The sequence below is a fragment of the Microbacterium sp. M28 genome (assembly GCF_025836995.1).
Lineage (GTDB): Bacteria > Actinomycetota > Actinomycetes > Actinomycetales > Microbacteriaceae > Microbacterium.
In genome coordinates this window covers 2,201,791-2,258,203 of record NZ_CP107546.1, presented here as the reverse complement: position 1 = coordinate 2,258,203, position 56,413 = coordinate 2,201,791, and the positions used below count along the sequence as shown (strand labels likewise).

Annotated in this window: 53 protein-coding genes and 1 tRNA gene (2 of these 54 running past the window's edge); 32 read left to right on the top strand and 22 right to left on the bottom strand. The window is 68.4% G+C overall.

What is annotated here, in order from left to right:
• Positions 1–566 carry the 3' portion of an aminoglycoside phosphotransferase family protein gene (locus OED01_RS11180; protein WP_264155353.1) on the top strand. Its footprint begins 199 nt before the window's first position, so only the last 566 of its 765 coding nucleotides appear in the window; its start codon lies beyond the left edge, outside the window; the stop codon is at positions 564–566.
• Between the two features lie 7 nt (positions 567–573).
• Here OED01_RS11180 and OED01_RS11175 read toward each other — a convergent pair whose 3' ends face one another.
• Positions 574–2,130, bottom strand: coding sequence for a dolichyl-phosphate-mannose--protein mannosyltransferase (locus tag OED01_RS11175; RefSeq protein WP_264155352.1), 1,557 nt, complete (start codon positions 2,128–2,130; stop codon positions 574–576).
• A gap of 36 nt (positions 2,131–2,166) precedes the next feature.
• On the opposite strand from OED01_RS11175, the gene rsmI reads away from it, so the two are divergent.
• From rsmI to OED01_RS11155, 4 genes are all read left to right on the top strand, one after another.
• Positions 2,167–2,988, top strand: coding sequence for a 16S rRNA (cytidine(1402)-2'-O)-methyltransferase (gene rsmI, locus OED01_RS11170; protein ID WP_264155351.1), 822 nt, complete (start codon positions 2,167–2,169; stop codon positions 2,986–2,988).
• Positions 2,989–3,232: 244 nt separating this feature from the next.
• On the top strand, positions 3,233–3,868 hold the full coding sequence (locus OED01_RS11165) for a class I SAM-dependent methyltransferase (protein ID WP_318841106.1): 636 nt from the start codon (positions 3,233–3,235) through the stop codon (positions 3,866–3,868).
• 30 nt (positions 3,869–3,898) lie between these two features.
• Complete coding sequence (metG, locus tag OED01_RS11160) at positions 3,899–5,476, top strand: methionine--tRNA ligase (protein ID WP_264155350.1); 1,578 nt, start codon at positions 3,899–3,901, stop codon at positions 5,474–5,476.
• The gene (locus OED01_RS11155) at positions 5,473–6,360 is read left to right on the top strand and encodes a TatD family hydrolase (protein WP_264155349.1); all 888 of its coding nucleotides are present in this window, start codon (positions 5,473–5,475) and stop codon (positions 6,358–6,360) included. The genes metG and OED01_RS11155 overlap by 4 nt, the downstream gene beginning before the upstream one ends.
• Positions 6,361–6,363: 3 nt before the next feature.
• Here OED01_RS11155 and OED01_RS11150 read toward each other — a convergent pair whose 3' ends face one another.
• Positions 6,364–7,617 (bottom strand): MFS transporter, encoded by a 1,254-nt coding sequence (locus OED01_RS11150; RefSeq protein WP_264155348.1) that lies wholly within the window; start codon positions 7,615–7,617, stop codon positions 6,364–6,366.
• A 35-nt stretch (positions 7,618–7,652) separates the two neighbouring features.
• Between OED01_RS11150 and rsmA the strand changes: the two genes are divergently transcribed.
• Genes rsmA through OED01_RS11135 form a run of 3 tightly spaced genes read left to right on the top strand, consistent with a single transcriptional unit; the run spans position 7,653 to position 10,544 of the window.
• On the top strand, positions 7,653–8,513 hold the full coding sequence (gene rsmA / locus OED01_RS11145; protein WP_264155347.1) for a 16S rRNA (adenine(1518)-N(6)/adenine(1519)-N(6))-dimethyltransferase RsmA: 861 nt from the start codon (positions 7,653–7,655) through the stop codon (positions 8,511–8,513).
• The gene (mgrA, locus tag OED01_RS11140; RefSeq protein ID WP_264155346.1) at positions 8,510–9,577 is read left to right on the top strand and encodes an L-glyceraldehyde 3-phosphate reductase; all 1,068 of its coding nucleotides are present in this window, start codon (positions 8,510–8,512) and stop codon (positions 9,575–9,577) included. The genes rsmA and mgrA overlap by 4 nt, the downstream gene beginning before the upstream one ends.
• Positions 9,578–9,608: 31 nt before the next feature.
• Positions 9,609–10,544 (top strand): 4-(cytidine 5'-diphospho)-2-C-methyl-D-erythritol kinase, encoded by a 936-nt coding sequence (locus OED01_RS11135; RefSeq protein ID WP_264155345.1) that lies wholly within the window; start codon positions 9,609–9,611, stop codon positions 10,542–10,544.
• Between the two features lie 46 nt (positions 10,545–10,590).
• Here the strand turns inward: OED01_RS11135 and mmsB (OED01_RS11130) are convergent, their stop codons facing one another.
• The 3 genes from mmsB (OED01_RS11130) to chvE form a co-directional block, all read right to left on the bottom strand.
• Positions 10,591–11,814 (bottom strand): multiple monosaccharide ABC transporter permease, encoded by a 1,224-nt coding sequence (gene mmsB, locus OED01_RS11130; RefSeq protein WP_264155344.1) that lies wholly within the window; start codon positions 11,812–11,814, stop codon positions 10,591–10,593.
• Positions 11,811–13,361 carry a multiple monosaccharide ABC transporter ATP-binding protein gene (mmsA, locus tag OED01_RS11125; RefSeq protein WP_264155343.1) on the bottom strand — a complete coding sequence of 517 codons (1,551 nt, stop codon included), beginning with the start codon at positions 13,359–13,361 and terminating at the stop codon, positions 11,811–11,813. Before mmsA (OED01_RS11125) ends, mmsB (OED01_RS11130) begins: the two co-directional genes overlap by 4 nt.
• 87 nt (positions 13,362–13,448) lie before the next feature.
• Entirely contained in the window at positions 13,449–14,597 is a 1,149-nt protein-coding gene (chvE, locus tag OED01_RS11120; RefSeq protein ID WP_264155342.1) for a multiple monosaccharide ABC transporter substrate-binding protein, read from the bottom strand.
• A gap of 175 nt (positions 14,598–14,772) precedes the next feature.
• Between chvE and OED01_RS11115 the strand changes: the two genes are divergently transcribed.
• The 7 genes from OED01_RS11115 to OED01_RS11085 all read left to right on the top strand — a co-directional run bounded on the left by OED01_RS11115 (position 14,773) and on the right by OED01_RS11085 (position 24,767).
• Positions 14,773–16,302: an ATP-binding cassette domain-containing protein gene (locus tag OED01_RS11115; RefSeq protein WP_264157961.1), complete on the top strand. Its 1,530-nt coding sequence runs from the start codon at positions 14,773–14,775 to the stop codon at positions 16,300–16,302.
• Positions 16,299–17,531: an ROK family protein gene (locus OED01_RS11110; protein ID WP_264155341.1), complete on the top strand. Its 1,233-nt coding sequence runs from the start codon at positions 16,299–16,301 to the stop codon at positions 17,529–17,531. The genes OED01_RS11115 and OED01_RS11110 overlap by 4 nt, the downstream gene beginning before the upstream one ends.
• Positions 17,532–17,672: 141 nt before the next feature.
• On the top strand, positions 17,673–18,686 hold the full coding sequence (locus tag OED01_RS11105; RefSeq protein WP_264155340.1) for a LacI family DNA-binding transcriptional regulator: 1,014 nt from the start codon (positions 17,673–17,675) through the stop codon (positions 18,684–18,686).
• A 155-nt stretch (positions 18,687–18,841) separates the two neighbouring features.
• Positions 18,842–20,362, top strand: a complete 1,521-nt coding sequence (gene mmsA, locus OED01_RS11100) for a multiple monosaccharide ABC transporter ATP-binding protein (protein ID WP_264157960.1) — start codon at positions 18,842–18,844, stop codon at positions 20,360–20,362.
• Positions 20,359–21,711, top strand: a complete 1,353-nt coding sequence (gene mmsB, locus OED01_RS11095; RefSeq protein WP_264155339.1) for a multiple monosaccharide ABC transporter permease — start codon at positions 20,359–20,361, stop codon at positions 21,709–21,711. Before mmsA (OED01_RS11100) ends, mmsB (OED01_RS11095) begins: the two co-directional genes overlap by 4 nt.
• Before the next feature lie 46 nt (positions 21,712–21,757).
• A complete protein-coding gene (locus OED01_RS11090) occupies positions 21,758–22,879 on the top strand; it encodes a substrate-binding domain-containing protein (protein ID WP_264155338.1) in 1,122 nt (373 codons plus the stop codon).
• A gap of 82 nt (positions 22,880–22,961) precedes the next feature.
• Entirely contained in the window at positions 22,962–24,767 is a 1,806-nt protein-coding gene (locus OED01_RS11085) for an ABC-F family ATP-binding cassette domain-containing protein (protein WP_264155337.1), read from the top strand.
• Between the two features lie 54 nt (positions 24,768–24,821).
• On the opposite strand, the gene OED01_RS11080 is transcribed toward OED01_RS11085, so the two are convergent.
• Positions 24,822–26,324 (bottom strand): arylsulfatase, encoded by a 1,503-nt coding sequence (locus tag OED01_RS11080; RefSeq protein WP_264155336.1) that lies wholly within the window; start codon positions 26,322–26,324, stop codon positions 24,822–24,824.
• 194 nt (positions 26,325–26,518) lie between these two features.
• Here OED01_RS11080 and OED01_RS11075 point away from each other — a divergent pair, with 194 nt between their 5' ends.
• The 3 genes from OED01_RS11075 to OED01_RS11065 all read left to right on the top strand — a co-directional run bounded on the left by OED01_RS11075 (position 26,519) and on the right by OED01_RS11065 (position 29,222).
• Positions 26,519–27,430, top strand: a complete 912-nt coding sequence (locus OED01_RS11075) for a MetQ/NlpA family ABC transporter substrate-binding protein (RefSeq protein WP_264155335.1) — start codon at positions 26,519–26,521, stop codon at positions 27,428–27,430.
• An 89-nt stretch (positions 27,431–27,519) separates the two neighbouring features.
• Positions 27,520–28,563 carry a methionine ABC transporter ATP-binding protein gene (locus tag OED01_RS11070; protein ID WP_264155334.1) on the top strand — a complete coding sequence of 348 codons (1,044 nt, stop codon included), beginning with the start codon at positions 27,520–27,522 and terminating at the stop codon, positions 28,561–28,563.
• Positions 28,563–29,222: a methionine ABC transporter permease gene (locus tag OED01_RS11065; RefSeq protein ID WP_264155333.1), complete on the top strand. Its 660-nt coding sequence runs from the start codon at positions 28,563–28,565 to the stop codon at positions 29,220–29,222. Before OED01_RS11070 ends, OED01_RS11065 begins: the two co-directional genes overlap by 1 nt.
• Positions 29,223–29,237: 15 nt before the next feature.
• On the opposite strand, the gene OED01_RS11060 is transcribed toward OED01_RS11065, so the two are convergent.
• Together OED01_RS11060 and OED01_RS11055 are read right to left on the bottom strand one after the other, a co-directional pair.
• Complete coding sequence (locus OED01_RS11060) at positions 29,238–30,149, bottom strand: pseudouridine synthase (RefSeq protein ID WP_264155332.1); 912 nt, start codon at positions 30,147–30,149, stop codon at positions 29,238–29,240.
• Positions 30,150–30,159: 10 nt separating this feature from the next.
• On the bottom strand, positions 30,160–31,092 hold the full coding sequence (locus OED01_RS11055) for a GlxA family transcriptional regulator (RefSeq protein WP_264155331.1): 933 nt from the start codon (positions 31,090–31,092) through the stop codon (positions 30,160–30,162).
• Positions 31,093–31,199: 107 nt separating this feature from the next.
• Here OED01_RS11055 and OED01_RS11050 point away from each other — a divergent pair, with 107 nt between their 5' ends.
• Complete coding sequence (locus OED01_RS11050; RefSeq protein WP_264155330.1) at positions 31,200–32,141, top strand: NADP-dependent oxidoreductase; 942 nt, start codon at positions 31,200–31,202, stop codon at positions 32,139–32,141.
• Positions 32,142–32,143: 2 nt separating this feature from the next.
• Here the strand turns inward: OED01_RS11050 and OED01_RS11045 are convergent, their stop codons facing one another.
• Together OED01_RS11045 and OED01_RS11040 are read right to left on the bottom strand one after the other, a co-directional pair.
• Positions 32,144–32,638, bottom strand: a complete 495-nt coding sequence (locus OED01_RS11045) for a MarR family winged helix-turn-helix transcriptional regulator (protein ID WP_264155329.1) — start codon at positions 32,636–32,638, stop codon at positions 32,144–32,146.
• Positions 32,635–33,144 (bottom strand): GNAT family N-acetyltransferase, encoded by a 510-nt coding sequence (locus OED01_RS11040; RefSeq protein ID WP_264155328.1) that lies wholly within the window; start codon positions 33,142–33,144, stop codon positions 32,635–32,637. The genes OED01_RS11045 and OED01_RS11040 overlap by 4 nt, the downstream gene beginning before the upstream one ends.
• 121 nt (positions 33,145–33,265) lie before the next feature.
• On the opposite strand from OED01_RS11040, the gene OED01_RS11035 reads away from it, so the two are divergent.
• From OED01_RS11035 to OED01_RS11010, 6 genes are all read left to right on the top strand, one after another.
• Positions 33,266–33,337: transfer RNA gene (locus OED01_RS11035), tRNA-Gln, on the top strand.
• Between the two features lies 1 nt (position 33,338).
• Positions 33,339–34,802: a bifunctional UDP-N-acetylglucosamine diphosphorylase/glucosamine-1-phosphate N-acetyltransferase GlmU gene (gene glmU / locus OED01_RS11030; RefSeq protein ID WP_264155327.1), complete on the top strand. Its 1,464-nt coding sequence runs from the start codon at positions 33,339–33,341 to the stop codon at positions 34,800–34,802.
• Positions 34,777–35,811 (top strand): ribose-phosphate diphosphokinase, encoded by a 1,035-nt coding sequence (locus OED01_RS11025; protein WP_264155326.1) that lies wholly within the window; start codon positions 34,777–34,779, stop codon positions 35,809–35,811. The genes glmU and OED01_RS11025 overlap by 26 nt, the downstream gene beginning before the upstream one ends.
• 79 nt (positions 35,812–35,890) lie before the next feature.
• The gene (locus OED01_RS11020) at positions 35,891–36,337 is read left to right on the top strand and encodes an FMN-binding protein (RefSeq protein WP_264155325.1); all 447 of its coding nucleotides are present in this window, start codon (positions 35,891–35,893) and stop codon (positions 36,335–36,337) included.
• A gap of 3 nt (positions 36,338–36,340) precedes the next feature.
• Positions 36,341–37,195, top strand: a complete 855-nt coding sequence (locus tag OED01_RS11015) for an FAD:protein FMN transferase (RefSeq protein WP_264155324.1) — start codon at positions 36,341–36,343, stop codon at positions 37,193–37,195.
• Positions 37,196–37,223: 28 nt separating this feature from the next.
• Positions 37,224–38,798, top strand: a complete 1,575-nt coding sequence (locus OED01_RS11010) for a flavodoxin reductase (RefSeq protein ID WP_264155323.1) — start codon at positions 37,224–37,226, stop codon at positions 38,796–38,798.
• Between the two features lie 3 nt (positions 38,799–38,801).
• Here the strand turns inward: OED01_RS11010 and OED01_RS11005 are convergent, their stop codons facing one another.
• From OED01_RS11005 to OED01_RS10995, 3 genes are read right to left on the bottom strand one after another with little or no spacing between them, the layout of a single operon-like run.
• Positions 38,802–40,343 carry a sensor histidine kinase gene (locus OED01_RS11005; RefSeq protein WP_318841105.1) on the bottom strand — a complete coding sequence of 514 codons (1,542 nt, stop codon included), beginning with the start codon at positions 40,341–40,343 and terminating at the stop codon, positions 38,802–38,804.
• Entirely contained in the window at positions 40,340–41,068 is a 729-nt protein-coding gene (locus OED01_RS11000; protein ID WP_264155322.1) for a response regulator transcription factor, read from the bottom strand. The genes OED01_RS11005 and OED01_RS11000 overlap by 4 nt, the downstream gene beginning before the upstream one ends.
• Positions 41,069–41,112: 44 nt before the next feature.
• A complete protein-coding gene (locus tag OED01_RS10995) occupies positions 41,113–41,898 on the bottom strand; it encodes a FadR/GntR family transcriptional regulator (protein WP_264155321.1) in 786 nt (261 codons plus the stop codon).
• Positions 41,899–42,010: 112 nt separating this feature from the next.
• Between OED01_RS10995 and OED01_RS10990 the strand changes: the two genes are divergently transcribed.
• The 4 genes from OED01_RS10990 to OED01_RS10975 are packed head-to-tail and all read left to right on the top strand — an operon-like array spanning position 42,011 to position 45,627.
• The gene (locus OED01_RS10990) at positions 42,011–42,538 is read left to right on the top strand and encodes a gluconokinase (protein WP_413231579.1); all 528 of its coding nucleotides are present in this window, start codon (positions 42,011–42,013) and stop codon (positions 42,536–42,538) included.
• Positions 42,535–43,686, top strand: coding sequence for a galactonate dehydratase (gene dgoD, locus OED01_RS10985; protein WP_264155320.1), 1,152 nt, complete (start codon positions 42,535–42,537; stop codon positions 43,684–43,686). The genes OED01_RS10990 and dgoD overlap by 4 nt, the downstream gene beginning before the upstream one ends.
• Positions 43,680–44,348, top strand: coding sequence for a bifunctional 4-hydroxy-2-oxoglutarate aldolase/2-dehydro-3-deoxy-phosphogluconate aldolase (locus OED01_RS10980; RefSeq protein ID WP_264155319.1), 669 nt, complete (start codon positions 43,680–43,682; stop codon positions 44,346–44,348). Before dgoD ends, OED01_RS10980 begins: the two co-directional genes overlap by 7 nt.
• A gap of 46 nt (positions 44,349–44,394) precedes the next feature.
• Complete coding sequence (locus OED01_RS10975) at positions 44,395–45,627, top strand: FAD-binding oxidoreductase (protein ID WP_264155318.1); 1,233 nt, start codon at positions 44,395–44,397, stop codon at positions 45,625–45,627.
• A gap of 57 nt (positions 45,628–45,684) precedes the next feature.
• Here OED01_RS10975 and gndA read toward each other — a convergent pair whose 3' ends face one another.
• A complete protein-coding gene (gene gndA / locus OED01_RS10970; protein WP_264155317.1) occupies positions 45,685–47,136 on the bottom strand; it encodes an NADP-dependent phosphogluconate dehydrogenase in 1,452 nt (483 codons plus the stop codon).
• A gap of 109 nt (positions 47,137–47,245) precedes the next feature.
• Positions 47,246–47,371, bottom strand: coding sequence for a hypothetical protein (locus tag OED01_RS10965; protein ID WP_264155316.1), 126 nt, complete (start codon positions 47,369–47,371; stop codon positions 47,246–47,248).
• Between the two features lie 229 nt (positions 47,372–47,600).
• On the opposite strand from OED01_RS10965, the gene OED01_RS10960 reads away from it, so the two are divergent.
• Both OED01_RS10960 and pth read left to right on the top strand, forming a co-directional pair.
• The gene (locus OED01_RS10960; RefSeq protein ID WP_264155315.1) at positions 47,601–48,215 is read left to right on the top strand and encodes a 50S ribosomal protein L25/general stress protein Ctc; all 615 of its coding nucleotides are present in this window, start codon (positions 47,601–47,603) and stop codon (positions 48,213–48,215) included.
• An 86-nt stretch (positions 48,216–48,301) separates the two neighbouring features.
• Positions 48,302–48,883, top strand: a complete 582-nt coding sequence (gene pth / locus OED01_RS10955) for an aminoacyl-tRNA hydrolase (RefSeq protein ID WP_264155314.1) — start codon at positions 48,302–48,304, stop codon at positions 48,881–48,883.
• 16 nt (positions 48,884–48,899) lie between these two features.
• Here the strand turns inward: pth and OED01_RS10950 are convergent, their stop codons facing one another.
• A complete protein-coding gene (locus OED01_RS10950) occupies positions 48,900–49,565 on the bottom strand; it encodes a hypothetical protein (protein WP_264155313.1) in 666 nt (221 codons plus the stop codon).
• A gap of 209 nt (positions 49,566–49,774) precedes the next feature.
• On the opposite strand from OED01_RS10950, the gene OED01_RS10945 reads away from it, so the two are divergent.
• Positions 49,775–50,602: an endonuclease domain-containing protein gene (locus tag OED01_RS10945; RefSeq protein ID WP_264155312.1), complete on the top strand. Its 828-nt coding sequence runs from the start codon at positions 49,775–49,777 to the stop codon at positions 50,600–50,602.
• Positions 50,603–50,713: 111 nt separating this feature from the next.
• Here OED01_RS10945 and trpS read toward each other — a convergent pair whose 3' ends face one another.
• The 6 genes from trpS to sdhA form a co-directional block, all read right to left on the bottom strand.
• The gene (gene trpS, locus OED01_RS10940; protein WP_264155311.1) at positions 50,714–51,718 is read right to left on the bottom strand and encodes a tryptophan--tRNA ligase; all 1,005 of its coding nucleotides are present in this window, start codon (positions 51,716–51,718) and stop codon (positions 50,714–50,716) included.
• Positions 51,719–51,756: 38 nt separating this feature from the next.
• Positions 51,757–52,284, bottom strand: a complete 528-nt coding sequence (locus tag OED01_RS10935; protein WP_264155310.1) for a hypothetical protein — start codon at positions 52,282–52,284, stop codon at positions 51,757–51,759.
• 79 nt (positions 52,285–52,363) lie between these two features.
• The gene (locus tag OED01_RS10930) at positions 52,364–53,203 is read right to left on the bottom strand and encodes an exodeoxyribonuclease III (protein WP_264155309.1); all 840 of its coding nucleotides are present in this window, start codon (positions 53,201–53,203) and stop codon (positions 52,364–52,366) included.
• A gap of 10 nt (positions 53,204–53,213) precedes the next feature.
• Positions 53,214–54,545: a YihY/virulence factor BrkB family protein gene (locus OED01_RS10925; RefSeq protein WP_264155308.1), complete on the bottom strand. Its 1,332-nt coding sequence runs from the start codon at positions 54,543–54,545 to the stop codon at positions 53,214–53,216.
• Between the two features lie 20 nt (positions 54,546–54,565).
• Positions 54,566–55,333 (bottom strand): succinate dehydrogenase iron-sulfur subunit, encoded by a 768-nt coding sequence (locus OED01_RS10920; RefSeq protein ID WP_264155307.1) that lies wholly within the window; start codon positions 55,331–55,333, stop codon positions 54,566–54,568.
• 1 nt (position 55,334) lies between these two features.
• On the bottom strand, positions 55,335–56,413 hold the 3' portion of the coding sequence (gene sdhA / locus OED01_RS10915; RefSeq protein ID WP_264155306.1) for a succinate dehydrogenase flavoprotein subunit. It continues 727 nt past the right edge of the window; 1,079 of the gene's 1,806 nt are visible here — the last part of the coding sequence; its start codon lies off the right edge, out of view; the stop codon is at positions 55,335–55,337.

The window sequence follows — 56,413 nt, the reverse complement described above, 5'->3', positions numbered from 1 at the left end:
TCGTCGCGGGCGACGTGGGCCACTATCCGCTTCCGTCGTGGCTGTGGCGCGAGGAGATCCTGCAGGATGCCGGCCGGTTGCTCCGCCGCATCCATGACGCGACCGGAGATCTCGCCGAAAGGAGAACGGGCTGGCAGCTGCCGGCGCGTGAACCCGTCGAGGTCATCTGCCACAACGACTTCGCGCCGTACAACTTCGTGTTCGATCGCGAGCGGCTCGTCGGCGTCATCGACTTCGACACGGCATCCCCTGGCCCGAGGCTCTGGGATCTCGCGTACCTCGCCTACCGTCTGATCCCTTACGTCGAGGATGCCGATGCGCCGGCCGAGATCCTCGCAGCGGAGAGCAGGCGTCGGGAGTTGCTCATGGCGGCCTACGGGTCGTCCGCATCCGCCGAGGAGCTCTGGCGGATGATGGCGGATCGCCTGGATGCGCTCGCGGCGCACTCGCGGGTGCACGCGTCGGACCGCCCCGAACTGGCGGGTCACGCGGCGATGTACGACCGCGATGCGGCGCGTCTGCGCGCCAGGGCGCGCACCTCGTCCGCGGTTCAGCACGGAGGCTGAACCGCGATCACACCCAGCCCGGCAGCCAGTTGTGGATGAGCCAGAACGTGTACGGGACGTTGATGCCGGTCCAGAGCGGATAGAAGAACGCCGAGACGAGGACCGCGAGCACGAGGAACACCATGATCGTCCGCTCGCCGGCCTGTCGGCGGTGCAGCGGATCGCGCCGGTGCCCCGCCAGATCGCGGAGCGCCAGGGCGAGCGCGATCACGAGGAACGGCATCATCGCGACCGTATAGAACTGGAAGATCGTCCTCCCCGGCACGAGCAGCCACGGCACGTAGGTGACGGCGAGACCGACGAGCGGGATGCCGTACTGCCACGGCATCGGGGCACGGCGGACGAGACCGCGCACGAAGCGGTACAGCAGGTACACGGCCGCTGCGACGCCGCCGTACCAGATGAGCGGGTTCGGCACGGCGGTGATGACCGCGATGCAGTGGTCGGTTCCCCAGCAGGACTGGTCGGCGCTGTCGACCCACACGGCTGTCGGCCGCAGCAGCAGCGGCCACTGCCAGGCCGGACTGGCGTACGGATGCCCGGTGGCGAGCCCGACGTGGAAGCCATACATGGCCTGGTGATAGTTCCACAGCGCCGTCAGCGGGTTCGCGTCGCTGCCCCGGTCGTACCCCGCGCTCGTGACGAGCCAGCCCGTCCACGAGACGAGATACACGAGCAGTGCCGGCGGCACGAGCAGCAGGAATGTCACGGGGCCCTGGCGCACCGCGGCATCCGTCGGCCAGAACACGACGCCCGCCCGGCGACGAGCGAGCGCATCCGTGACGACGAGGTAGATCCCGAGACCTGCGAGCGCGTACAGCCCCGACCATTTCACAGCCGTCGCGGCGCCGAGCGCGAGGCCGGCCGCGACGATCCACGGGCGTCGCCAGAGCACGCGTCCCCACAGCGGGTCGGGTGCCTCGGCATCCCGTCGTTCCACTCGCGGAATGGTCCTGCGTCGATCCAGCACGACGAACAGGACGCCCAGCACGAGGAAGAAGGTGAGGATGCCGTCGAGCAGCGCGATCCGGCTCATCACGATGCTCAGTCCGTCGATCGCCAGCAGCCCGCTCGCGATCGCCGCAACAGGCAGGGATCGCGTCAGGGCGAGCGCGATCAGGTGCACGACCAGCACCGTCGCAGCGCCGAGGATCGCCGTGGTCAGCCGCCACCCGCCGCTCGAACCGGGGCCGAAGAGGGCCATGCCGATCGCGATGATCCACTTTCCCAGCGGAGGGTGGACGATGAAACTGCCCTGCTCACCGAGCGCGCCGGTGTCTCCAGCCGGGAGCTGCTCGTTCGCCCCATCGCCCCAGGTGCCTTCGTATCCGAGCGCGAGCAGCGACCAGGCGTCCTTGACGTAGTACGTCTCGTCGAAGGCCAGCGTGTGCGGTCGATCGAGGTTCACCAGGCGCAGCACGGCGGCCAGCGCCGTGATGATCAGCGGCACGAACCAGCGCAGGAGCCCGGACCACTCCGGATCCTCCAGGAAGCGCGTGCGGAAGCGTCCCCACAGCGTCGACCGCGCGGCCGGAGGCGGCAGCAGGGGCACGGATGCGGTCACGCCACCAGCCTATGGCTCACGACCTAAGCTGAACGTGTGATCATCCTGGCCGCCACACCGATCGGCAATCTCGGCGACGCGTCCCGGCGCCTGATCGAGGTCCTCGAGAACGCCGAGGTGGTCGCAGCCGAGGACACCCGAACGACGCAACGGCTGCTGCAGGCCCTGAAGATCGAGAACCGCCCGCGCCTGATCGCCCTGCACGATCACAACGAGAAGCACAAGGCCGCGGAACTGGTCGCCCTCGCCGCCGAGCAGGACGTCGTGCTCGTCAGCGACGCGGGGATGCCGGCGGTCAGCGATCCCGGATACGGCGTCGTCGCCGCTGCCGTCGAGGCCGGAGTCACCGTCACCGCGATCCCCGGCCCGAGCGCGGTGCTCATGGCGCTCGCGATCTCGGGGCTGCCGACAGACCGGTTCGCGTTCGAGGGCTTTCTGCCGCGGAAACCGGGGGAGCGGCGCTCCGCGCTCGTCGCGCTCGCCGGTGAACAGCGCACCATGGTCTTCTTCGAATCTCCCTCCCGGCTCGCATCGAGCCTGGCTGACATGGGCGCGGCCTTCGGCGATGACCGCCGCATCGCGGTCTGCCGCGAGCTGACGAAACTGTACGAAGAGGTGCGTCGCGGCACGGCATCCGAACTCGTCGCCTGGGCCGAGCAGGGCGTCAAAGGCGAGATCGTCGTCGTGGTCGAAGGCGCCGCGCCCGTCGAGACCTCCGCAGAGGATGCCTCCGCGCAGGTCCAGGCGCTCGTCGCCTCCGGCATCCGGCTCAAGGACGCCTGCGCCGAGGTCGCCGCCGCCACCGGGCTGAGCTCGCGCGACCTTTATCAGCAGGCCCTCGCCGCCCGAACGCGCTGACGCACGGATCCCGTGCAGCGCGGTTCTCCTGCAGCGCGGATCTCGCAGAACTGCGAGGATCTCGCAGGAATCCGCCGCTTTTCTGCGAGGTCAGTGTCGTTCTGCGAGAACCATGGCGGGTCCGCCGCGGTTGCACCCGTACGCTTCGCGCGGAGATGTACGCCATCTCCGGCGAGATTCGCTCGAATCGTCCGGGGATGGCGCACAACGCCGACGTTGCACCGGCGCTCGTAGGCTCGTCGTCATGACCGATGCCTCGATCGCGGATGCCTACGACGCCCGCGCAACCGAGTACACCGCGATCCTCGGTTCGCTCGACCAGATGGATGCCGTCGACCGGCGCGGCATCGAAGCCTGGCGCGACGCCACTCCTGGTCGGCTCCTCGACGCGGGCTGCGGGCCAGGGCACTGGACGCAGTTCCTGCACGACGGCGATCGTGATGCGGTCGGCGCCGATCTGTCCTCGCAGCTCCTCGCGGCGGCGCGGACGCGATTCCCCGACCCGTGGTTCGAGCAGGCCGACCTCCGAGCGCTCCCGTTCGAGGACGCCTCGTTCGACGGCATCCTCGCCTGGTACTCGCTGATCCACACGCCGCCGGCCGAGCTCCCCGAGATTCTCGCGGAGCTCGCCCGCGTGCTGCGGCCGGGCGGCTCCGTGCTGATCGGCTTCTTCGACGGCATCCCGCGGCAACCGTTCGCGCATGCCGTCACGACCGCATACTTCTGGGATGCCGACGCGCTCGGCGTCCTGCTCAGGGATGCCGGATTCGTCGTCACCGCGCAGGAACGCCGCGAGCGGACCGCCGGGGAGGCGAGTGCACGCCCGCACGGCTCTGTGACGGCGACGCTCCACACCGCCACCGCGCCGGCAGGCGCGTAACGCACCGGCGATCGCACCTAGAATCGACCTATGCCCGCAGGCGAATCCTTCTACATCACCACGCCCATCTACTACCCGTCCGACGTGCCCCACATCGGCCACGGGTACACGTCGGTGGCCGTCGACACGCTCGCGCGCTGGCACCGCCAGGCGGGCGATGACACGTGGATGCTCACCGGCACCGATGAGCACGGTCAGAAGATGCTGCGGGCCGCCGCCGCCAACAACGTCACTCCGCAGGAGTGGGTGGACAAGCTCGTCACCGAGAGCTGGTTCCCGCTGCTGAACACCCTCGACGTCGCCAACGACGACTTCATCCGCACCACGCAGGAGCGGCACGAGACCAACGTGCAGGTGTTCTTCCAGCGCCTGTACGACGCCGGCTACATCTACGCGGGCGAGTACGAGGCGCTGTACTGCGTCGGCTGCGAGGAGTTCAAGCCGGAGTCCGAGATCGTCGACGGCACCGGCCCCTTCGAAGGCCTGAAGGTCTGCGCGATCCACTCCAAGCCGCTCGAGCTGCTGCAGGAGAAGAACTACTTCTTCAAGCTCAGCGAGTTCCAGGACCGGCTGCTCGAGCTGTACAAGACCGAACCCGACTTCGTGCGCCCGCACTCCGCGCGCAACGAGGTCGTCTCGTTCGTCAGCCAGGGCCTGAAGGACCTCTCGATCTCGCGCTCCACGTTCGACTGGGGCATCCCGCTGCCCTGGGACGAGTCGCACGTCATCTACGTGTGGGTGGACGCGCTGCTCAACTACGCCACCGCGGTCGGCTACGGCTCGGATGAGGCGCAGTTCGAGCGCCGTTGGCCCGCCTATCACGTGGTCGGCAAGGACATCCTGCGCTTCCACGCCGTCATCTGGCCCGCGCTGCTGATGGCCGCGGGGCTCGACGTGCCCAAGGGGGTCTTCGCGCACGGCTGGCTGCTGGTCGGCGGCGAGAAGATGTCCAAGTCCAAGCTCACGGGTATCGCGCCGACCGAGATCACCGATGTGTTCGGCTCCGACGCCTACCGGTTCTACTTCCTGTCCGCGATCGCGTTCGGCCAGGACGGCTCGTTCAGCTGGGAGGACCTCTCCGCCCGGTACCAGGCCGAGCTCGCCAACGGTTTCGGAAATCTCGCGTCGCGCACGGTCGCCATGATCGAGCGCTACTTCGAGGGGATCGTTCCGCCGGCCGGCGAATACACCGAGGCCGATCTCGCGATCCAGAAGATCGTCGCGGATGCCGCGACAGCCGCGGATGCCGCGATCGATCAGTTCCGCATCGACGAGGCGATCACGCGGATCTGGACCATCGTCGATGCTCTCAACGGTTACATCACCGAGAACGAGCCGTGGGCCCTCGCCCGCGACGACGAGCAGCGCTCCCGTCTCGGCACGGTCCTCTACACCTGCGCCGAGGGGCTGCGCGCGCTCGCCGTGCTGCTCTCGCCCGTCATGCCGCAGGCCACCGAGAAGCTGTGGATCTCGCTGGGGGCCGCCGAGAGCATCGGCAGGCTGCGGGATCAGCCGATCCGCGAGGCCGGCGCATGGGGCATCCTGAAGCCGGGGACGAACGTCAACGGTCTTGCCCCGCTGTTCCCCCGCGTGGAGTCGCAGGCTTGACCGAGACCCCCGCAACGTACGTCCGCGAGCGCTCGACGAGCGGTCGCAAGGACCTGCGGTATCCGGCGGCGCCTGAGCCGTTGCGCGTGCCGGTGTACGACAACCACGCGCACCTCGAGATCCTCGACGGCGACGAGCCGCTCAGCCTGACCGAGCAACTCGACCGCGCCGCGGCAGTCGGCATCGCCGGCGTCGTGCAGGCATCCGGTGACATCGAATCATCCCGCTGGGCCGTGGCCGCAGCCGAGCAGGACCCCCGCGTCCTGGCCGCTGTCGCCATTCATCCGAACGACGCCCCGACGTATGCCGCGGCCGGCCGGTTGGACGAGGCCATCGCGGTCATCGACGAGTTGGCGGCGCATCCTCGGACGCGGGCGATCGGCGAGACGGGGCTCGACTTCTTCCGCACAGACGAGCACGGACGCCCGGGGCAGTTCGAGAGCTTCGAGGCGCATATCGCGCTGGCGAAGAAGCACGGCATCGCCATGCAGATCCACGACCGGGATGCGCACGAGGCCGTGCTGGACACGCTGACCCGCGTCGGTGCACCCGAACGGACGGTGTTCCACTGCTTCTCCGGCGACGCCGCGATGGCCCGCATCGCGGCGGATGCCGGGTACTACCTCTCGTTCGCCGGCAACGTGACGTTCAAGAACGCGCAGAACCTGCGGGACGCGCTGAAGGTCACCCCGGTGGAACGGATCCTCGTCGAGACCGACGCGCCCTTCCTCACCCCTGTGCCGTTGCGGGGGCGGCCCAATGCACCGTACCTCGTGCCGATCACGGTGCGGTTCATGGCGGCCGAGCTCGGCCTCGACGTCGACGAGTTCAGCGCGCGGGTCGCGGCGAACACGCTCGCGGTCTACGGCGCGTTCGGGGACTGAGACTCACGCCACCGGGTCCGGGTGCGCGTCGCTCACCGGCTTCGCGCTGACGATGTGCGAGATCGGCTTCCACACGAGCAGCAGCGTGATCGCCGCACCGACGAAGGCGAACCACCACGGAGCCGTGAGGCCCCAGAACTGGGCGATCACTCCGCCCAGCGCCTGGCCGAGCACCATGCCGCCGAAGACGCCGACCATGTTCACCGAGGCGATCCGACCCTGCAGCTCGGTCGGAACCAGGCGCTGACGGACGGTGGTCGAGATCGTGCCCCAGATGAAGGCGTAGAACCCGAACACGACCATGATCACCAGCGCCACCCAGCCGGTCGTCGTCAGGGCGAAGGCGAGATGCATGAGCACTTCGAGCGACAGCACGACGCGCATGAGCGTGGCGAAGGAGATGTGCCGCTCCAGCCAGCCGAAGCTCATCGTGGCGAGCAGGCCTCCGGCGGCGGATGCCGTGGTCAGCGCGCCGTAGCCGACCGCGCCCATGTGCAGATGCTCCGTGGCGTAGAGCACGAGCACGCCCCACGGCGCCGCCCACGTGACGTTGAACACCAGGATGATCAGCACGAGCGTCCGCACGGGCGGATTGCGCCACAGCCACCTCAGACCCTGCGCGATGTCGGTGTGCACCGGCGCGTGCTCCTCGCGCGGTGGTACGGGCGTACGAGCCATCCGCGAGACGAGCACGATCGCGAGAGTGACGCAGAGCACCTCCACGAGGAACGGCCAGGCGGTGCCGGCGGCGAACAGGAAGGCGCCGAGAGGGGGACCGGCGAACTGGTTCGCGACGAGATAGCCGGCCTGCAGGCGCGCGTTGCCGATGCCGAGATCCGCCGGCTTCACGATCATCGGCAGCAGCGTGCTGCCGGCGGTGTCGACGAAGACCTCGGCCGTGCCGTACAGGAACGCCACCGCGAGCACGATCCAGATGTTCGCCGTGTCCGTGATGAGGAACACGCACAGCGCGGCGAGCACGATCGCGCGGGCGGCGTTCGCGAACATGACCAGACGACGACGGTCGAACCGGTCGGCGATGGCGCCGGCGTGCAGACCGAACACGAGCCAGGGGAGGAACTGCAGGATGGCGCCGGACGCGACCAGGATCGGCGACGAGGTCATCGAGGCGATCAGCAGCGGAGCGGCTGCGAGCGCGACGCCGTCGCCCACGTTGCTCGTCCATGACGAGGCCAGCAGCCAGCGGAAATCCCGGCCCATCCGGCGCGGCGCGATCAGGTCACCGATGGTGGGCATCCGTCCAGCGTATCCCGGTAGGGGACAATGGTGAGATGACCGTCACTCTGCTCGGCGCGACCGAGATCCGCAGGCTTGCCGCAGACCTCGACGTGACCCCCACGAAGAAGCTCGGGCAGAACTTCGTCGTCGACGCGAACACCGTCCGCAAGATCGTGCAGGCCGGCGCGGTCGAGGCGGGCGAGCGCGTCGTCGAAGTCGGCCCAGGACTCGGTTCCCTGACGCTCGCCATCCTCGAGACAGGTGCGACGGTCACCGCCGTCGAGATCGATCACCGCCTCGCCGCCCGGCTGCCGCAGACCGCCGCCGAGCACGGCGTCCCTGCGGATGCGTTGACCGTCGTCGACGCCGATGCCCTGCGGGTCACGGAGCTTCCCGGGGACCCCGCAGTGCTCGTCGCGAACCTGCCGTACAACGTCTCGGTGCCGGTCCTGCTGCACTTCATGGAGACCTTCCCGAGTCTGCAGCGCGGCGTGGTCATGGTGCAGGCCGAGGTCGGCGAGCGTCTCGCCGCTCCTCCGGGGAGCAAGGCGTACGGCGCGCCGAGCGTCAAGGCGGCCTGGTACGGACCGTGGCGGCTCGCCGGGACGATCTCGCGTCAGGTGTTCTGGCCGGTGCCGAACGTCGACAGCGTCCTGGTCGCGTTCCAGCGCTCCGCCGAGGTGAGGGGGGACGAGGATCTCCGCCGCGCGACGTTCAGGATCGTGGATGCCGCGTTCCAGCAGCGCCGCAAGATGCTCCGGCAGGCGCTCTCCGGTCTGTTCGCCGGTTCATCCGCCGAGGCGACGGCGGTGCTCGAGCGCGCAGGCGTCGCACCGACCGCCAGAGGCGAACAGCTGACCATCGACGACTTCGTGAAGATCGCGCACGCGCAGGCGACTAGCCTGGAGTCGTGACCGAGAACCCGCGCTTCCGCCCCGACATTCCTGAACTGCACCGTCCCTACGTGGCGGATGCCGACCGGTACGGCCGCTTCGACTATCGCCAGGTGGGTTCATCGGGTCTCTACCTGCCGCCCATCTCGCTCGGGCTGTGGTGGAACTTCGGCGACAACATCCCGATGGACAACCAGCGCACGCTGCTGCGCCACGCGTTCGATCTGGGCATCACGCACTTCGATCTCGCGAACAACTACGGCCCGCCGTACGGATCGGCGGAGAAGAACTTCGGGCGCATCTTCGCGGAGGATCTCAGGCCGTATCGCGACGAACTGATCATCTCGTCGAAGGCCGGCTATGACATGTGGCCGGGCCCCTACGGGGACTTCGCGAGCCGGAAGTACCTCCTGGCCAGTGCCGAGCAGTCGCTGACCCGCATGGGCCTGGACTACGTCGACATTTTCTATTCGCACCGGGCGGACCCGGTGACGCCGATCGAGGAGACCGTCGGCGCGCTGGACACCCTCGTGCGCCAGGGCAAGGCCCTGTACGTGGGCATCTCGTCGTACAGTGCGGAGCGCACGGAGAAGGCGGTCGCCGTCGCCCGCGAGCTCGGCACCCCGCTGGTGATCCACCAGCCGTCGTACTCGATTCTGAACCGCTGGATCGAGGACGGGCTCACGCAGACGCTGCGCACCGAGGGCGTGGGGGCGATCGCGTTCACCCCGCTCGCCCAGGGACTGCTCACCGACAAGTACCTGTCCGGCGGCACTGCGGAGCGCGCGCAGAAGCGCCGCTCGCTTCCGGACCGCCCGCTGAGCGAGGAGGGCCTGTCGATCGTGCGCGCGCTCAACGACATCGCCGTGGAGCGCGATCAGTCCCTCGCCCAGATGGCGCTGCAGTGGACGCTGCGTGATCCCGTCGTCGCCTCGGCGCTGATCGGAGCCTCGCGACCCGAGCAGCTCGACGAGAACGTCGCGGCGCTGGCCGGACCCGACTTCACCGCAGACCAGCTCGCCCGCATCGACGCGTTGTCGAGCGGCATCGACGTCGACCTGTGGGCGAAGTCCTCCACCCTCTGACGACGACGCGCCGCCCCGAGAGGATCTCGAGATGACCCTGTTGCCCTTTCCGGATGCCGTGCATGTGCGCGCGCCGGGCAAGATCAACGTGTATCTGGGCGTGGGCGATCGGCATGACGACGGCTATCACGCCCTGGCGACCGTCTTCCAGGCGGTGTCGCTGTACGAGGACGTCATCGCGCGGCCCTCTGACGGGTTCTCCATCGTCGTGAAGGGAGCGGTCGATCCTGGCGCCGTTCCCCTGGACGATCGGAACCTCGCCATGCGCGCGGCCAAACTGCTCGCCTCGGCGACCGGGTACGACGGCGGCGTGGCGCTCGAACTGCGCAAGAGCGTCCCGGTCGCCGGCGGCATGGGCGGAGGGTCGGCGGATGCCGCTGCCGCCCTGGTCGCGTGCGATGCGCTGTGGGGGACGGGGCTCTCGCCCGCGCGGCTCCACGAGCTCGCGACCCGGCTCGGCGCGGATGTGCCTTTCGCCCTGCACGGCGGGACGGCCGTGGGCACCGGCAGGGGAGACCAGCTCAATCCCGCCCTCGCGCGTGGCCGGTTCGACTGGGTGCTGGTGACCAGCGACGAGGGCCTGTCGACCCCGGTGATCTACCAGCGTCTCGACGAGCAGCGTTCGCGCGGTGAGGCCCTGGCCGACGACCCGCCGCAGTCGCTGGAGGTCCCGATCCCCGTGCTGCAGGCGCTGCGCGCCGGCGACCCGCATTCGCTGGCCGCGTGCATGCACAACGACCTCGAGGCGGCCTCGCTCGAAGAGCGTCCTGTGCTCGAGGAGATCATCCGCGAGGGCCTGCACGCCGGCGCGCTCAGCGGCATCGTCTCAGGGTCGGGGCCGACGGTCGCGTTCCTGTGCGATACGCCCGAGACCGCCCGCTACGTGCAGGACGAACTCGAGGCACAGGGTCGTGAAGCGCTGCACGTGCACGGCCCCGTCAGCGGAGCGCGCATCCTCTCGGCCTGACGCGACGAGGGCCGGAGCTTTCGCCCCGGCCCTCGTTCACCCGCGGTCAGCGCACCGTGCCGGCGCGGCGCTTGTTGTAGATGTCGAACGCGACGGCCGCGAGCAGCACGAGCCCCTTGACGACCTGCTGACTCGACTGCGGAACGCCCATCAGCTGCATGCCGTTCGTCATGACGGCCATGACCAGGCCGCCGACGAGGGCACCGCCGACACGACCGACGCCGCCCATGGTCGATGCGCCGCCGATGAAACAGGCCGCGATCACGTCGAGCTCGAACATGTTCCCCATGCCGGGTTGCGCGCCGTTCGAGCGCGAGGAGAACACGGCAGCGGCGATGCCCGTCAGGAAGCCCATGTTGACGAAGATCCAGAAGTTCACGCTCCGCACGTTCACACCCGAGAGCCGGGCGGCGGAGAGGTTGCCGCCGACCGCGTACACGTGCCGCCCGAAGACGGTCCGGTTCGCGATCACCTGGTAGACGAGGATGAGCACGGCGACGACGATCAGCACGATCGGGAAACCGCGGTTGTAAGCGAGCGCCCACGCGAAGGCCAGCAGCAGGGCCGAGATCACGACGAGCTTCAGCACGAACAGCGGCATCGACTCGACGGTCTGGTTGTAGCCCTGACGCGTGCGCCGACTGCGCAGCGACGACACGATGACGCCGCCGACGGCGAGCACGCCGATCACGAGCGTGAACACGTCGAGGGTCGGCGGGACGGCCTTCAGACCCTCGCCCTGCCCCACGGTGATCGTGCCGAAGATCCCGTCGATGAACCCGCTCGCGACCTCGCGGTACTCGGTCGGGAACGGCGACAGCGACACGTTCGCGAGGACCATCCAGGTCAGACCGCGGAACAGGAGCATGCCGGCCAGGGTGACGATGAAGGCGGGGATGCCGACGTATGCGACCCAGAAGCCCTGCCACAGCCCCACCAGGATGCCGGTGACGATGGCCGCGATCACGCCCACCCACCACGGCATCCCCATGCGGATGACGAGCACGGCCGAGACCGCCGACGCGAATGCGAGGACGGAGCCGACCGACAGGTCGATGTGCCCGCCGACGATGACGAGGATCATGCCGAGCGCCATGATCAGGATGTGCGCGTTCTGCAGCACGATGTTCGTGACGTTCTCGGGGCTGAGCAGCGTTCCTCCGGTGAGGATCGTGAACAGCAGGATGATCGCGGCGAACGCGATGTAGATCCCGGACGTGCGCAGGTTGTGAGTCAGCAGGTCCTTGACCTCGGTGAACACGTTGTTCATGCCGCGGCCTCCTTCTTGGCAGAGTTTTCGATCGTCATGAGGGACATGAGCGTTTCCTGCGTCGCATCGGCGACGGGAAGCTCACCGGTGATTCGCCCGTAGGCGAGCGTGTAGATGCGGTCGGACAGACCCAGCAGCTCGGGCAGCTCGCTGGAGATCAGGATGACCGCCTTGCCAGCGGCCGCGAGTGCGCCGATGATCTCGTAGATCTCGTACTTCGCACCCACATCGATGCCGCGGGTCGGCTCATCGAGGATCAGGACCTCCGGATCCGTGTAGAGCCACTTCGCCAGCACGACCTTCTGCTGGTTGCCGCCGGAGAGGTTGCCGACGATCTGAGCGACGGTCCGCGACTTGACGTTCAGATCGGTGCGGTACGTCTCGGCGACCTCCACCTCGCGGTTCGCGTCGATGAACGGCCCGGAGGTCAGCTTGTCCAGCGCGGCCGCGGAGATGTTCGTCTTGATGTCGGTGATCAGGTTGAGCCCGTACTCCTTCCGATCCTCCGAGACGTAGGCGATGCGGTTGGCGATCGCATCCTTGACGGTGCGCGTGGAGATCTCCTCGCCGTGCAGGAAGACCTTCCCGGAGGCATCCTTCCCGTAGCTGCGTCCGAAGACGCTCATCATGAACTCGGTGCGACCGGCGCCCATGAGCCCGGCGATGCCGACGATCTCACCGGCACGCACGGACAGCGACGCATCGTCCACGACGATGCGGTCCTGTTGCGTCGCGTGCAGCACGTGCCAGTTCTCGATACGGAAGATCTCCGCGCCGATCTCCGGGGTGCGCTCGGGGAATCGGCGATCCAGGGATCGTCCGACCATGCCTCGGATGATCCGATCCTGCGTGGCGTCCGGGCCGTGCATGTCGATGGTCTCGATCGTCCTGCCATCGCGGATGATGGTCGTCGAATCCGCGATCTCGACGATCTCACCGAGCTTGTGACTGATGATGATGCAGGTGATGCCGTGCTCGCGCAGACCGCGCAGCAGCCCGAGGAGGTGCTCCGAGTCGGTGTCGTTGAGTGCGGCCGTCGGCTCGTCGAGGATGAGCAGGCGGACGTCCTTCGTGAGGGCCTTGGCGATCTCGACGAGCTGCTGCTTGCCGACGCCGATCTGGCCGACGGGTGTGGTCGGATTCTCGTGCAGGCCGACGCGTTCCATGAGGGCTGCGGCTCGCGCGTTCGCCTCGTGCCAGTCGATCAGGCCGCGGTGGACGACCTCGTTGCCGAGGAAGATGTTCTCGGCGATCGACAGGTGCGGCACGAGCGCCAGCTCCTGATGGATGATCACGATGCCGGTGTGCTCGGAGTCCTTGATCGCGTTGAAGCGCTGCGGCTCGCCGTCGAAGACGATCGAGCCGTCGAAGGAGTTGTGCGGGTACACGCCCGACAGCACCTTCATCAGCGTGGACTTCCCTGCCCCGTTCTCGCCGCAGATCGCGTGGATCTCGCCGCGCGCGACGGTCAGCGTGACATCGTCGAGCACCGTGACGCCGGGGAATTTCTTGGTGATGTTGCGCATCTCGAGGATCGCGTCAGACATCGCTGCTCCTGTCTGTGAGTGGATGACGGCTGTCGGCGACGCCCGGCCGCGGAGTCGCCTCCGGCGGCCGGGCATCGTCCGGCGCGATCAGTCAGCGACGCCCGCGGCGACCTCTTCCTCGGTCCAGTAGCCGGAGTCGACCAGCAGCGAGGTGATGTTGTCCGCCACGACGATGTCCGACTCGAGCAGGTAGGACGGCACGATCTTCTCGCCGTTGTCGTACGTCTCGGTATCGTTCGCCTCGGGCTCCTCGCCCTTCGCGAAGGCGTCAGCGGCCGCGACGGCCTGGGTAGCGAGCTTGCGCGTGTCCTTGAAGATCGTGGCGAACTGGACGCCGTCCGCGATCATCTTCACGGAGGCGATCTCGGCGTCCTGACCGCTCACGATCGGCAGTCCATCGGCGATGGTCGATCCGTAGCCGGCGTTCTCCAGGGCCGTGATGATGCCGCGGGAGATGCCGTCGTAGGGGGCCAGGACGCCGTCGAGCGGCTTGGCGCCGCCGTCGTAGGTGCTGGTGAGGAGGTCTTCCATGCGCTTCTGCGCCGTGGCCTGGTCCCAACGCAGCGTCGAGACGGTGTCCATGTCGATCTGGCCGGACGGCACCGTGATGCGACCGTCGTCGAAGTACGGCTGCAGGGTGTCGATCGCGCCCTGGTAGAAGAACTTCGTGTTGTTGTCGTCGGGGGACCCGGCGAACAGCTCGATCGCCTTCGGCTCGGTCGCGTCGGTCTCCTCGTTGTTCTCATCGAGGAAGCCGAGCCCGCGCAGCAGGGACTGCGCCTGCTGGACGCCGACGGTGTAGTTGTCGAACGTGACGTAGAAGTCCACGTCCTTGGTGCCGTTGATCAGTCGGTCGTAGGCGATCACCGGAATGCCCTTGCTCGCGGCGTTCTCCAACTGTGTCGCCAGAGCCGTGCCGTCGATCGAGGCGACGATGAGGATGTCGGCGCCGTTCGTGATCATCTGGTCGAGCTGCTGCTGCTGGCGGGGGATGTCGTCGTTCGCGAACTGCAGGTCGACCTCGTACCCGGCCTCCTCGAGCTGCGACTTGACCGCATCGCCGTCCGCGATCCATCGCTCGGACGTCTCGGTCGGCATCGCGACGCCGACGGTGATGTCCTCGGCCTCGGCGCCGCCCTCGGATTCGGGAGCAGCACCGTTCGAGCACGCCGCGAGCCCGAAGGCGAAGACGATGGCACCCGTGGCCGCCACTGTGCGCAGGACGTTTCTTCTCATTGCAAATCTCTCTTCCTTGAAAGGTCAGCGGGCCGTGCTGGCGGACCGCCGTTGTCCGCTGTGCGATGCGCGACTGCGCCTCACGCTCCCGAAGCATGGCATATTGACGCACCTGCATACAAATTATTTTTCTCGGTACGATGTCAGCATCCGATCGGCGTGGAGAGGTGGCGCGATGCCCGAGCAGATCCTGCGCATGACGGGCGTGACCAAGCGGTTCCGCGGTGTGATGGCGCTGAAGGACGTGCACCTCGAGCTGCAGCGCGGCGAGGTGCACGCGATCTGTGGCGAGAACGGCGCGGGCAAATCCACGCTCATGGAGATCCTCAGCGGCGTGCACCCGCACGGCAGTTTCGCCGGCGACGTCGTGTTCGAAGGGCGGGAGATGCGCTTCCGCTCGCTGGCGGACAGCGAGGCCGAGGGCATCGTCATCATCCATCAGGAACTGGCGGTCGTCCCGCAGCTCACGGTCGCTGAGAACATCTTCCTCGGGCATGAGGTCAGCCGGTTCGGACTCGTCGACGAGGCGGCGACGCACGCGCGCGCCGCCGAGCTCCTGGCGAGCGTCGGCCTCGACGAGAATCCCGCGACGCGGATGGGCGAGCTGGGCATCGGCAAGCAGCAGATGGTCGAGATCGCCAAGGCGCTCGCCAAGAACGTGAAGCTGCTGATCCTGGACGAGCCGACCGCCGCGCTCGGGCGCGAGGATTCCGACCGGCTGCTGGCCCTCGTCGATCGATTCCGGTCGCACGGAATCACGTGCGTGCTCATCTCGCACAAGCTGCGCGAGGTCCTCGGGGTCGCCGACCGCATCACCGTGCTCCGTGACGGCGCGGTGGTCGAGACGATGCGGGCGGACGATCCGGAGACCGATGAGGGGCGCATCATCCGGGCCATGGTCGGTCGTCCGCTGGACGACCTGTTCCCCCCGCGCGAACCCGACATCGGAGACGAGATGTTCGGCATCCGGAACTGGACCGTCGTCCATCCGCACGATCCGGGGCGTGTGATCATCGATGACGTGAGCATGCACGTGAGGGCCGGCGAGATCGTGGGGATCGCCGGCCTCATGGGCGCAGGACGCACCGAACTCGCGATGAGCATCTTCGGCCGTTCGTACGGCGGCGAGACCACCGGCGAGGCGTTCAAGCGCGGCGAGCGGATCGAGCTGCGCACAATCCGCGAGGCCATAGGCCACGGCATCGCGTATGTGCCGGAGGACAGGCGCGACGATGGACTGAACCTGCTCGCCTCCGTGCAGTCGAACATCTCGGCGGCTGCGCTGGGCAGACTGGCCACGCGCGGCCTCGTGGACGAGGTGCGCGAGCGCAAGGTGGCGGAGGCCTATCGCTACAAGATGAACATCAAGACGTCCAGCGTGGCCGCCATCACGGCGACGCTGTCCGGCGGGAATCAGCAGAAGACGGTCCTGTCCAGGTGGATGTTCACCAATCCGGACGTCCTGATCCTCGACGAACCGACGCGCGGCATCGACGTCGGCGCGAAGTACGAGATCTACGGGCTGATCAACGAACTGGCCGCGCAGGGCAAGGCGATCATCGTCATCTCCTCCGAGCTGCCGGAGGTGATCGGACTCTCCGACCGGGTCTACACGCTCGCCCACGGTCGCATCACGGCGGAATTCGTCAGGGACGACCTCACACAGGAGCTGCTCATGCGTCACATGGCGGCTGAGAAGTCATGACCCCGAGACGCACAGCCGCGCCGCCCGAGTTCCCGACCTCCTCGGTCGTGGCGCGTCCGGCCGCGCGCACGACGAACGAGGACGTGCGCCAGCAGAATCTTGCCGCCGTGCTGCAGCTGGTGCACGGGGCTGGGGCCACCTCGCGTTCCGAGATCGGGGCGTCGACGGGGCTGAACCGGTCCACCGTCACAGGGCTCGTGCAGGAGCTGCTGGACCTGCAGCTGGTCTGCGAGACCGCGGTCAAGCCGACGGGTCGTGTCGGGCGGCCGTCGTTGGGTGTCGCCGCCGAGGATCGCGTCGTGGCGCTCAGCGTGACGGCGGATCCGCTCGCGGTGTCGGTGGCGCTGGTCGGCCTGGGCGGCGCTGTCCATTCCCGCGTCCGCCACGATCTCGCGCGGCCGCCGAGCCCTCGCCGCTTCGCCCAGGTCGCCGCCTCCCTCGTCGCCGGAATGCGCGCCGACATCGATCGTCACTACCGACTGATCGGCGCAGGCGTCGCCGTGCCAGGACTCGTCGATCACGGCGGCACGGTGGTGCTGTCGCCCTCGCTGGGCTGGCGGCGCGAGCACATGGCGCACCGCCTCACGGACGCGCTCGGCATGGAGGTGACCGTGGGCAACGACGCCAGCGTCGGCGCCATGGCGGAGACGCGGTTCGGCATCGGCCGAGGCATCGACAACGTCCTGTACCTCAGCGGGTCGATGAACGGCATCGGGGGAGGCCTGGTCCTCGACGGCGCGCTGCTGCGCGGCACATCCGGATTCGCCGGCGAGTTCGGCCACACCGTCGTGAACACGTCCGGAGCCCTCTGCTCGTGCGGACGTCGCGGGTGCCTCCAGGTCGAGGTCCACCCCGCCAAGGTGCTGGCGCTGCTGGGGCGGCGCGGGCTGGACGAGGACGAACTCGACATCGAACTCGGGCTCGTCCGGGACCCGGTGATCCTGGCAGAGGTCGCCAGGCAGGTCGATGTGCTGTCGGTAGCGCTCACCAACTTCGTCAACGCGTTCGCCCCCGAGATGGTCGTGCTCTCCGGCTATCTCGGCGTCCTGCTCGCGACGAGTCGGGAGCGGCTGTCGGCGGCGGTGCGGATACACCCTGTCGGGGCGGAGGGACGTACGGTGCGCCTCGAGCGCGCGCACATGCGCTCGCACCTGATGCAGATCGCACCGGCCGAACTGGCGTTCGAGCCGTTGCTGAACGACCCGGTCGCCCGCGCGCCACGGTTCTAGCGCCGGCCGCATCCGACCAGGCGCGCCGGGCGTTCCTGTCGGCATCCGACGACGATCGCGCCCGTCGGGATGCGCGCGCTGTGCGCTGGATACATAATGGGATGATCGATGTGACCGTGCACACGCGAGGGAGGCGATGCCATGGCGGCCTCCGGCGAGCGAGCACGCGTCCCCAGCATCCGCGACGTCGCGCGGTTGGCCGGCGTCTCGCATCAGACCGTCTCCCGGGTGCTGAACGACCATCCGAGCATCCGCCCGGAGACCAAGAAGCGCGTCCAGGACGCGATCGCGGTCCTCGACTACCGGCCCAACCTCGCCGCCCGTGCGCTGGTCACCAGCACGACGACGACCATCGGCATCCTCTCGGCGACGATCGGCGAATTCGGGCCGACCTCGTCGATCGCCGGAATCGAGGATGCCGCGCGGGCGGAGGGGTATTCGGTCAGCACCGTCAACCTGCCGACCACCTCACCGGAGGCCATCGGCGAGGCGATCAGGCAGCTCGGCCGCGAACAGGTCAGCGGAATCGTCGCGCTCGCGCCGCAGGTGCGCGTGTTCAACGTGCTGCGGGGCATGGCCGTGGGCGTGCCGCTGGTCAGTCTGCAGACGGCATCGGGGTCCGACGGGTTCACGCACTCCGCCGACCAGGTGGCCGGTGCGCGCTCGGTCACCGAGCACCTCATCGCGCAGGGGCACGTCGACATCCTGCATCTCGCCGGTCCGCAGGACTGGATCGAAGCGGAGTCGAGGATGCGTGGCTACCTCGAGGCGCTGCGTGAGGCGGACCTGCCGACGATCCCTCCGATCCGCGGCGACTGGACGGCGGACTTCGGATACTTCGCCGGTACGGAACTCGCGCGCCGCCGCGATTTCACGGCGGTCTTCGCGGCGAACGATCTGATGGCCATCGGTCTCATGCACGGCTTCCGCGATGCCGGACTCGATGTGCCGCGCGATGTCAGCGTCGTCGGATTCGACGACATCCCCGTCGCCGCTCACGTCTGGCCGCCCTTGACGACGGTCCACCAGGACTTCCCCGAACTCGGTCGGAGAGCGGTCGGCATCCTGCTCGCCGAGATCCGCAGAGAACCCGCGCCGCAGTTCGGTCCGGTCGAGCCGCTGCTGCGCATCCGATCGTCCAGCGCATCTCGTTAGAGCGTCGGATTCCGAGGTCCACTTGACAGCGGGCCGACGGAGGCGCAATATTGTGTCTCATGTGAACGGTCACATTGGGACTGGCCGTCAAGTATCGAGGAAGATCCGTGAGCAGCACAGCAACGTTGCCGGTCGTATCGGGGCCCATCTTGGAGATGCGTGGCATCACCAAGGAGTTCCCCGGCGTCAAGGCACTGTCCGATGTCTCCATCACCGTGCGAGCCGGCGAGATCCACGCGATCTGCGGTGAGAACGGCGCAGGCAAGTCGACCCTGATGAAGGTCCTCTCGGGTGTCTACCCGTACGGGACCTACGACGGCGACATCCTGCTGTACGGCGAGGAGCAGCGATTCAAGGACATCGCCGCCAGCGAGCAGGCCGGCATCGCGATCATCCACCAGGAGCTCGCGCTGATCCCCGAACTGTCGATCACCGAGAACATCTTCCTCGGCAACGAGATCGCGCACTTCGGCGCCATCGACTGGCAGAAGGCGAAGACCCGAGCCACCGAGCTGCTGGCGCGCGTGGGCCTCGACGAGGACCCCGACATCGCGATCAAGCACCTGGGTGTGGGTAAACAGCAGCTCATCGAGATCGCCAAGGCGCTCAACAAGGACGTCAAGCTGCTCATCCTCGACGAGCCGACGGCTGCGCTGAACGAGAACGATTCGCAGCACCTGCTCGGCCTCATCCTGGGCCTGAAGGCCAAGGGGATCGCCTCGATCATGATCAGCCACAAGCTGAACGAGATCGAGCAGATCGCCGACGAGATCACGATCATCCGCGACGGCCGCACCGTCGAGACGCTCGACATCAGCCGCGGTGAGATCAACGAGGACCGCATCATCCGCGGGATGGTCGGCCGCTCGCTCGAGAGCCGCTACCCGGATCGCACGCCCGAGATCGGCGAGGTCCTCTTCGAGGTCAAGGACTGGTGGGTCCAGCATCCGACCGTCTCGGAGCGCATGGTCGTCAAGGGCTCGAGCCTGAACGTGCGCCGCGGTGAGGTCGTCGGCATCGCCGGTCTCATGGGCGCAGGGCGCACCGAGTTCGCGATGAGCATCTTCGGTCGCTCCTACGGCACGTTCCTCAGCGGCCAGCTGTACAAGGACGGCCAGGAGATCGAGCTCCCCGACGTCTCGTCGGCGATCCGGCACGGTCTCGCGTACGTCAGCGAGGACCGCAAGGTGCTCGGGCTCAACCTCCTCGACACGATCAAGCGCGCCGTCGTCTCGGCGAAGCTGTCGAAGATCTCCCGTCGCGGCGTCGTCGACGACCGCGAGGAGTACGCGGTCGCCGAGCGCTACCGCAAGGCGCTGCGCATCAAGACCCCGACGGTCGAGGAGGGCGTCGGCAAGCTCTCCGGCGGCAACCAGCAGAAGGTCGTGCTGGCGAAGTGGATGTTCACCGACCCCGATCTGCTGATCCTCGACGAGCCGACGCGCGGTATCGACGTCGGCGCGAAGTACGAGATCTACTCGATCATCAACGAGCTCGCCGCCGCCGGCAAGGGCGTGATCGTCATCTCCAGCGAGCTGCCCGAGCTGATGGGCATCTCCGACCGCATCTACACCATCTTCGAGGGACGCGTCACCGACTGCATCCCGAGCGACCAGGCGACCCCGGAGGCGCTCATGCGCAGCATGACCTCCACGAATCAGAAGGCGAACGCATGAGCACCACGACCACCCCGACTCCGAAGCAGGGCTTCCACTTCGGCGACATCAGGAAGATGTTCGGCGGCAACACGTCGTCGATGCGGCAGTTCGGCATCCTCGGCAGCCTGATCGTCATCATCGCGCTGTTCGAGATCCTCACCCTGCTGCGCAACCCGGCCGGTGCGACGCTGACCCCCGGCAACCTCATCAACGTCGTCAACCAGTACTCGTTCATCCTGATCCTCGCGATCGGCATGGTGATGGTCATCATCATGGGGCACATCGACCTGTCGGTCGGTTCCGTCGCCGCGTTCGTCGGCATCATCGTCGCCAAGTCGATGGCTGACTGGAACCTCCCCTGGCCGGCGGCGATCCTCCTCGGCCTCGGCGTCGGTGCACTCGTGGGCGCATGGCAGGGATTCTGGGTCGCGTACGTCGGTGTGCCGGCTTTCATCGTGACGCTGGCGGGAATGCTGTTCTTCCGCGGCGCCCAGCAGTTCATCGGCGACGCACAGACCATCCCGGTCCCCAAGGGCTTCCAGGTCATCGGCACGGGGTACCTGCCCGAACTCGCCGTCCCGCTGGACTTCAACGTGCTCACGATGGTGCTGGCGCTGCTCGGTGTGGCATGGCTCATCTTCTGGGAGATCCGCACACGGCGCATCCAGCACAGGATGGGCTCGGAGAGCGCTCCGCTGTGGGTGAGCATCACCAAGGTCGTGCTGCTCTCGATCGTCGTGCTCGCCGCCGGCTGGATGTTCGCCACCGGACGCCCAGGCACCAGCTTCCCGGTTCCCGGTCTCATCCTGCTCGCGCTGGTCATCATCTACTCGTTCATCACCCGGAACACGATCTTCGGCCGTCACATCTACGCGGTCGGCGGCAACCGTCACGCCGCCCGCCTGTCCGGCGTGAAGGACCGCTGGGTCGACTTCTTCGTCATGATGAACATGTCGATGATGGCGGCCCTGGCCGGCATGATCTTCGTGGCCCGTTCGCAGGCGTCCGGGCCGAACGACGGAACCGGCTGGGAGCTCGACGCGATCGCCAGCGTGTTCATCGGCGGTGCGGCTGTCGCCGGCGGCATCGGCACCGTGATCGGCTCGATCATCGGTGGCCTGGTGATGGCCTTCCTCAACAACGGTCTCGCACTGCTGGGCGCGGGCGCCGACGTCGTCGCGATGATCAAGGGCATCGTGCTGCTGTTCGCCGTCGGCATCGACGTCTGGAACAAGCAGCAGGGCCGCCCGTCGCTCACCGGTCTGCTGACGCGCCGTCGCCACCAGAAGGACGCGCCGAACCTCACCGACTACCCGACCTCCGCCGCGGGCACCGCGAGCGGGAAGAAGGAGACTCCGTCCGAGTGACGGCAGTCCCCGCACCACAAGAGAAACCACCAGAGAAAGAGATCGCATGAAGAGAATGGCAGTCACGGCGACAGCGTTGGTCGCCGCAGCAGCGCTCGCCCTCACCGGCTGCTCCGGCGAACGAGGCGGCGGAACCGACGAGGGTTCGGGCGCCGAGGAGACCACGGGCTTCGAGGCCGGCTCCACGATCGGCGTCGCGCTTCCGGACAAGACCAGCGAGAACTGGGTTCTCGCCGGCCAGCTGTTCAAGGACGGACTGGAAGAGGCCGGCTTCAAGGCCGACGTCCAGTACGCCCCGGCCAGCAACACGGTCGCCGAGCAGCAGAACCAGATCCAGGCGATGGTCACCGGCGGCGCCAAGGTCATCATCATCGGCGCGAAGGACGGCAAGCAGCTGGCCACGCAGGTGCAGGCGGCCAAGGACGCCGGCGCTTCCGTGATCGCGTACGACCGTCTGATCGAGAACACCGAGGCCGTCGACTACTACGTCGCGTTCGACAACTTCAAGGTCGGCGAGCTCCAGGGCACGGCCCTCCTCGAGGGTCTCGCCGAGCGCGCCGGTCACGAGGCGCCGTACAACATCGAGCTGTTCTCGGGTTCGCCCGACGACGCCAACTCCAAGGTCTTCTTCGACGGCGCGATGAGCGTCCTCGAGCCGAAGATCGAGGACGGCACGCTCAACGTGGTGTCGGGTCAGACCGAGATCGCTCAGACGGCGACCGAGGGTTGGCTCGCCGAGAACGCGCAGAACCGCATGGACACCCTGCTCACCAGCTCGTACAGCGGTGACACGGTGCTCGACGGCGTCCTGTCGCCGAACGACACGCTGGCCCGCGCCATCATCACCTCCGTGCAGCAGGCCGGCAAGCCTGTTCCGGTCGTGACCGGCCAGGACTCCGAGGTCGAGTCGGTCAAGTCGATCATGGAGGGCATCCAGTACTCCACGATCAACAAGGACACCACGCTGCTCGTCGAGCAGTCGATCAAGATGGTGCAGCAGCTGCAGGGGGGCGAAGAGGTCGAGGTCAACGATACCGAGTCGTACGACAACGGCGAGAAGATCGTCCCGGCCTACCTGCTCGACCCGGTCATCGTCACGCAGGAGAACGCGGCAGAGGCGTACGCCAACGTCCCGAGCCTCCTCGAGATCGTCGAGTCGTACCAGTAAGCACGACGCGCACAGCACGGCGAGCCGCCCGGGTCCAGCCCGGGCGGCTCGCCGCGTATCCGGCGACTACCCTGGAGAGGACATGGCACATCTTCTCGGGGCCGAAGGCCTCCACCTCGAATACCCGACCAAGGTCGTCTTCGACTCCATCACCCTCGGCATCGAGGAGGGCGACCGGATCGGCATCGTCGGACGCAACGGCGACGGCAAGTCCTCGCTGCTGGCGATGCTCGCGGGCCGCAAGGAACCGGATGCCGGACGCGTCACGATGCGTGCGGGGACACGGGTCGGCGTGCTCGACCAGGCGGACACGCTCGACGATGCGCACACGATCGCGCAGGCGGTCGTCGGCGACACCGCTGAGCACGAGTGGGCGGGCGACGCCCGCGTCCGCGACGTCATCCACGGTCTGCTGCGCGATCTGGACTGGAACGCGCCGGTCGACGCCCTCAGCGGCGGCCAGCGGCGCCGGGTCGCCCTCGCGGCCCTGCTCGCCCAGGACTGGGACATCATCGCGCTGGACGAGCCGACCAACCACCTCGACGTCGAGGCGATCACCTGGCTCGCCGCCCACCTGAAGAAGCGCTGGCCCGCGAATGCCGGCGCCTTCCTCGTCGTGACCCACGACCGGTGGTTCCTCGACGAGGTGTGCACCGAGACCTGGGAGGTGCACGACCGCATCGTCGAACCGTTCGAAGGCGGGTACGCCGCGTACATCCTGCAGCGCGTCGAGCGCGACCGGATGGCAGCGGCATCCGAGGCCAAGCGCCAGAACATCGCGCGCAAGGAGCTCGCCTGGCTGCGCCGCGGCGCACCGGCCCGCACGAGTAAGCCGAAGTTCCGCATCGATGCCGCCAACCAGCTCATCGAGGACGTCCCGGAGATCCGCGACACCGTCTCGCTGCAGTCGCTGGCCACGGCCCGCCTCGGCAAGGACGTGGTCGACCTGCTGGATGCCGGGGTGACGTACCCCGCGACGGCGGCGTCCCCGGCGCGCGAAGTGCTGCGCGACGTCGAGTGGCGCATCGCGCCGGGGGAGCGCACCGGCATCCTCGGCGTCAACGGCGCAGGCAAGTCGACGCTGCTCGGCCTCGTCGCCGGGACGGTCGAGCCGACCAGCGGGCGGGTCAAGCGCGGCAAGACCGTGCAGGTGCGCACGCTCACGCAGCGCATCGACGAGCTCGCCCAGCACTGGAACGATCCCGTGCGCGTCGTGATCTCGGGGCTGCGCACGGACTACACCTTCGGGACCGGTTCGAAGAGCCAGGATCTGACGCCAGGGCAGCTGCTCGAACGTCTCGGGTTCTCGACCGCGCAGCTCTCCACGCCGGTCAAGGACCTCTCCGGCGGTCAGCAGCGCCGTCTGCAACTGCTGCTCGTCCTGCTCGACCAGCCGAACGTGCTGATCCTGGACGAGCCGACCAACGACATGGACACCGACATGCTCGCGGCCATCGAGGACCTGCTGGACTCGTGGCCTGGGACCCTGCTGGTCGTGAGCCACGACCGGTACTTCCTGGAGCGGGTCACGGACCAGCAGTACGCGGTCCTCGGCGGCTATCTACGGCATCTGCCGGGGGGAGTCGACGAGTACTTGCGGCTGCGGGCGCTGCAGGATGCCGAGCCGCAGAAGCCCCAGGGGGCGTCATCAGCGCCGAAGGGGCTGGACGGCGCAGCGCTGCGCACCGCGCAGAAGGAGGTCTCGGCTCTCGAGCGCCGCATCCAGAAGCTGACGGATCAGGTCGACCGGGCCAAGCACGCCCTCGCCGAGCACGACCAGGCGGACTATGCGGGACTCGGTGAGAAGATGAAGGCGATCCAGGCGCAGCAGGACGAGATCGAAGAACTCGAGCTGCGCTGGTTCGAACTCACCGAGCAGATCGGTTGACACGCGGAAGGCGGGGCCCGGCAGAATCCGGACCCCGCCTTCGTCGTCATCGGCTCAGGACGCGCCGGTCGTGGCGTTCTCGAGCTTCTTCATGACCTGATTGATCGTGAACGATGCGGATTCCTGTCGCTGCGGGAACTCCACCAGGCTCTGCAGCATCCTGCCCACGTACGCCTGCGCGGGGATCATCAGGAAGATGTGCTCGAGCACCCAGTCCCAGTACGTGTTCGACGTGATGTCGGCGCGCTCGAACGGGTCAGTGCGCAGGTTGAACAGCTTCGGGAACCGCAGCTCGATGTACGGCTCCTGCCACACCTGCAGTGTGCCGACCGCGCGCTGCTCGAGGAACACCAGCTTCCAGTTCTCGAATCGCAGCGCCGTGAGGTCGCCGTCGTCCGAGACGTAGAAGAAGTGGCGCCGCGGGCTGTGCTCGGCCCCGCCCGTGATGTAGTCCAGTTGGTTGTGACCGTCCAGGTGCACCTTGAACTCGGTGCCGTGCAGCTCGGTGCCGTCCTTCAGCCGGGCGGCGATGTCGCCGTCGCCGACGGCCGCGAGCAGCGTCACGAACCAGTCGTTGTGGCTGACGATGCCGTTCAGGGTGGTCCCCGCCGGAATTCGTCCAGGCCACCGCACCATCGCGGGGACGCGGTACGCGCCCTCCCAGTTGGAGTTCTTCTCGTTGCGGAACGGGGTCATCCCGGCATCCGGCCAGCTGTTCATGTGCGGGCCGTTGTCGGTGGAGTACATGACGATCGTGTTCTCGGCCAGACCGAGCTCGTCGAGCAGATCGAGCAGGCTGCCGACGACGTCATCGTGGTCGAGCATGGTGTCGTGGTACTCGGACTGCCAGCGTCCGGCGCGACCCTTGCTCTCCTCCTTCGTGTGCGTGCGGAAGTGCATGTGCGTGGAGTTGAACCAGACGAAGAACGGGGTGTCCTCGTCCGCCTTGGCGCGGATGAAGTCCGCTGCGGCGTCGCGGAACTCCTCGTCCACGGTCTCCATGCGCTTCTTCGTCAGCGGGCCGGTGTCCTCGATCCGCTGGGTGCCGTCCTCGTTCGCCCAGGAGTGGATGACGCCGCGGGGCCGGAACCGCTCGCTGAAGCCGGGGAACTCCTCGTCCGTGGGGTAGTCGGGATGCTCCGGCTCCTCCTCGGCGTTGAGGTGGTAGAGGTTGCCGAAGAACTCGTCGAACCCGTGCGCGGTCGGCAGGTGCTCGTCTCGGTCGCCGAGGTGGTTCTTGCCGAACTGCCCGGTGGCGTAGCCGTGGTGCTTGAGTGCGTCGGCGATGGTCGGGTCCTCCGGCTGCAGGCCGAGCTTCGCGCCCGGCATGCCGACCTTGGTGAGGCCGGTGCGGTACGGGTTCTGCCCGGTGATGAACGCGGCACGACCGGCCGTGCAGCTCTGTTCGCCGTAGTAGTCGGTGAACTTGACGCCCTCGTCCGCGATGCGATCGATGTTCGGCGTCCGGTAGCCCATCAGGCCGTCCGTGTAGGTGCTGAGGTTGGAGATGCCGATGTCATCGCCCCAGATGATGAGAATGTTCGGCTTGTCGGCCATGGTGATCCCTTCCCGGGCTCGCACCGACGGCGCGATGCCTCTGTCCATACTCAGTGCAGCACAACGCGCGGTGCAAGCACCCTCTTCTCGTCCTCGTGGGGCGATGGGCGGACCCCGTGACGCTCTGTGACATCCGGATTCCGCGATCGCGCGACCGGGTGCCTAACGTATTCGAGTCCCACCAGGAGGAAAACATGTCACGACGCACCACGTCCGTCATCGCCGCGCTCGCCGCGGTCCCGCTCTTCGTCGCGCTCGCCGGCTGCGCCACCGCATCCGACGACACCGCAGGAGGTGACTCCGACGGCGGCTCCACCGAGACCGTGAAGATCGGCGTCGTCAACGACGGTGACGCGCAGTGGGCCCCGTTCGTCGAGGCGGCTGCGGAGGAGGGCATCACCGTCGAACTGGTGAACTTCGGCTCCTACGAGCAGCCGAACCCCGCGCTCACCGAGGGCGAGCTGGACCTCAACCAGTTCCAGCACATCATCTACCTCGCGCAGTACAACGAGGCCTCGGGCGAGGACCTGACGCCCGTCGGCTCGACCGCGATCTACCCGCTCGGTCTGTACTCCAGCAAGTACGACGACGTGAAGGACGTGCCCGACGGCGGCACGGTCGCCGTCCCGGACGACGCGTCCAACCAGGCACGCGCACTGCTCGTGCTGCAGTCCGCCGGGCTCATCGAGCTCAAGAGCGGCGGCACGACCCTCTCCGACCTTTCCGACATCGACGAGGCGAAGTCCAAGGTCACCGTCACCGCGCTCGAGGCCGCGCTGATCCCGACGTCGCTGCCGGACGTCGACGCTGCGATCATCAACAACGACTTCGTCGAGGACGCGGGTCTCAGCTTCGAGGACGCCATCGCACAGGACGACCCCGAGGACCCCAACGCGCTGCCCTACGTGAACATCTTCGCTTCCCGCGCGGATGAGGCCGACAACGAGACGTACCTCAAGCTCGTCGAGATCTTCCAGACGGATGAGGCCGTGCAGGCGGGCCTGCAGGAGTCGTCCGGCAACACCGCCGTGGCGCTGCAGATCCCCGCGGCCGACCTCGTCGAGTCGCTGAAGACCGTCCAGGAGGACATCGCAGCAGCCGGCTGAGCTCAGATGCGAGAGAATCGGGCGGTGCCTTCACGCACCGCCCGATTCGTCGTTCGCCCCGGCCGCACCCTCACAGAACCGGAGTCCCCATGCCGATCGTGTCCCTCACGAACGTCTCGAAGGCGTATCCGTCGCCCGCAGGCGGCGATGCGCAGGTCCGCGCCGTCGACGACGTCACGCTCGACATCGAGAAGGGCGACGTCTTCGGCATCATCGGCTACTCGGGTGCCGGCAAGTCGACGCTCGTGCGCCTGATCAATGCTCTCGAACCGGCGACGAGCGGGTCGATCGTCGTGAACGGCGAGGAGATCACCGCGCTGCCCGAACGCGATCTGCGCCGTGTGCGCAGCGGCATCGGCATGATCTTCCAGCAGTTCAACCTCTTCGCGGCCAAGAGCGTCCGCGCGAACGTCGCTTTCCCGCTCAAGCTCGCCGGCTGGTCCGCGGCGGACATCGACGCCCGCGTGACCGAGCTGCTGTCGTTCGTCGGTCTCGGCGACAGGGCGAACTCGTATCCGGAGCAGCTCTCCGGCGGCCAGAAGCAGCGCGTCGGCATCGCGCGCGCCCTGGCGACGCGTCCGGCGATCCTGCTGGCGGACGAAGCCACCAGTGCGCTCGACCCCGAGACCACGCACGAGGTGCTCGCGCTGCTCAAGCGGGTCAACGAGGAGCAGGGCGTGACGATCGTCGTCATCACGCATGAGATGGACGTCATCCAGACCCTCGCGACCAAGGTCGCCGTGATGGACTCCGGCCGTGTCATCGAGAAGGGCGACGTGTTCGAGGTGTTCTCCGCGCCGCAGCATCCCGCCTCACAGCGCTTCGTCGGCACGGTCATCAAGGGGGTGCCTTCCCCGAGCGAGCTGTTCGTCCTGCGCGACCGGCACGCCGGTGAACTGGTGACGTTCTCGTTCCGCGACGGCGACTCCTCTCAGGCGAGCGTGTTCGTCGACCTCGCCGAGGCAGGACTCGACTTCGAGCTCGTGTACGGCGGCATCAACGACATCCGGGGTCGGGCCTTCGGACACCTGACCCTCGCGATCCGCGGATCGGATGCCGCGATCGACGCGGCCCTCGCGAAGATCGGCCACCACGTGGAAGTCACACGCATCGGCCGAGGGGAGGCGCGCTGATGGATCGGTTCCTCGAACTCCTGCCCGACTTCTGGCTGGCCGCGGGCGAGACGCTCTACATGGTCGCGCTCACTCTGTTCTTCGGAGGCATTCTCGGCGGCGTGATCGGCATGGGGCTGTACGTCACCCGTAGCGGTGGACTGATGCCCAATCGGGTCGTGGCCGCGCTGCTGAACTTCCTCGTCAACTTCTTCCGCCCGATCCCGTTCGTGATCTTCATCGCTGTGGCGCAGCCGCTGATCCGTGCGGTGATCGGCACGGGCATCGGCATCAACGCCGGCGTGTTCGCCCTGTCCTTGGCCGCGTCGTTCGCGATCGGCCGCATCGTCGAGCAGCACCTCGTGGGTGTGAACCCCGGTGTGATCGAGGCGGCTCGATCGATGGGCGCAGGGCCGTGGCGCATCCTCTTCTCGGTCGTGATCCCAGAGGCGCTCGGACCGCTCATCCTCGGGTACACGTTCATCATCGTGGCGATCATCGACATGAGCGCCATGACGTTGCTGATCGGAGCCGGAGGGCTGGGTGGATTCGCTCAGGTCTACGGTTTCCGCCAGTTCGAACCGATCGTCATGTGGGCGGCGATCGTCCTCATCGTGGTGTTCGTGCACCTCGCGCAGACGCTCGGCACCTGGCTCGCCCGCAAGGTGATGCGCCGATAGCGTCCCCGCGTACGGTCAGGGGGCGAAGGCCAGCGTGCGCCGGGTGCGGAACTCGCGCTCGGCGCCGCTGAGCGGATCGATGAACCGCAGCTCCCGGGCCAGCAGCTGCAGCGGCCGTTCGAAATCGTCCGGCGCCTCCGGCAGCAGGTCGGGGTAGAACCCGTCGTGCAGGATGCCCATGCCGAGCGCCGCAAGATGCACGCGCAGCTGGTGCATCTTGCCCGTGTGCGGCCGCAGCAGGGTGTGCACAACCTGCTCGTCGGTGGACAGCAGCTCGATCAGCGTCTCGGAGTTCGGCTCGCGCGCGGCATCCACGCGCACGCACACGTGCCCGCGTTCCTTGACGATGTGATTGCGGTGGACCAGCGGGAAGGCCGGCAGATCGGCCGGTCGAGCCGAGACCGCCTCGTAGACCTTCTCGACACGGCGGTTCTGCAACAGGAGCTGATAGGCGCCGCGCGTCGACGGGCGGGCGGAGAACATCAGCAGACCGGCCGTGGCGCGGTCCAGGCGATGGATCGGTGTGAGCTCGTCATTGCCGAGCAGGCGGCGCAGCCTCACCAGCGCGGAGCTCTGCAGGTACTTGCCGCCCGGCGTGCTCGGCAGGAAGTGCGGCTTGTCGATCACGACGAGGTCGCGGTCCTCGTGCAGCACGTCGATGTCGAACGGGATGTCGGTCTCCACCGGCGGCTCGCGGTAGTACCAGACGAACTCCTGTGCACCGAGCGGGGCGTCCAGCGGGACGGCGCTGCCGTCACGGGCGATGATCTCACCGCGATCGAAGCGAGCCAGCAGCTCACCGGATTCGAGGTGATGGAAGCGTTCGACCATGTACGCCGAGATCGTCGGCCACTCGCCGTGCAGCGGCACGTGCAACCGCGTCGCGCCGACGCCGTCGCGCGGCGGCAGAGGGGAGAGCATGGCCATTCGATCAAGCCTACGCGGCGCGGCTGAAGCGGGAGCGGTACTGCTGCGGCGACAGTCCGATCCGATCGCGGAAGTGCTTGCGCAGCGCGGCTCCGGTGCCGAACCCCGAGCGGTTCGCGACGTCGTCGACCAGCAGATCGGTCGTCTCCAGCAGCTCCCTCGCCCGGTCCACGCGTGCATCCGCGAACCAGTCGCCGACGGTCCGCCCCGTCTCGGCACGGAAGCGCCGCGTGAGTGTGCGCACGCTCATCCCGAAGGCGTCGGCCACCGCGCCGAGCGAGAGCGGCTCGTCGATGCGCGCCAGCAGCCAGGACTGGATGTCGCTCGCGGATCCCGTTCCGCCGATGACGGAGGGCCTGGCGACGAACTGGCGCTGACCCCCGCCGCGGTGCGGCGCGGCGAGAGTGACCTGCGAGACGGTCGCCGCGATGGACGCACCGTGATCGCTTGCGATCAGATGCATCGTCGCGTCGATCGCGGCGGATGCACCGGCGGCGGTGAGGACGCCGCCGGTGTCGACGAACAACTCGTCCTGGCGCAGGCGCACCTGCGGGAACCGTCGCTCGAACTCGGCGGAGGCGCACCAGTGCGTCGTGGCGTCCTTCCCGTCGAGCAGGCCTGACGCGGCGACGGTGAACGCGCCGGTGCAGAAGCTCACGATGCGGCGGTCGGCGAACTCCGCGAGCCCGATCGGGTCGCCGGAGGTCTCCGCAGCGCTCCAGGGCGGAACGACGATCGTGTCCGCGACGCGTAGCGCATCGCGGTCGGCCTCAGGGGCGACCGAGAAATCGCTGTTCGTGCGCACGGGTCGACCGTCGAGCGTGCAGGTGGTGACGGAGTACAGCGCCTCGCCGTCGCGATGCGCGGCGCGGAAGAACCGGGCCGGGATCCCCAGCTCGTAGGGGAAGACTCCTGGTAGCGCGACGACGACCACATGATGCATGGCCATATCTTGACATATCTTGTCTATCCGGCCACTGTCGCGCCGGCGGATCGCACGCCAGGCTGGGTCGTACGGCCGGGTGGGCCGCACGACAGAAAGGTGCGCACATGCGCTCAGTGAAGTACTCCGGTGCAGGTCAGGCCGCAGAGGTCGTCTCCCTCGTCGAGGCCGAGATCCCGCGACCCGGCGCTGGAGAGGTCGTCGTCAGGGTGGGCGCGGTCGGGATCAATCCCGTCGATGTCAAGATCCGCGCGGCCGCGACCGACTTCGGGCCCATCGAGTACTCCGACCGGCCGGGATGGGACGTCGCCGGCGTCGTGAGCGAGGTCGGTGAGGGCGCCGGGCGCTGGACCACGGGCGATCGCGTCTTCGCCCTCGCGGCCTTCCCCTCCGCAGCGCACACGCTGGCGGATTACGCGATCGTCGCCGCCGCAGACCTCGCGTCCGCACCGGCGTCGTGGAGCACGGCGCAGGCGGGCGCCGCGCCACTGGTCGCGTTGACCGCCTGGCAGGCCCTCGAGGCGGCGGGCGTCGTCGCCGGTCATCGGGTCCTGGTGCTCGGAGGCTCCGGTGGCGTCGGCCACCTCGCGATCCAGCTCGCGAAGGCCCGTGGCGCCCACGTCATCGCCACGGCGAGCACGGCCAAGCACGACCTGGTCCGCTCCTGGGGAGCCGACGAGGTGATCGACTACCGGGACGCGGAGCGCCTGGCCGTCGTGCCGCGCGTGGATGCCGTGATCATCACGGTCGACGATACCCTGCCCCCGCACGGGGCGGTAGGAGACGCGACCGCGGTGATCACGATCACCGGTCTGTCCGACCCGCAGCGGGACCAGCTCGCGGCATGGGGCGCCGCTCCCGTCGCGCGTATCCTCGTGCACGCGGACGGCGCGCAGCTGGCCGAGATCGCCGCGCTCGCGGATGCCGGCGCGGCGACGGTCCACCTGGATTCGACGTTCGCGCTCGAGGAGCTGTCCGCGGCGCACGAGCGGGTCGAATCAGGACGCGTCACCGGCAAAGCGGCCGTGATCGTCGACCCCGAGCTCTGACCTCAGGCGTCGAAGCTCAGGCTCAGCTTGCGCAGCAGCGCGGCCATCCGGTCCCGGTCGCTGCGCGAGAGTGCCTGGAGCAGATCGGCTTCCACATCGACGAGTCGGGTGATGGCCGCATCCACCCGGGTGCGGCCGTCCTCCGTCAGGGTGACCAGGATGCTGCGGCCGTCGCCCGGATCCGCCTCGCGCCGGACGAGCCGCCGCGCCACGAGCCTGTCGATCCGGTTGGTCATGGTCCCGCTGGAGACCAGGGTCTGCTGCAGCAGCTGCTTCGGGCTCAGCTGGAACGGGTCGCCCGAGCGGCGAAGTGCGGACAGCACGTCCCACTCCCAGGACTCGAGCTCGCTGCGGCGGAACACCTCTCGCCGCGCCCGATCCAGCAGACGCGTGAGGCGATCCATGCGCGAGAGCACCTCGAGCGGCGCGAAGTCGAGATCGGGGCGCTGCACGTTCCACGCCTCGACGATCCGGTCGACCTCATCCGCCTCGCTCATCCGTTCATTATCCCGCGCCGCGTGCCGCGCTCCGACCCGCTGCGCACCAGGGCCAGAGTCATGAACGTGCTGAGGGGGTCGGGGGAGTACCGGCCGAAGGCGTCGCACTCGACGAAGCCGGCCCTGGTGTATATCATCCGCGCCGGGGCGAAGAAGTCGTCAGCACCGGTCTCCAGCGACAGCCGGCGGATGCCGCGGCCTCGCGCGTCGTCGATCAGGAAGGCGAGCATCGTCCGGCCGATCCCCCGGCCGCGCAGGTCGGGATGGGTGCGCATCGACTTGAGCTCCTCGTGCCCGTCCTCGACGGCGGCGAGGGCACCGGTCGCCACGATCGCGCCGGCCTCGACGGCCGTGAACAGACGGATCGCCGGTGCCAGCAGGCCGTCCAGCGGCAGCGCATGCTGGCTCTCCGGCGGTGCGGTGCCGACCATGTCCGCGTGATGGGCGGCGATGAACTCGGCCAGTGCGGGAGTCGATGCTCGCACCCGCTCGATCGTGACGGTCATGGCCCCAGCATCCCAGCGCCGTGTTTCCGGCGGATGACGCGCCGAGCTTCACTCCTGCGCACCGGTCGTCCAGCCCGGGCATGGCAGACTTGACGGGCGGCTCCGTCTCCGGAGGCCGCGGTCCGCCGTGGTGTAATGGCAGCACGACAGCCTTTGGAGCTGTGAGGTTCAGGTTCGAGTCCTGGCGGCGGAGCATGACGCAGAACAACCTCGCCATCGTCGTCCTCGCAGCAGGGCAGGGCACGCGGATGCGCTCGCGCCTTCCGAAGGTGCTGCACCCGATCGCAGGGCGCCCTCTGGTCGGACACGTGCTGACCACCGCGACGCGTCTCGGTGCGGAGCACATCGAGGTCGTCGTCCGGCACGAGCGCGATCAGGTGGTCGCGGCGCTCGCCGAGGCGTACCCGGACACCGTTTTCGTCGATCAGGACGATGTTCCCGGTACGGGGCGCGCGGTCGAGGTCGCGCTGGATGCGATCCCCGGGTTCGACGGCGATGTGCTGATCCTCTCCGGCGACTGCCCGCTCGCCGACGCCGAGACGCTCAGCGCCTTCGTGGCGGAGCACCGGTCGAGCGGGGCTGCGGCGACGCTGATGACGGCCATCGTGGACGATCCGACCGGCTACGGGCGCGTCATCCGCGACGCAGCCGGCGATGTCGACCGCATCGTCGAGCAGAAGGACGCGACCGACGACGAAGCCGCGGTCAACGAGATCAACGCGGGCATGTACGTCTTCCGCGCAGCGGCTCTGCGCCAGTACCTGCCGGTGGTCGGCGTCGACAACGCGCAGGGCGAGAAGTACCTCACCGACGTGCCTGGACTACTGCGCCAGGCCGGCGATCGCGTCGCCGCATCGGTCGTATCCGACATCACCGTCACCTTCGGCGTCAACGACCGCGCCCAGCTGGCCGAGGTCGGCCGACTCCTCAACCGGCGCATCGTCCGCCGGTGGCAGCTCGAGGGCGTCACGATCATCGACCCGGCGACCACGTGGATCGACGACGACGCGAAGCTCGCGGCGGACGTCACCGTGCTGCCGCACACGCAGATCCTCGGTGCCACCGTCATCGCAGCCGGAGCGACCGTCGGCCCTGACACGACGCTCGTGGACTGCGAGGTCGGCGAGGACGCCGTCGTCAAGCGCACCGACGCGAACCTGGCCGTCATCGGCGCGGGCGCCACCGTCGGGCCGTTCTCGTTCCTGCGACCGGGCACCGTACTCGGCGCGAAGGGCAAGATCGGCGCCTATGTCGAGACCAAGAACGCGCAGATCGGCGAGGGCAGCAAGGTCCCGCATCTGTCGTATGTGGGCGATGCCACGATCGGCCGAGGCGTCAACCTGGGCGCGAGCACGATCACCGCGAACTACGACGACGTGAACAAGCACCGCACCGAGATCGAGGACGAGGTGCACACCGGCTCGCACACGGTGCTCGTCGCGCCCGTTAGGCTGGGAGCTGGAGCGAAGACCGGAGCCGGTGCCGTCGTCCGCAAGGACGTCCCGGCGGGTGCCCTGGCCATGAGCGTCGCCCCTCAGCGCAACATCGAGGGGTGGGTCGAGAAGAACAGGGCGGGAACCGGCGCTGCGCAAGCGGCGTCCCGAGCACACGATGCGGCAGAGAAGGCAGGCGATGGCGCGCAAGAAGAAGACCGTTGAACTGGATCGGGACAACGGCATCGCGCCGGGACTCGTCGCCAAGACGAAGAAGCGGCTCGTCGTCGCAGGCGGGCGTTCGCACCCCGAACTGACCCGCGCTGTGGCCGAGGCGCTGGGCACCGAACTCGCACCGACCGAGCACCGCACGTTCGCGTCGGGTGAGATCTACTCGCGCTTCGAGGTGTCGATCCGCGGTTGCGACCTGTTCCTCGTCCAGACCTTCGGCGAGCCGGTCAACGAGTGGCTCATGGAGACGCTCATCATGATCGACGCGGCCAAGCGCGCGTCGGCGAAGCGGATCACGGTCGTCGCGCCGTACTACCCCTACTCCCGCCAGGACAAGAAGGGCCGAGGCCGCGAGCCGATCAGCGCCCGCCTGGTCGCCGACCTGCTCAAGACCGCAGGCGCCGACCGCGTGATGAGCGTCGATCTGCACGCCGCGCAGATCCAGGGCTTCTTCGACGGGCCAGTGGACCACCTGTTCGCCAAGCCTGTCCTGCTGGACTACTTCGAGCGCACCCTGAGCCCCGCGGATCGGGAGATCCTCACGGTCGTCTCCCCGGACATGGGCCGTGTGCGCGTGGCGGACACGTGGTCGGACAGCCTCGGCGCCCCGCTCGCGATCATCCACAAGCGTCGCGACCCGAAGGTCGCGAACCAGGTCTCCGTGCACGAGATCGTCGGCACGGTCGAGGGCCGCACCTGCCTGCTCGTCGATGACATGATCGACACCGGCGGCACGATCGTCAAGGCCGCCCAGGCGCTGAAGGCCAACGGCGCGCACCGCGTCATCGTCGCGGCGACCCACGCGATCTTCAGCGACCCGGCGAACGAGCGCCTGCAGGACTCGTCGATCGACGAGGTCGTCGTCACCGACACGATCCCGCTCACCGAGTCGCGCCGCTGGGAGAACCTCACGATCCTGCCGATCGCTCCGCTGCTGGCACGCGCCATCCGCGAGGTGTTCGAGGACGGTTCCGTCACGAGCATGTTCGGCGGAGACGCGTAGGCCTGACGACACAGCGTACGCATAGCATGGCTCCTTAATCTCGGAGCTCCCACAGAGCGCACAGAGCCGGAGGACTGCCATGATCCGCACGACCGTTCCCTCATTCGCCCGCAAGGGTGCCGCCGTCGCCGGTGTCGCCGGACTCCTCGTGCTCGCCGGGTGCTCCGGTGACGCGGATGCCGAAGGCAGTGCGGAGTCGGACGCTGCCGACTCCGGCACGACCACGGCGGAGTACACCGACGGCACGTACACCGCTGAAGGCTCGTACCAGACGCCGGAGACCGTCGAGACGATCTCCGTCACGCTGACCCTGGCGGACGGTGTCGTCACCGAGGTCGAGGTGACCGGCGACCCGCAGGCACCGGAGACCGAGCAGTTCCAGGGACAGTTCATCGACGGGATCGACGAGGAGGTCGTCGGCGTCGCGATCGACGACATCGACGTGGATCGCGTCGCGGGTTCGTCGCTCACCAGCGGCGGATTCAACGCAGCCGTGGATGACATCAAGGAGCAGGCGGCGGCGTAGGACGTGACGCTCTGGCGCTTCGACGCGATCGGCACCCGCTGGGAGATCGAGAGCGAACGCGTGCTCACCGACCATGAGCGCGCCCGCGTGGGCGAGGTCATCGATCGGTTCGATCGGGAGTGGTCGAGGTTCCGCTCGGATTCGGTCGTCAGCTCTCTCGCGGCCGGTGGGTCCGCGGCGCTGCCGGTGGATGCCGCGGCGATGCTGGATGCCTACCGGGAGCTGTCCGACGCGACCGCGGGAGCGGTGAATCCGCTCGTCGGCCGCAGCCTCGCCGCGCTCGGCTACGACGCCTCTCTTTCGCTGGTGGCATCGGATGCCGAGCCGGCGCCGGACGACTGGCCATCGATCCTGGGCTGGCGCGAACGCCTGACGCTAGCGGAGCCGGCGATCATCGACGTCGGAGCCCTCGGGAAGGGGCGGCTGGTCGACCTCGTCCAGCGGGAGCTCGCGGACGTCCCCGGCGGCCTCGTGGTCGACGCGTCCGGCGACCTCGCCGTTCGTGGACGGGAGCTGCGGGTCGGGCTGGAGCATCCCTACGACTCCGCGCGGGCGATCGGCGTCGCGACGATCCGTGATCAGGCGCTGTGCGCGTCGGCCGTCAACCGTCGGGTCTGGGGAGACGGGCTGCACCACGTGCTCGACGCCCGCACCGGACTGCCTGTCCTGACGTGGGCCGCGACATGGGCGATCGCCCCCGACGCCATGCACGCGGATGCCGTGGCGACCGCCCTGTTCTTCGACGGGGGCACGCGGCTCGCCGCCGAGTGGGGAGTCGAGTGGGTGCGGATGAGCACGGACGGCCGGACCCAGCGTTCGGCGGGATGTCCGGTCGAACTGTTCACGACGGCCTCCTGACGCCGGCGGATACGGCAGAGTGAGTATCGTGACGACGTCCTTCACCGCATTCCGACAGCAGGTCCTGGCCCGGCTGGGCTCAGTCTCGATGTACCGGCTCGTCCTGGCGGCCCTCGCGACCCTGGCGGTGATCGCCGTCGCGCTGTCGGCTCTCGGCGTGATCGTCGCCCCCACGCCGCTGGAGATCCTCGTCTCCTTCGTCGTGCTGACGGTGGTGATCTCGGTGGTGGATGCCGTCGCGCAGCGCATCCTGCGATTGCCGTGGCGCGTCGAGTCCTCCCTCGTGACGGCGCTCATCCTGCTGTTCGTGCTCCGACCCGGTTACGAGCCGGCCGCGATCCTGGGGCTGGCGCTGGCCGGCGCGCTGGCGAGCCTGTCGAAGTACATCATCGCCTGGCGCGGACGGCACATCTTCAACCCCGCGGCGTTCGGCGCCGCGGTCGTGTCGATCCTGGGAGCGTTCGGCGCGCTCGAATGGCTGGGCACGTCCTCGTCCTGGTGGATCGGCACGCCGTCGATGGCGCTGCCCGTCGCGGTCCTCGGCCTCCTGGTGCTGTGGCGCACCGAGAAGGTCAGGGTCGTGCTGGTCTTCGTTCTGATCGCGGTCGCTACCGCAGTTCTGCGGCAGTTCATCCAGGCGCAGCAGTTCGGGCTCGATGTCGAGCTCGGCACGGCACTGTCGTTCGCGGTGCTGCAGACGCCGTTCCTGTTCCTCGGCGCGTTCATGCTGTCCGAGCCGCTCACGCTTCCACCGCGGCGGTGGCAGCAGTTCTGGGTCGCCGGCGCGGTCGGCGTGCTCGCCGGCTGGCCGATCTCGGTCGCCGGGCTGTTCACGCTCGGCCAGGAGCGGGCCCTGCTGATCGGCAACCTGATCGCCTTCGCCTTCGCCCTCCGCGGCTCGGTCCGGCTGACGCTCCGCAGCCGCGAGTTCATCACGCCGACCGTCCAGGAGCTCACGTTCCAGGCGCGGGGGAAGCTCCGGTTCCTGGCAGGGCAGTACCTCGAGCTGGACGTGCCGCACCGGCGTCCGGATGCCAGGGGCACGCGCCGCGAGTTCAGCATCGTCTCCGCACCCGCTGACCTGCCTACCCTGCGCATCGCGTACAAGAACGGCGATCAGAAGCATCCGTCCAGCTACAAGCGCGCCCTCGCGGCCGCGGAGCCGGGGGCGACGCTCGCCGTGACCGGTACGTGGGGCGACTTCCTCCTGCCGCGTGGCGAGGCTCCCGTGCTGATGGTCGCAGCCGGGATCGGCGTGACGCCGTTCGTCTCGCAGCTGCGTCAGCTGGCCAGCACCGGACAGCAGCGCGACATCGTGCTCGTGTACGTCGCGTCGGACCCTGCGGAGCTGGCGTTCCGCGACGAGTTGGCCGCGACCGGAGTGCCCGTGATCGTCTTCACCCGTGCGGAGCCGGAGGACCTGCCGCCGCACTGGCGCTGGGCCGGCGGTGTGCGCCTCGACGCCGAGCATCTCGAGCGCGTCGTGGGCGACCTGTCGGGCAGGCACGCGTTCATCTCGGGTCCGCCCCGCCTCATCGCCGATCTCGCGCCGGCGATGCACAAGGCGCGATCGCTCACGACCGACGCGTTCGCCGGGTACTGATCCTCAGCTCGCGCCCCCGGCGCCCCGGCCGGGCGATGCCGGGTTCACGGGGAGGCGGACGGTGAAGGTCGTGGACCCCGGCTCGCTGTCGACGGCGATGTCGCCGTGGTGTCCGTCGACGATCGCCTTCACGATCGCCAAGCCGAGGCCGGTGCCTCCGGTCTGACGGGCCCGCGAGCTGTCGCCCCGCACGAATCGCGCGAACAGCTCATCGCGTACCGCTGGGTCGATCCCAGGGCCGTCGTCATGGACCCGCAGGATGCCGTGGTCGCCGTCCTGCGACACGGTCATGGTGATCGTCGTACCGGCCGGAGTGTGGGTGCGCGCGTTCGCGAGGAGGTTCGTCACGACCTGGTGCAGACGTCCGGCGTCGCCGACGACCGTGACCGGCTCTGCAGGGATCTCGAGATCCCAGGCGTGATCCGGGGCCGTGGGGCGGGCATCCGCGACGCCTTCGACGGCGAGCTGCGTCAGGTCGACGGTGCCGTGCACGAGCTCGCGTCCCTCGTCCAGTCGCGCCAGGAGCAGGAGGTCCTCGACCAGCCGTGTCATGCGTATCGACTGGGCCTGGATGCGCTCCAGGGCGGAGCCGGTGCTCTCCATGGCGGCCGGCGTCGCGGCGGTCCCGGCCTGTTCGGCTCTGCTGAGCGCCTTGAGGGACAGCTCGGAGTAGCCGCGGATCGAGGCGAGCGGGGTGCGCAACTCGTGGCTGGCGTCGGCGACGAAGCGCCGCATCCGTTCCTCGTTCTGCTGGCGGGCGGACAGCGAGCTGTCGACGTGGTCCAGCAGGGTGTTCAGAGCCGCGCCGACCAGACCCGTCTCGGTGCGGGGGTCGGCCTCGGCCGCCGGGACCCGCTCGGTGATCGAGACCTCGCCCCGATCCAGCGGCTGGTTGGCCACGCGGGTCGCCGTCGCGGCCACAGCCCGAAGCGGGCGGAGTCCGACGCGGATCGTGATCGCCGTCGTGAGCGCCAGGAGGATGAGCCCTCCGAGAGTAGCCATCGCGATGACCGTGAACAGGCGAGCGAGCGTGTTCTGGATCTCGTCCCGAGGGAGGCCGGTGACGACGGTGATGCCGCCGTGCTGGGTCTGCGTCGCCGCGATCCGGTACGAACCCAGGTCGTCGATGGTGACGGTGACCAGTCGCGAATCCTCGAGCTCCTGATCGATCTGGCGCAACTGCGTCTGCGTGAGCGGAGTCGTCGTGCCCTGTTCGACCACAACGCCGCTCGGGGGGATCGAGTCCTGACCGCCGGCGATCGCGAGGACCACGCCATCGGCGGAGGTGACGCCCTTCATCACCATCTCGGCGGTGAGCTCCTGGCCCGTGATGCGGGCCAGAGGCGCCCTGTTGTCCGTATAGGACTCGAGGCGCGCGAGGTTGGAGAGCACCTTCTGATCGAGCTGGTTCTCGAGGGTGGTGCCCAGCGTCGCGCTGGTGATGACGGCGACGATGATGAGGATGAGGGAGACGAACCCGATCACGGCAGCCATCAGCCGGGTCTGCAGGGTGACCGGCCGTCGCGCGGGGTTCGTCGTGGTCACTGCGGGGCCTTGATCATGTAGCCGACGCCGCGGACGGTGTGCAGCAGGGGAGTGCGGCCGGCATCGATCTTCTTGCGCAGGTAGGAGATGTAGAGCTCGACGACCGAGGACTTGCCGCCGAAGTCGTAGCTCCACACGCGGTCCAGGATCTGGGCCTTGGACAGCACCCGTCGTTCGTTGCGCATGAGATAGCGCAGCAGTTCGAACTCGGTCGCGGTGAGCTCGATCTCGTCGCCGCCGCGGACGACCTCGTGGCTGTCCTCGTTGAGCGTCAGGTCGGCGACGCGCAGGATCGACTGGGAGTCGTCCGCCGTGGCCTGGCCGCTGCGGCGGATGATCGCGCGGAGGCGGGCGATGATCTCCTCCAGGCTGAAGGGCTTGGTGACGTAGTCGTCGCCTCCGGCGGTCAGACCTGCGATGCGGTCGGCGACGGCATCCTTCGCGGTCAGGAACAGCACCGGAACGAAGTTGCCTGACTCGCGCAGGCGGCGCAGAACCGACATGCCGTCGAGGTCGGGCATCATGATGTCGAGCACGAGCGCATCCGGCTCGAACTCGCGGGCCACCTGCAACGCTTCCAGGCCGGATGACGCGGTGCGCACCTCCCAGCCCTCCATGCGCAGCGCCATGGCCAGGAGGTCCGTGAGCATCTGCTCGTCGTCGACGGCGAGGATGCGCAGCGGCGAGCCGTCCGCGCGGCGGAGTTCAGGCAGATCGGTGGTCATGACACCATTCTGAGGCGTCTCCTATGAGATTTCTATGGAGCCTGTTATGGGGCGGCTGTGAATTCCGCGTCGCCCTCGTGACGATCGAGCTGCTGCTCCCAGATCGAGGACATCTCGGTCAGGGCACGCTCTGTGATCGCGATCGTCGCCTGTGCCGCCTTGTCGGCGTTGCCCGTCTGGATCGCGGTGGCGATGTCGACGTGCCACTGGAGCGCCTCCGGCGCTGGGAACTGCGGCATCAGACGGTAGTGCGTGCGGCCGCGCAGCACCTCCTCGACGAGGCTGTGCAGCTGCGCGAACATCTCGTTCCCGCTCATCTCCAGGATCAGGCGATGAAACTGCAGGTCGACGCGGAGGAACTCCTCGGCATCCCCCTGGCGACCGGCGGCCCAGACGCGCCCGGCGAGCCCGACCAGATCGCTCGCGCGGTCGAGCGGCGCGCGCATCGCGGCCAGTCGTGCCGCTGCCGGTTCGATCGCACCGCGCAGTTCGGTCAACGACCGCAGCTGCGCGACGCGCCCCGGCCCGGCGAGACGCCAGCGGATGACCTGGAGATCGTATGCGTTCCACTCGCTCGGCGGGAGGACGCGAACGCCGATGCGACGCTTGGGTGCCACCATCCCGAGCTGTTGAAGAGCACGCAGTGCCTCGCGCACGACGGGGCGCGAGACCTGGAAGCGGCTCTCGATCGACTCGGTCGTGAAGATCGTCTCCGACGCGATCCGTCCTGCGCAGATCTCTCTGCCGAGAGTGTCCAGGACCATGTTGCGCAGGTCGCCGACCGCGGGCGGGAGGGTCGGAAGCGGGTCGGTGCCGGCGAGGTCGGTCATCGCATCAGCATATCTTTCCCGTCACACAGGTTGAATTGTCTGACTTTAAGTCGATAGCGTCAGCTTGAGGCAGATATGAGGATTCCGCGCCCACGGCGGGCGCGACGAAAGGATGACGTTGACGAAGAATGCGATCACGGTCGTGGTCATGGGTGTGCAGGGCATCGGGAAATCGACGATCGGGCGTCTGCTGGGAGACCGGCTGGGCGTGCCCTTCATCGACGGCGACCGGCTGCACCCGCCGCGCAACGTCGAGTCCATGGCGGCGGGGATCCCCCTGACGGACGCCGACCGCGAGCCATGGCTGCACGCCGTCGGTGAGACGCTCGCCGCCCACAAGGCGACCGGGGTCGTCGTGGCATGCTCGGCGCTGCGTCGCACCTACCGGGACCTGATCCGCTCGCACGAGCCGGACGTCCGCTTCGTGGAGCCGTGGGGCCCGATCGAGCTGGTCGCCGAGCGGGTCGGTGCGCGTACGCACGAGTACATGCCTGCGACCCTGCTCCAGTCGCAGTACGACACGCTCGAGCCGCTCGCGGAGGACGAGCGCGGCCTTCGCGTCAGCGTGGTGCAGACGCCCGAGCAGATCGTCGACACGGTCGTCGCCGCGCTCTTCGGCGAGGCGGAGGCGCTCGCGTGACCTCGATCATCTCGCGCGTCGAGGCGCTCCCTGTCGCACCCCGATGGCTGTTCGTGCGGATCGAGACGAGCGACGGGATCGTCGGGTGGGGTGAGGCGTCGCTGGAGGGCTACGGCGACGTCGTCCGAGTGGCCGTCGAGCAGTTCGCCGCGTACCTGATCGGCAAGGACCCCGGTGTCATCGAGGATCACTGGCAGGTGCTGACCAAGGGCCAGTTCTACCGCGGCGGCGCGGTGCTGGCGAGCGCCGTGTCCGGTGTCGATCAGGCGCTGTGGGACATCAAGGGCAAGCGCCTCGGCGTCCCCGTGCATGATCTGCTCGGCGGCGCGGTCCGTGAGCGCATACGCGCGTACGGCTGGGTGGGCGGCGACGATCCGTCCGAAGTCGCCGACCAGATCACCGCGCAGCTGGAGGTCGGTCTGACGGCCGTCAAGATGAACGCCTCCGGTCGGATGGGGCGAAACGGATCGGTCACCGAGCTCGACGGCGTCGTCGCGCGCGTCGCCAGCGCGAGAGCGGTTCTCGGGCCCGACCGGGATGTCGCCGTCGACCTGCACGGACGCTTCTCGCTGGCCACGGCCCGGCGTCTGGCGCCGATGCTCGAACCGCTGCATCCGTTCTTCATCGAGGAACCCGTCGTGCCGGAGAACTCGCACGTCATCGGCAGGATGGTGGACGCGACCACCGTGCCGATCGCAACGGGCGAGCGCCTCTACAGCCGTCAGGAGTTCCTTCCGGTCCTGCAGGCCGGGATCGGGATCGCGCAGCCCGATCTGTCTCACGCCGGAGGCATCTCCGAGGTGCGGCGCATCGCGGCTCTCGCCGAGACCTTCGACGTGACGCTGGCCCCGCACTGTCCGCTGGGTCCGCTGGCGCTGGCGGCGTGCCTGCAGGTCGGATTCGCGACCCCGAACTACCTCATCCAGGAGCAGTCGATCGGCATCCACTACAACAAGGGAGCCGAGGTGCTGGACTACGTCCTTGATACCGGACCGCTCAAGTTCGTCGACGGATCCTTCGAGCGCCTCACCGGCCCCGGCCTCGGGATCGAGATCGACGAGCAGGCCGTCCGCCAGGCGGCATCGCGCTGGGAGACCTGGCAGAACCCCATCTGGCGCCACGACGACGGTTCGGTGGCCGAATGGTGAGCATCGTGGACAACGACCAGCTGCGCGAGCGCGTCCGCCGGGAGCGCATCGTCGCGATCCTGCGCGGAACCGATGTGGATGCGACGGTCGTCGCCGCGCGGACCCTGATCGAGGCCGGTATCGGCACGGTCGAGATCGCGCTCACGCTGAAGGACGCGGGCGAGGCGATCCGTCAGCTCGTCGCGGATGCCCCGGCCGGGGCGCTGGTGGGAGCCGGCACCGTCCTCACCGAGGCGGACGTCGACCATGCCGTCGACGCCGGCGCGCAGTTCATCGTCACCCCCACGCTCGCACCCTCCGTGGGCTATGCGATCGGGCAGCGCCTCGGGGTGCTGCCCGGCGTGTACACCCCGACGGAGATCCACCGCGGCATGGAAATGGGGGCGGCAGCGGTCAAGCTGTTCCCGGCATCCGCGCTCGGGCCGGGGTTCGTCAAGGCCGTGCGCGACCCTCTGCCTGACGCGCGCATACTGCCGGTCGGCGGCGTGACGGTCGAGAGCATCGGAGACTATCTCGGAGCCGGCGCATTCGGCTTCGGGATCGGCGGACCGCTGGTCGGCGATGCCGCTCGTCCTGGCGGCGATCTCGCGGCACTGGCGTCTCGAGCCGCGGCGTTCCGTGCGGCGCTCGAGGCGGCAGAGCCGGGGGCGGTTTCGCCCTGAGCGCACGACGGGGACGGATGTCAGTCGCCGGTACTACGTTTGCGGCATGACCGAATCCGTCGTCATCCGCCCCACCACCGTTGAAGAGGTCGCCGCCGCCGTGCGGCGCGCACGCCACGAGTCCCTGCCGATCACCGTCGTCGCCGGTGGTCACGGACCGTGGTCCCACGGCGCATCCGAAGGGCTGCGCATCGAACTCGCCGATTTCGCCGACATCGAGATAGACGGGACGACCGTCCACGTCGGCGGCGGGGCCGTCTGGGGGGACGTCGCCGCGGCGATCGGTCCGAACGGGCTCGCGATCAGTTCGGGCGACACCGCGACGGTCGGCGTCGGCGGACTCACCCTCGGCGGCGGCATCGGATGGATGGTGCGCGCGTGGGGTCTCGCCGTCGACCAGCTCGTGGGCGCACAGATCGTCACGGCGACCGGCGATGTCGTCGAGGCATCCGCGACCGAGAACCCCGACCTCTTCTGGGCGCTGCGCGGCGGCGGAGGCAACTTCGGCATCGTCACGCGCTTCGACTTCGCCGCGCACGAGCTCGACGGCATCGTGTTCGCCGAGAACGCGCTCACCGCAGACCCCGCCGTCGTGCTGCGGACCGCCCGCGACGTCATGCAGGATGCCCCGCGCGAGCTCACCCTCACGTACATGGACGTGCCGGCCATGGACCCCAGTGCCCCCGCCGGAGCCAGCCTCAGTGCTGTCTGGGCCGGCACGGATGCCGAGCGACTGCGCCAGGCGCTCGCGCCGATCTCCGCGATCGACGGCGTCTCCACCACGATCACGACTCCGGCCTACCGCGACATCCTGATGGTGCCGCCGACGCCGCCCGAGGGGGCGGAGCAGCTGCCCCCGGGCTTCATCGGAGGCAACGGTCTGTTCGCCCGGCTCGATGACGACCTCATCGACCGCCTTGTGGCGTTTCGCGCTGCCTACCCGGTGTCCGTGGTGTTCCTTCGTTCGCTCGGCGGCGCGTTCGGCGAGATCGACCAGGAATCCACGGCCTTCCCTGCGCGGGAGGCGACCTGGTTCGTGATGGCCGGTGCGTTCGACATTCCGGGCCTCGTCGATGACGAAGCGCGGACCAGCATCCTCGCGGACTGGGAGCGCATCGAGCAGGACCGAATCGCGGAGTACGGCAACTTCGCCGCCACCGAACGCCCGGCGGCCGTGCCGGGGATGTTCACGAGTGCGGCGCATGCGCGTCTCGCCGAGATCAAGCGGGTCTGGGATCCGGAGAACCTGTTCCGACGCAACCACAACATCGTGCCGTGAGACGGCAGAAGGGCCGGGAGCGCGATGCTCCCGGCCCTTCTCGCCTGATCTGACGCGTCAGTGCGTGTCTTCGGCCTCGATCTCCGTGCGGTCGCCCGACCACAGCGTGTGGAACGTGCCTTCCTTGTCGATGCGCTTGTAGGTGTGCGCACCGAAGAAGTCGCGCTGACCCTGGACGAGCGCCGCCGGCAGGCGGTCGGCGCGGATACCGTCGTAGTACGACAGCGACGACGAGAACGCCGGAGCCGGGATCCCGGCCTGCGCGGCGGTGACGACGACGCGACGCCATGCCGACTGGCCGCGGGTGAGCGCCTCGGCGAAGTACGGTGCCGTCATGAGGACCGGCAGGTCGGGGGTCTCGGCGTAGGCGTCCGCGATGCGGTTGAGGAACTGGGCGCGGATGATGCAGCCGCCGCGCCAGATCTTGCTGATCGCGCCGAGGTCGATGTTCCAGTCGTATTCGGCCGCACCGGCACGGATCTCATCGAAGCCCTGCGAGTACGCGACGATCTTCGACGCGTACAGCGCGAGACGGACGTCCTCGATGAACGCGGCCTCGTCCGACACGGTGAACGCCTCGTCCGGACCGGGGAGCGCTCCGGCGACGGCGCGCTGCTCGGGGTGGCTGGACAGCGACCGTGCGAACGTCGCCTCGGCGATGCCGGAGACCGGAACGCCGAGCGACAGCGCGGTCTGGACCGTCCAGGCGCCGGTGCCCTTGGCGCCGGCCTGGTCGAGGATGACGTCGACGAGCGGCTTTCCGGTCTCGGCATCCACCTGACGCAGCACCTCGGCGGTGATCTCGATCAGGTAGGACTCCAGCTCGCCCTTGTTCCAATCGGCGAAGATGTCCGCGATCTCCGCCGGAGTCTTGCCGGTGCCCCGGCGGATCAGGTCGTACGCCTCGGCGATGAGCTGCATGTCGGCGTACTCGATGCCGTTGTGCACCATCTTCACGAAGTGACCGGCGCCGTCGTGGCCGACGTGCGTGACACACGGCTCGCCCTCGGCGATCGCGGCGATCGACTTGAGGATCGGTCCGAGCGTGACCCACGACTCGTCGGAGCCGCCGGGCATGATGCTCGGGCCGGTGAGCGCGCCCTCCTCGCCACCGGAGATGCCGGCGCCGACGAAGTTCACACCGGTCTCGCGGACGGCCTTCTCGCGGCGGATCGTGTCGGGGAAGTACGCGTTGCCGCCGTCGACGATGATGTCACCCGGCTCGAAGACCTCGAGCAGGGCGTCGATCACGGCATCCGTCGGACGGCCGGCCTTGACCATGATGATCGCGGTACGCGGCTTCTGCAGCGCGTCGGCGAACTCCTGGTACGTCGACGCCGGAACGAACCCGGCCTCGGGGTGCTCGTCGAGCAGCGTCTGGGTCTTCTCGTAGCTGCGGTTGAAGATCGCCACCGTGTTGCCCTCGCGGCTGGCGAGGTTGCGGGCGAGGTTCGAACCCATGACGGCGAGTCCGACGACTCCGATGTTTGCCTGACCGGCAGAGGACATTGATGCACCTTCCGTGAGGGGGATCGCCCGGGCGCTTCGGAGAGCTGCTCCGGACGTCTTCAGATTACTCGGTGTGCTCGCGCACAATGTCCGCGTTACCTTGTGAGGCTCAGTCCTTGCGGTAGCCGGAGCGTCCCATCGCGAACAGCGCACCGAAGGTGAACACACCGGCGCAGACGGCCATGGCGCCGATGAGCCAGGCGATCGCGTGGGAGAGGAAGGCGCCGTCGAGCATTGCAGGACTCCAGGTTCGTGGGATCGGGGCGGAATTGCCGTGTGTCTTCAGCCTACCGGTGCATCGGGTACGATTGAGAGGTTCCTCGGCGAGGGATGCTTCGCGTGCGCGGCATCCGTGATCGACGCGGCGAAGCTGTCCTCGTGGCTGATTTCCTCGCGACTGCAATCGAGAAGCCGAACTCAAGACCACCACGCGGCCCTTCGTCGCGTGCCCCGAAGGAGAACCAATGTCTGACGACACCAAGGTCACCGCCGAGCTGCGCGACAGCTTCGGCAAGGGCTTCGCCCGCCGTCTGCGCGCTGCAGGCAAGATCCCCGCCGTCCTCTACGGTCACGGCACCGACCCGGTCCACGTGGCGCTGCCCGGCCACCAGGTCGCGCTGATCATCCGCCGTGCCAACGCTCTGCTCGAGCTGGACATCGAGGGCAAGCAGCACCTCGCGCTGGTCAAGGACGTTCAGAAGGACCCCGTGCACCAGATCATCGAGCACATCGACCTCCTCGTCGTCAAGAAGGGCGAGAAGATCCAGGTCGACGTCCCGATCGTCGTCACCGGTGAGTCGTTCGCCGGCACGATCGTCAACCTCGAGAACACGACGCTCGCCGTCGAGGCCGAGGCGACGCACATCCCGGAGAACTTCGAGGTCTCCGTCGAGGGGCTCGAGGAGGGCGCGCACATCACCGCGGCCGACGTGAAGCTGCCCAAGGGCTCTTCGCTGCTCGCGGACCCCGAGCTGCTCATCGTCGCGATCTCGGTCCCGGCTGCCACCGAGGAGCCCGAGGCCGCCGAGGGCGAGTCCGAGGCTGCAACCGAGGCTTCCGAAGAGGCCGCAGCGGAGTAATCCCGTACGGGAGCACTTCGACAGAGGGGACACGAGCGATCGTGTCCCCTCTGTCATATCCTGACGATGTTCGAGAGGAGGCCGGCGTGGCGCACACGTGGCTGATCGTGGGACTGGGCAATCCCGGCCCCCGTTACGAGACCACACGGCACAACATCGGACAGATGGTCGTCGACGAGCTCGCACAGCGCCGCTCGGAGGCCTTCCGCGTGCACAAGGCGGGCGCACGCGTCGTCGAGACCTGGCTCCGCCCCGGCGGTGACAAGCTCGTGCTGGCGAAGCCGAACACGTTCATGAACGTGTCGGGCACTCCGGTCTCCGCGTTGGCCCGGTTCTACTCGGTACCCGCGGAGCGGGTCGTCGTCGTGCACGACGAGCTGGACATCCCGTTCGACGCGATCAAGCTCAAGGTCGGCGGTGGGCACGGCGGCCACAACGGCGTCCGGGATGTCGCGAGCGCTCTCACCACCGCTGATTTCCCACGGGTGCGCGTCGGAATCGGGCGCCCGCCCGGTCGCCAGGATCCCGCGGACTGGGTGCTGGCCCCGTTCGGCGGCGAGGAGCGCAAGAACCTGCCGGTCCTCGTCTCGGATGCCGCGGACGCCGTCGAGACGCTCGTCGCCGACGGGCTGCTCGCGGCGCAGCAGAAGCACCACGCACCGCGCTGAGTCGTGGCGGCCGCGCTCAGATCCCGTAGAGCTCGGCGGAGCCGACGGCTGCGCCGATGCTGAGCGCGATGAAGACGGCGGTGAAGAAGATCACCGGACCGATGACGGCGCCGACGATGCCGGCGATGCCCATACCTCGTCCGCGGCGCTTGACGATCGCCAGGATGCCGAGGATGAACGCGACGATGCCCAGCACGGTGCCCGTCCAGAAGGACACCTCCGCCCACAGCACCTGATCGCGGGCCGGCGCCAGGAACGCCAGTGAGTCCATATCAGCGGGCTCGAGAGCGTCGACCGTCCCGGGGAGACGGCGACCGATCTCCCAGGCCGCGACGGCACCGAGGATCGGGATGACGACCGCCGCGGCGAGCGACAGGATCAGTGACAGAACGCCGGTGGTCCGCGACTGCGGCGCCGGCGGCGCAGGAACCTCGTACGGTCCTGCGGCACTCTGATATCCGCCGGCGGGGGCCTGATAGGCGCCGACGGGGGCCTGATAGGCGCCGGTGGGTGCGTGCGAGGAGGGCGCGACGAATGCGCCAGGTGCGGGGTGGCCGCCCGATGCCGGCGGTGCGGAGGGCGCCGCGTTCGGCCCCGGGATCGAACCGTCCGCTCGAGGCGCCGGAGGCACGGGCGGAGCGAAGGGCGGGCGGGAGCCGTCTGGCTGCTGCGGGTCGGTCACGCCCCAATCCTACGGGCACGCATTGCGGCTGTTCGTGCGGAACTCCTGCAGTTCTGGATGCCGCTGCCCGCGTCTCGTCCGAATCCGGCGATTCTGCAGGAGATACGACCACCGCGGCTCGCTCTGCACAGACGCACCCGAACGGCGAGTTGTTCGAGAACACCGGATCACACCCCGCAGCGACGGGGCGTGTCGGCATCATCGCGCGGATGAACACCTTTCTCGCATCGCACGCGATCCGCCGCATCAGCACGCGTGAGCTCCGCACTCAAGGGTGGCACCCGCGTCACATCACCGCAGCCGTCGCGGATGGGCGACTGCGTAGGTTGCGAAGGGGTTGGTACGCGTTGACGAGCGTCCCCGAGAGCGCCGCGTTCGCTGCGGAGCACGGCGGCCGGATCGACTGCGTCTGGCTGCTCGCCGAACTCGGAGTGTTCGTCCTCGATCGTTCGAGGCCCCACATCCAGATCGATCGCGGGGCGAGTCGCGTCCCGACCCCACCTGACGGGTGGGTGCGCCACTGGCGCGAGAGCACGGCGGAGCGCGATGACATCATGGCGCCGATCGTGCAGGCGCTCGTACAGGCGGTGCGCTGCCAGGGCATCCGGGCGGCGATCGCGACGATGGACAGCGCATGGCATCTCGGACTCGTTGGCGAGGACGACATCGGCGCGGTCTTCGAACTCCTGCCTCGACGATATCGGCGGATGCGCGGTCTGCTGGATCCTCGCAGCGAATCCGGCCCGGAGACGCTGGTGCGACTGATGCTTCGGGCGACGGGAGCGTCGATCGAACTCCAGGTTCTGATCGACGGCGTCGGTCGGGTGGACCTCGTGGTCGACGGCTGGCTCGTCATCGAATGCGACAGCCGCGCTCATCACTCATCGATGGAGGCGCAGCTGAACGATCGCAGGCGCGATCTGGCATTGGCGGCCCTCGGCTACTGCGTGCTGCGTCTGCTCGCCGAGGACATCATGTACCACCCGGACCGCGTTCAGGCCGCCTTGCGTGGCATCCTGCGCAACCGCCGTCCATAGCCCGCGCGTGCACCCTGAACCTGGTGCGAACTCCTGCAGATCCGCACGCCGGACGCCCGGCTGCATCTCCCGGCCGGGATTCTGCAGGAGTTCGTGGAGGCGCGACGACCCTCAGACTCGACGCAGCAGTCCGACCTTGTCGTACACGTCGGAGAGCGTCGCGTCTGCGACCGCGTCGGCCTTGGCGGCGTTCACCGCGAGGATGCGATCGAGTTCGGCCGGATCGTCGAGCAGCTCGAGAGCACGCGTGCGCACCGGCTCGAACTCGTCGACGACGACCTCGGCGAGGCCCTTCTTGAAGTCGCCGTAGCCGCGACCGGCGTACTCGTCCTCGATGGACGCGACCTGCCGCCCCGTCAGCGCCGCGTAGATCGTGAGGAGATTGGAGACACCCGGCTTGGTCTCGCGGTCGAAGCGCACGCTGCCGTCGGCATCCGTGACGGCTCGCATGATCTTCTTGGCCGTCTTCGCCGGGTCGTCAAGCAGCCACAGCACCCCAGCGTCGCTCTCCGCGGACTTCGACATCTTCGACGTCGGGTTCTGCAGATCGTAGATGCGCGCCGTGTCCTTCTGGATCACGGGCGCGGGCACCACGAAAGCGGTACCGAATCGGGAGTTGAAGCGCTCCGCGAGGTCGCGCGTGAGCTCGACGTGCTGCTTCTGATCGTCGCCGACGGGGACGACATCCGTCTGGTAGAGCAGGATGTCGGCGGCCATCAGGACCGGATACGTGAACAGTCCGACCGAGGTCGCGTCGGCGCCGTAGCGGGTGGACTTGTCCTTGAACTGGGTCATCCGACCGGCCTCGCCGAAGCCGGTGATCGTGGAGAGGATCCACGCCAGTTCGGCGTGCGCACGGACGTGCGACTGCACGTACAACGTCGATAGCGAGGGCTCGATGCCGGCGGCGATGTACTGGGCGGCGGTCCGGCGGGTCTTCTCGCGCAGCTCCTTGGGGTCCTGCGCGACGGTCAGCGCATGCATGTCGACCACGGAGAAGTACGCGTCGTAGGAGCTCTGCAGATCTCGCCACTGCAGCAGCGCCCCGATGTAGTTGCCGATCTGGAGGGAGTCGGCTGAGGGCTGCATTCCGGAGTAGAGGCGAGGCTTGGTCACGCACTCAATCCTAGGGCGGCGACAAGGGTCGACGCTCCTCAAGCGGTCAGGGCAGGAACGTGCGTGCCCAGCGCACGCATCCGCCAGGCGTACACGGCCACAGCGAGCGCCGTCATCGCGTAGAGGACCACAGCCTGCAGCACGAACGCCGGGTAGTCGATGATCCACGGCGCTTGGCCGGGATCCGTCGCGAACGCGGGATTGTCGTGGACGTGCGGTAGCGCCTGGGCGAGCCCGTAGCCGACGACCTGTCCGATCGCGTAGACGCCGAAGCCGGCCGACAGCGCGAGCAGAGCCTGACCGGGTTGACGGCGCCAGACGGCATCGGCCGTTCGCAGAGCGCTGCGCGGTCGCCATCGCGGTGCGGGGGAGAGCCAGGCCGAGATCGCCGGAGCGAGGACGAACGCCGCGATCAGCAGGATGAGCAGCAGGCCGACGCCGATCATCAGAGAGGACGAACTCCCTGCGCGACTGCGCATGAGCTGCGGGACGAGGAGCAGGACGAGGATCGGCAGGCACGCGACGAGACAGGCGAGCCACGTGCGCCAGAGGTGTCGGATCTTCACCCGATCAACACTGGTCGCCGCAGCCTTCGTCTCCCACCGGGAGAACCCGCGGAACGGTTCGGGAAAACCCGAGGCTGTGTCAGAAGCGGTAGTCGACCACGACGGGTGCGTGGTCGCTCCAGCGCTGATCGTAGGATGCCGCCCGCGCGACGTGGTACGACTCGACGTGCTCGGCGAGAGCCGGGCTGGCCAGGTGATAGTCGATCCGCCAGCCGGAGTCGTTGTCGAACGCCTTGCCGCGCATGGACCACCAGGTGTACGGGCCGTCCACCTCGCCGTGGAAGCGACGACCCACGTCGACCCAGCCCATCCCGGTGCCCGCCGTGCCGTCGACGGCTTCGATCTCGACGCCCGCTGCGCCGAGGAACCGATCGAAGTACGCGCGCTCGCGCGGCAGGAAGCCGGCCTTCTTCCGATTGCCGCGCCAGTTCCTGATGTCCAGCTCGCGGTGGCCGACGTTGAGATCGCCCGTGACGAGCGCCAGAGCCCCGTCGGCGCCGAGCTCGCCGAGCCGGGGTCCGAGAGCATCGAGGAAACGCCACTTCTCGTCCTGCTTGGGGGTGTCGGCCTCGCCGGAGTGCACGTAGGCGCTCACGACGGTAAGCGGCCGGTCACCGAGGAGGAAGTCGCCCTCGATCCACCGGCCGCGCGAGTCGAAATCGTCCGGTCCGATCGCGGTGCGGACGGCCAGCGCCGGGGTGCGGCTGGCGATGGCGACGCCGGCGCGGCCCTTGGCCGTCGCCTCGTCGTGGATGATCGACCATCCGGGCAGCGCCGCTTCCAGATGCTCGTCCTGTCCGCGGACCTCCTGCAGCGTGAGGATGTCGATGTCAGCGGCATCCAGCCAGGTGCTCATGCCGTTGCGGGCGGCCGCCCTGATCCCGTTGACATTGACCGTGGCGATACGCAGATGAGGCATGTCGTCCAGCCTATCGGCGGCGTCGGACATCCTTCTCGGCGGAGCGGGACGCGGCGTCGGCGGCCGTGCCGGCACCGGTCCGTTCGACGGCGACGGCGGGGCGCGTTCGGCGTTTCGGCGGGGGAGGAGGCGTCGCCGCCTCGACCTGCTCCAACTCGTCCTGCGCCTCGCGGACGGCGCGATCCGCCGTCCAGATCCGGTACCACGGCGCGGTCGCCCTGGCCTCCTGAGCCGTGCGCAGTCGGACCTGCGCGGCGATGAGCAGCGCCCTGTGCTCCGCGGCGAGCCGCTCGGCCTCGGACTGCGGCAGCAGCGCGATGTGGTTGTCCTGCGCGGCCACCGCGATCCACGAGGCCGCGACGAGCAGCACGATGCCGATCAGACGGAACCACAGCAGCATCACGATGAAGACGGTGAACGTCGCCAGCAGGGGATTGGACGGCGTGTAGCCGAGGAAGAGGCCGAACCCGAGCTGGAGCACGGTCGTCGCGGCTGCGCCGAGGAAGGCGCCGGGCATGATGCGCCGCCACGTGAGCTGGGTCCCGGTGAGGAACCGGAAGAGTCCGGCCAGCAGCACGGTGTTCACGACGTACAGGATCCCGATCGTCACCAGACGCACCGTCAGGGAGGAGATCGTCGTCGCATCGCCCAGGCCGATGAGCCGGAAGGCGAACTCGAGCGCCCACGTGCCGAGCGTGCCGAGCAGGGTGCCGAGCATGAGGCCGGCGCCGAAGACGATCGCTCCGAGGAAGTCCCGGCTCTTGAGGAGGAAGTAGTTGCGCCGATCGGGCGGGATGCCGAAGACCCCGCGTACAGCTCGCCGTGCGAAGGAGATCGCACCGACGGCCGTCCAGATCAGCGCGCCGAGCGCGATGGCACCGGTGACGCTGAAGGTGCCCGTGGTCCCGCCGGCGATCTCCTCCACCTGCTCCGGGGTGATCACGCCGCCTTCGACGATGAGCCCGGGGATGTAGTTGTTGATGACGTCGATCAGGCCGTCGATGGCCTCGGTGCTGCCGCCCAGCCAGATCCCGGCGATCGCGAAGGCGACGTAGACGGCTGCGAAGCCCGCGAACAGGGCCTGGTAGCTCACGCCGGCGGCGAGGAGGAATCCTTCGTGCTGCAGGAAGTTGCGCCACACGCGCACCGGAAACCACTCGAGCGTGCGGTGCGTCAGCTCGGTGGCTCGCGAGATGGGGTCCTCGAAGCGTTCGCGAAGGGTGTCCTGCGTCTGCTCCCACCGAGCCCGGAGGTGCTGCTCCTCGCGCGCGGCGACATCAGCCGCTCCGCGCTGCGCGCGCGCGTCGCCGGACGGCGTCGGCGTGCTCTCGGGGCGGCTCACCCTGTCAGATTAGCGAACGGTCATGGGCGGCCGCGCAGGACCGCCTGCTTGACCTCCGCGATCGCCTTGGTCACCTCGATGCCGCGGGGGCACGCCTCGGAGCAGTTGAAGGTCGTGCGGCAGCGCCAGACGCCCTCCTTGTCGTTGAGGATGTCGAGGCGGACGCCCGCGTTGTCGTCGCGCGAGTCGAAGATGAACCGGTGCGCGTTCACGATCGCGGCCGGGCCGAAGTACTGCCCGTCGGTCCAGAACACGGGGCAGGACGACGTGCACGCGGCGCACAGGATGCACTTGGTGGTGTCGTCGAAGATCGCACGGTCGGCGATCGACTGCGTGCGCTCCTTGCCCTTCTCCGGGGTCGAGCTGGCGACCAGGAAGGGCTGCACCTCGCGGTACGACGCGAAGAACGGCTCCATGTCGACGATGAGGTCCTTCTCGAGCGGCAGGCCCTTGATCGCCTCGACGTAGATCGGCTTGGAGATGTCCAGGTCCTTGATCAGCGTCTTGCAGGCCAGGCGGTTGCGGCCGTTGATGCGCATGGCGTCGGAGCCGCAGATGCCGTGGGCGCAGGAGCGGCGGAAGCTCAGCGAGCCGTCGACCTCCCACTTGATCTTGTGCAGCGCGTCGAGGACGCGGTCGGTGGAGTACAGCTCCACGTCGTAGTCGACCCAGTGCGGTTCGGCGTCGTTCTCCGGGTCGAAGCGACGGATGATGAACGTGACCAGGAAGGACTGGACTTCCGAGTCCGCTGATTCGGCGCCAGGCGCCTCTGCGACGGCGGTGGACATCTCAGTACTTCCTCTCCATCGGCTGGTAGCGGGTCTGGACGACCGGCTTCGAGTCGAGTCTGATGTGATCGGCCGGCGTCGACGAGTGCGGGTCGCCCGTCAGGTAGGCCATGGTGTGCTTCATCCAGTTCTCGTCGTCGCGCTTGGGGAAGTCGTCGCGCATGTGTCCGCCGCGGCTCTCCTCGCGGTGCTGGGCGGCGTACACGACGACCTCGGCGAGGTCGAGCAGGAAGCCGAGTTCGACGGCCTCGAGCAGATCCGTGTTGAAGCGGTGTCCCTTGTCGTCGACGTGGACGTTGCGATAGCGCTCGCGCAGCTCGGCGATCACGCCGAGCACGTGCTCGAGAGACTCGTGCGTGCGGAAGACCTGCGCGCCCTTGTCCATCTCGTCCTGCAGCGTCTTGCGCAGCACGGCGATCCGCTCGGTGCCCTGGTTGTTGCGGAGGCCCTCGATCATGTCGGACACGAACGCGGCGGGGTTCTCCGGCAGCGGGACGAACTCCGCCGTCCTGGCGTACTCGACCGCGTTGCGGCCGGCGCGCTTGCCGAACACGTTGATGTCCAGCAGCGAGTTCGTGCCGAGGCGATTGGAGCCGTGCACCGAGACGCACGCGCACTCGCCGGCGGCGTACAGGCCCGGTACGACGGTCGTGTTGTCGCTGAGCACCTCGGCGTCGGTGTTGGTCGGGATGCCGCCCATCGCGTAGTGCGCCGTGGGCATGACCGGCACGGGCTCGACCACGGGGTCGATGCCCAGGTAGGTGCGGGCGAACTCGGTGATGTCGGGGAGCTTGGTCTCGAGGATCTCGGCTCCCAGGTGCGTGCAGTCCAGCAGCACGTAGTCCTTGTTCGGACCGGCGCCGCGGCCGTCCAGGACCTCCTGGACCATGGAGCGGGCGACGATGTCGCGCGGAGCCAGGTCCTTGATCGTGGGGGCGTAGCGCTCCATGAAGCGCTCACCGGAGGCGTTGCGCAGGATCGCACCCTCACCGCGGGCGCCCTCGGTGAGCAGGATGCCGAGGCCGGCGAGGCCGGTCGGATGGAACTGGAAGAACTCCATGTCCTCGAGCGGGAGGTTCT

Excerpts from the sequence above, each read along its gene's own strand:
- OED01_RS10995 (WP_264155321.1), bottom strand. The coding sequence starts at position 41,898 with ATGACCGACCTCGCCGGCACCGACCCGCTTCCGACCCTCCCGCCCGCG.
- OED01_RS11065 (WP_264155333.1), top strand. The coding sequence starts at position 28,563 with ATGGATCGGTTCCTCGAACTCCTGCCCGACTTCTGGCTGGCCGCGGGC.
- mmsB (WP_264155344.1), bottom strand. The coding sequence starts at position 11,814 with ATGAACAACGTGTTCACCGAGGTCAAGGACCTGCTGACTCACAACCTG.
- mmsA (WP_264157960.1), top strand. The coding sequence starts at position 18,842 with ATGCGTGGCATCACCAAGGAGTTCCCCGGCGTCAAGGCACTGTCCGAT.
- OED01_RS10920 (WP_264155307.1), bottom strand. The coding sequence starts at position 55,333 with ATGTCCACCGCCGTCGCAGAGGCGCCTGGCGCCGAATCAGCGGACTCG.
- OED01_RS11075 (WP_264155335.1), top strand. The coding sequence starts at position 26,519 with ATGTCACGACGCACCACGTCCGTCATCGCCGCGCTCGCCGCGGTCCCG.
- OED01_RS10945 (WP_264155312.1), top strand. The coding sequence starts at position 49,775 with ATGAACACCTTTCTCGCATCGCACGCGATCCGCCGCATCAGCACGCGT.
- OED01_RS11110 (WP_264155341.1), top strand. The coding sequence starts at position 16,299 with ATGACCCCGAGACGCACAGCCGCGCCGCCCGAGTTCCCGACCTCCTCG.
- OED01_RS11045 (WP_264155329.1), bottom strand. The coding sequence starts at position 32,638 with ATGAGCGAGGCGGATGAGGTCGACCGGATCGTCGAGGCGTGGAACGTG.
- OED01_RS11165 (WP_318841106.1), top strand. The coding sequence starts at position 3,233 with ATGACCGATGCCTCGATCGCGGATGCCTACGACGCCCGCGCAACCGAG.
- gndA (WP_264155317.1), bottom strand. The coding sequence starts at position 47,136 with ATGTCCTCTGCCGGTCAGGCAAACATCGGAGTCGTCGGACTCGCCGTC.
- OED01_RS11085 (WP_264155337.1), top strand. The coding sequence starts at position 22,962 with ATGGCACATCTTCTCGGGGCCGAAGGCCTCCACCTCGAATACCCGACC.
- OED01_RS11000 (WP_264155322.1), bottom strand. The coding sequence starts at position 41,068 with ATGACCACCGATCTGCCTGAACTCCGCCGCGCGGACGGCTCGCCGCTG.
- chvE (WP_264155342.1), bottom strand. The coding sequence starts at position 14,597 with ATGAGAAGAAACGTCCTGCGCACAGTGGCGGCCACGGGTGCCATCGTC.
- OED01_RS11105 (WP_264155340.1), top strand. The coding sequence starts at position 17,673 with ATGGCGGCCTCCGGCGAGCGAGCACGCGTCCCCAGCATCCGCGACGTC.
- OED01_RS10975 (WP_264155318.1), top strand. The coding sequence starts at position 44,395 with ATGACCGAATCCGTCGTCATCCGCCCCACCACCGTTGAAGAGGTCGCC.
- OED01_RS11115 (WP_264157961.1), top strand. The coding sequence starts at position 14,773 with ATGCCCGAGCAGATCCTGCGCATGACGGGCGTGACCAAGCGGTTCCGC.
- OED01_RS10980 (WP_264155319.1), top strand. The coding sequence starts at position 43,680 with ATGGTGAGCATCGTGGACAACGACCAGCTGCGCGAGCGCGTCCGCCGG.
- OED01_RS10990 (WP_413231579.1), top strand. The coding sequence starts at position 42,011 with ATGACGTTGACGAAGAATGCGATCACGGTCGTGGTCATGGGTGTGCAG.
- OED01_RS10930 (WP_264155309.1), bottom strand. The coding sequence starts at position 53,203 with ATGCCTCATCTGCGTATCGCCACGGTCAATGTCAACGGGATCAGGGCG.
- metG (WP_264155350.1), top strand. The coding sequence starts at position 3,899 with ATGCCCGCAGGCGAATCCTTCTACATCACCACGCCCATCTACTACCCG.
- OED01_RS10965 (WP_264155316.1), bottom strand. The coding sequence starts at position 47,371 with ATGCTCGACGGCGCCTTCCTCTCCCACGCGATCGCCTGGCTCATCGGC.
- OED01_RS11150 (WP_264155348.1), bottom strand. The coding sequence starts at position 7,617 with ATGCCCACCATCGGTGACCTGATCGCGCCGCGCCGGATGGGCCGGGAT.
- OED01_RS11090 (WP_264155338.1), top strand. The coding sequence starts at position 21,758 with ATGAAGAGAATGGCAGTCACGGCGACAGCGTTGGTCGCCGCAGCAGCG.
- glmU (WP_264155327.1), top strand. The coding sequence starts at position 33,339 with ATGACGCAGAACAACCTCGCCATCGTCGTCCTCGCAGCAGGGCAGGGC.
- rsmA (WP_264155347.1), top strand. The coding sequence starts at position 7,653 with ATGACCGTCACTCTGCTCGGCGCGACCGAGATCCGCAGGCTTGCCGCA.
- OED01_RS11025 (WP_264155326.1), top strand. The coding sequence starts at position 34,777 with ATGGCGCGCAAGAAGAAGACCGTTGAACTGGATCGGGACAACGGCATC.
- OED01_RS11060 (WP_264155332.1), bottom strand. The coding sequence starts at position 30,149 with ATGGCCATGCTCTCCCCTCTGCCGCCGCGCGACGGCGTCGGCGCGACG.
- OED01_RS11080 (WP_264155336.1), bottom strand. The coding sequence starts at position 26,324 with ATGGCCGACAAGCCGAACATTCTCATCATCTGGGGCGATGACATCGGC.
- OED01_RS11050 (WP_264155330.1), top strand. The coding sequence starts at position 31,200 with ATGCGCTCAGTGAAGTACTCCGGTGCAGGTCAGGCCGCAGAGGTCGTC.
- OED01_RS11040 (WP_264155328.1), bottom strand. The coding sequence starts at position 33,144 with ATGACCGTCACGATCGAGCGGGTGCGAGCATCGACTCCCGCACTGGCC.
- mmsA (WP_264155343.1), bottom strand. The coding sequence starts at position 13,361 with ATGTCTGACGCGATCCTCGAGATGCGCAACATCACCAAGAAATTCCCC.
- OED01_RS11055 (WP_264155331.1), bottom strand. The coding sequence starts at position 31,092 with ATGCATCATGTGGTCGTCGTCGCGCTACCAGGAGTCTTCCCCTACGAG.
- OED01_RS11070 (WP_264155334.1), top strand. The coding sequence starts at position 27,520 with ATGCCGATCGTGTCCCTCACGAACGTCTCGAAGGCGTATCCGTCGCCC.
- OED01_RS11020 (WP_264155325.1), top strand. The coding sequence starts at position 35,891 with ATGATCCGCACGACCGTTCCCTCATTCGCCCGCAAGGGTGCCGCCGTC.
- OED01_RS10960 (WP_264155315.1), top strand. The coding sequence starts at position 47,601 with ATGTCTGACGACACCAAGGTCACCGCCGAGCTGCGCGACAGCTTCGGC.
- OED01_RS11135 (WP_264155345.1), top strand. The coding sequence starts at position 9,609 with ATGACCCTGTTGCCCTTTCCGGATGCCGTGCATGTGCGCGCGCCGGGC.
- mmsB (WP_264155339.1), top strand. The coding sequence starts at position 20,359 with ATGAGCACCACGACCACCCCGACTCCGAAGCAGGGCTTCCACTTCGGC.